The sequence below is a fragment of the Prevotella pallens genome, assembly GCF_900454935.1.
GTDB lineage: Bacteria > Bacteroidota > Bacteroidia > Bacteroidales > Bacteroidaceae > Prevotella > Prevotella pallens.
Window position 1 is genome coordinate 749,730 of record NZ_UGTP01000001.1, and the last position, 57,671, is coordinate 807,400.

The following is a 57,671-nucleotide window of genomic DNA, read 5'->3' on the forward strand; positions in this document are numbered from 1 at the left end:
TTTGGCATATACCTTCAGCAGTAACGCTTGCACTCGACCCCATTATTGCATATCGGTGTGCTGATTTCTCCAATCCAGACAACTGTTGGAAGATTCCACCACCACTATTATTTAGCAACAAGATAGATAAATTCTCTCCCAGATTACTATTCCATAAAGCATTCTGGTCGTAAAAAAAGCTTAGATCTCCTATAACACAGAAGATTCGCTTATCTTTGTTTGCTGCTGCTATACCTACTGCTGTGGAGAGCGTACCTTCTATTCCGTTCACTCCACGATTTACGAATATGAAGTTAGACGAATAAAAATTGCCCAAGCGAACTGCCGAACTGTTTCCGTAAACGAATGTTTTGGCATAGTTATTCTGTTGCAACAGCGTGTGGAAACGCTTCACAGCTAACATTTGAGAATAAGTAGGAGTGTATGATTGCGCAACGGTTGCTGCGTTTTTAAGTGTCTGTTGCCAATCGTTATAAAAATTAGAAGTAGCAAAACTCTCTAAACTGTTTGCCAATATTCTAATGAATGTAGCGCTTTGGCATTGCACTACAGTGGTAAGGTTCATAAATGTGTCGCGAATATCGCCACGAGCATCTACTAATATAGAGTGTGTTGGTGTGCAACTTCGTAAGAATTGTTTGCAGCGTTTACTCACTATCGTGCCTCCTATATATATAATAAGGTCTGGACGTAATGCTTCTGTGTCTTTAACAATAGCGATAGCTGCATCAAAGAACTGTGGTGTGGCGTCAGAAACATTGGAAAGCTTGTCTTGTATTACAACTATTCGTTGGTGTAGTTTTGCTAATTCCACTTTCACCTCTGTCATATCCCACCACGATTCCTGTCCTATCACTATCAGTGGGCGCTGCGCTTGTTGCACCATTGATACTACATTAGTTACGGCTGTATAATCGTTGCAGACAGATGTAGCAGAAATACATCGTTCTTTAGGCAGTGTTGCCACATTATAGTGAAACAATGGTTCGCTTATTGGTACGTTGATGTGTACTGGCGCAAATGCAAATCGTTTACACTCTATAAGTGCTTCATTCACCAAACGGTTACAATACCAATGTTCTTCTTTTGTTTTTGGTTCGTTAAGATGAATGCTTTTACGCACAAACGGATCAAGCACATTAACCTGTGGCATAGTTTGTCCGTCCGATTGCCCTATCCATTGTTGTGGGCGATCGGCTGAAATAACTATTAATGGTAAGTTTTGATAGTATGCTTCTGCTACAGCTGGTGCGACATTCAGCAATGCCGACCCTGATGTTACGCAAACTACAACGGGCGAGTGAGTTGCTAGTGCAACGCCTAAAGCAAAGAATGCTGCCGAACGCTCATCGGTTATGGGATAGCATTTTATCTCTTTGCATTCACAAAGATTGTGTACAAGTGGCGAGTTTCTCGAACCAGGACAAACTACCGCCTGTGTTATGTTGTGCTGAACAAGCAACGCTGTTAGGATATTTACGTTCTCTTTATTGCTGAACATCTTTTATTGTATATTTCATCGAAGCAGTTGTTGCATTGCAGATAGTTTAGCTTCGGTTTCTTTCCATTCACTTTCTTCCGTGCTTTCTTTCAATATTCCTCCGCCAGCATATAGCTTACAAGTGTTTGTTTGCATTTGCATACAACGCAACGACACATAAAGGTGCGTGTTTCCATTTAAGTTTAGTGGTCCTGCGAAGCCACTATAATAAAGCCGTTCGTTAGATTCGTTAGCCATAATAAAGGACTTTGCTTCGTCTTTAGGCATTCCACAGACTGCTGGTGTGGGGTGAAGATTGTGTAAAAGTTGTCCTACTGTAGCATTAGGACGCAGTTTGAACGTAAAATCGGTGCGCAGATGCACCAAGTTTGCAGCCTGTGTGGTATATGGTCCTTCCTCTTTTATTTCGTCAGCATAGCATTTCAGGCACCTCTTTATATAGAGAGACACGTATTGTTGCTCTGCTTTATTCTTTGCCGACCATTCTGCTCCATTCTCGTTGTATGGCATTGTGCCAGCCAAAGCCATTGTTCGCCACTCTATGCCATCTCCGTCAAGTAGTATTTCGGGAGTTGCCATAAGCCAAGTGCCTGATTGTGGCGTAGAAAAGAGAGCTACGAACTGACGTGGATACTCTTTGCAAGCTTGCCAAAAAACTTCTTCTGTTTTTAAATTGTGTGGAATTTGTTCTTGTACACAACGCGCAAGCACTATTTTAGCAAATCTATTGTTTGTTAATTCTTTGTGAAAGGCAACGAAGTCTCTGTGATATTGCATACGGTAGACTTCGTTCTCGCTTGTATTTTGCTTTTCTTTTGGTTTAGATTGCACTTGCTTTATGGGCATTGTACGCACTTCGTTGGGCTGTAAAAGCAATATGGGGCATTTGTCTGACACATTGAATGGTGCTATAACAAAGCCTTTTTTACCTTCCAGTTCGGTGAGCGACGATAATACCAAAGGGGCAGAATATTGTATTAGCATTGTGCATTCTGTGGCAAAAGGCAATCTATAAATAGCAAACGTATGCATCTTTTTGAGATTACTTGTATTACAATTTCCTATTAGAATGAACAATGTAATTGGTTACCTGGACCGATGAAATAAGTTCTCCTTCACTGTCTTTCACGTCTATATGCCATACGTGTAGTTTGTGTCCTTGGTGCAAAATACGTGCATAAGCCGTAACCATTCCTCCATAAGGAACGGCTTTTACGTGGTTTCCGCTTACGTTTATACCCAATGCCATCTTGCCATTGCAAAGTATCATTGAACCTAAGCCCGCCACATTTTCTGCCAATGCTAACGTAGCACCGCCAGAAAGGAAGCCAAATGTTTGACGATTACAATCGCCAACAGCCATTCGTGCCATTAGCGTGTCGGGTTCGGGAGTCGATATAAAGTGCATTCCTAAAGTACGGCTCAGCCCCTCTTCGTTCTCTAAAATAGTACTATATTTTTCTACGTTCATTGTCTCTTTTCGTATAAATAGATTAGTTTACTGACTGATAATAGTAGCTAATAGTAGCTCTGTTACTGCAAAGTTAGCAATAAACTGTAAGATAATGAAACTAAAACGGCTATTTCTATTATTCAGAAACACTCTGTACAGAGTATTCTCTGTACGAATGCCTACTTAATTCAAATGAATTTAAGATAAGTCCAAATGATATTTGTGTGTTGAAGAAGTGGACAAATAGACGAATACAGAAAAAGATATATATAGCAAATAGGAACACTTTATTAAATGTATTATTAATGAGACAAATGTTTCTGCAAATTAGTAGACTGTATAAAACAAAAAGTTACACTAATTTGAGTCTCTCTCTTTAGATATTTTTCTAAGCTGTGGGTCTTGGGTTCGAACCCCAACGGAATTATATTAAATAGTGTGCAGTGTATTCTTATATCTTGTTTATAATTAACTACTTACCATTGCTTATAAGTGGTGCATACAGTTTACTATCAAATAAAATAGAATATTTTAGGTGCTTAAAAAAATCTGATAGATATTAGGTACTATTATTTTAGATATCTGTAACGATCGTTACAGATGTCTGTCGCAATCGTTACAGATATCTGTCAGTTGCGTTTTAGACGTCATAAAAAATTATAACCTTTATGTTGCTATATGGTAGAACCTAAAATATAATTATTTAGGTGATGATTGTGAGATTACTTATTCTACAAAGCTCTAATTCAGATGCTATTATAGATGCTTGAATAATAATGTGTTATCTATAAAGTTGTTATATAAGAGTAGGAATTATCACACTTATCGTTTTTTACAAAATATACTCATCTGTTGTCTATTGAGAAGTTTCAATGGGTAGAACAACAATAAAAACTCCTCCTTGTTATAAGCATATCGAACAAGGAGGAGTTTAATAAAATACAATTCTATGTATGGTGAGTGTTATTTCACTACAATCTTTTTACCGTTGTGAATATAAATGCCACGTGTTGGGTTCTGTACTCTGCGACCTTGTAGATCGTAGTAGTAGCCATCACCCTTATTTTCGTCCGTAGCCTCAGTTATATTTTCTATGGCGGTAGGGTTCTGACGATAGCCAAAAACAATAGTACCGTCGGCATTCACCTCAATGCCTTGTACAGCGTTTTGTATAGTAACTCCATCGTAGAATGCTAGTTTATCTATGCTTTTCTTTTCTACTCCGTACAAATTTTCTTTGTGCGCACTATAGTTCAGTTGTTCGTTATCGGCAGGAATAATGTATGCACGCATCTTGTTGTCAACCGTGTTCACACTGTTATACTCCCAATATTGTTTGTCGTAAGCGAAGTGACTGAGCATTAAACCATCGCCAAAAGTAAACGTATCATACCCATTAGTTCTTCTTTCTCTGTATGCTTTTGGATACCATGTGTCGGAAGTTCTATTCTCCAAAATAAAGTATTCGCTTCTATTTCGTGGCGAACGAACAATAGCAGCCAACTCACCGTCTTTATTTGATATGGGGTCGAGTTTTACTGTTTGAGGAGAGGTTAGTTCCTTTAACTTCAGCCAACCTAAGTAAGAACGCTCGTAAGCTGTATAGCCTATAGGTGCATTAGCGTTGTTTACGTATGGACCTGCGTCCATAATAGACCAATAGCCGAATGGATTGCGCGATAAAGTAACGGCAGGATCAGTGTTGTAAAAGTCGGGTAAACCTAAAGCGTGACCAAACTCATGGCAGAATACTCCCATTCCCATAAGTGTTCCATAATAGTTTAGTTCGTTACCAACGAAGTAAGAATTAAATGGTGTGCCTTCTATGGTTTCGTTAATATCTTGCTCTTGTGGCCAAATATAGTTCTCGTAACCTGGCTTCGAGGGGTCTTCAGTAGCTTGTCCGCGTCCAGCATAGAATAAGCAGATAAGTTCAACATGACCAGTTTTTGGGTTTTTAAACTTATCGAAGCTAATGTTTTGCGCTTTGGCTTCCTTTACAACATCTCGTACCAAATCAGATGTTCTTTCATTTTTGCCGTAGTATGCATAGCTATGATTAACTTTTATCGGACCAATCACCTCGAAAGTAGGCACGAACATACCACGACTTTGCGATGTGAAGAAGTCTTTTACAGACCCCACACAGCCTGGCTCATCGTGATAACCAGCTTCGTTATAGTAGCGTGTCATCTTCTCTGGTGTAGTTGTAGGTAAGAATTCTTTATCTCTAAACTCTACCATTACGACAGGAACTTGTGGGGTTCCTATACTGTTAATACCACCCATTCCTGTTTTGTTATATTCGCCTAAGCCATCGGCTGTGGAAGCACTTATTGCCTTACGTGGTATAGCCTGTTGAGCACGTGTAGCTGCACTGTTCAGCATATACATCTTCCTTTCGGTCTTAGCTTCGTTTAAGAAAGCTCTCTCTTCGGCAGTTCGGTCGCCAGCCTCGTGCGCTATAAAAGTAGATGGTTGCAGTTTTCCATCGTTTATAACAGCATAATAGAAGTCGTTATTTGCACCTTTTACTATAATTTTACCATCGAGCGATGCATAATAAACTGTGCGTCCACCTTCTCCTTTCACCATTATTTTTATGCTTGTACTGTCGCTTTGTTTCACAGTCCACACTTTTGGTAATGGTCCAACAGCAAGTGTCGGTAGTGAAATGGAGGTCGACAAAAATACTGATAATAAGATTTTTTTCATATTTTCTCTCTATTGTATAAATTACATAAAATGATTATATATGTGGCGAAGGTACGAAAAATATGGTAAAAAGTGAGCAATTTGCCTAATATTTTATTCTTTTTAAATTTACAAACTGTAAATACAAGTTATAATTCTATAAAATAATACATTTGAAAAGTCATTTTAAAAGTTGTCATTAAAAAAATGTATACGCATCAAAGCAAATCAAAACATATTATTTGAACTATTTTACATTACCATTAAAGCGATGTAGTCGTAACTCACATATAAAGGTATAAAAAAGGCAAAAACAACAAGTAATTGCAAATAATTTATTAAATTTGCAGACTATAAGAATTATAATTCGATTAATAGAATATATGAACGTTTTAGAATTATCAGAACAAGAGATTGTACGCCGTCAGAGTTTGCAGGAATTGCGCAATATGGGCATCGACCCCTATCCAGCAGCAGAGTTTCCAACCAATGCTTACTCTACAGATATAAAGAATGAATTTAAAGAAGACGAGAAACGCGAAGTTGTAATTGCAGGTCGCCTTATGGGTAAACGTGTAATGGGCAAAGCGTCTTTCGCAGAAATACAAGACAGTAAAGGCAGAATACAAGTATATATTACTCGCGACGACCTTTGTCCGGGCGAGAACAAAGACCTTTATAATGTTGTTTTTAAGAAACTGCTAGACATTGGCGATTTCATCGGAATTAAGGGCTTTGTGTTTAAAACACAGATGGGTGAAATTTCTATTCATGCTGAAGAACTCACTGTACTATCGAAGAGCTTGAAACCGTTGCCTGTTGTGAAGTATAAAGACGGTGTGGCTTACGACAAGTTTGACGACCCCGAGCTTCGCTATCGTCGTAGATACGTAGATTTAGTGGTGAACGATGGCGTGAAAGAAACGTTCCAAAAGCGTGCTACAGTATTGAGAACAATGCGTCGTTTCTTTGATGATGCTGGATATACAGAAGTGGAGACACCAACATTGCAAACTATTGCAGGTGGTGCTAGTGCTCGTCCCTTCATTACACACTTTAATGCATTGAATACAGAAATGTATATGCGTATAGCCACAGAACTTTATTTGAAGCGATTAATTGTCGGTGGATTCGAAGGTGTATACGAAATTGGAAAGAACTTCCGCAACGAAGGTATGGATCGCTTCCATAATCCAGAGTTTACATGTATGGAACTTTATGTTCAGTATAAAGATTATAACTGGATGATGAGCTTTACCGAAAAGCTGATAGAAAAAATTTGTATAGCTGTGAATGGTAAACCTGAAGTAAAAGTGGGCGATCACATCATCAGTTTTAAAGCACCATTCCGTCGTCTTCCAATACTCGATGCTATTAAAGAGAAGACAGGTTTCGATCTTGATGGTAAGACAGAAGAAGAAATTCGTAACATTGCTGTGAATGAATTAAAACTCGAAGGTATCGACAGTAGCTTTGGTAAAGGTAAGCTAATTGACGAAATATTTGGTGAGTTTTGTGAAGGAACATTCATACAGCCAACATTCATTATAGACTATCCTGTAGAAATGTCTCCACTCACAAAGATGCATCGCTCTAAGCCAGGACTAACCGAACGCTTCGAGTTAATGGTGAACGGTAAGGAATTAGCCAATGCTTACTCTGAACTGAATGACCCAATAGACCAAGAGGAGCGTTTTAAAGAGCAAATGCGATTAGCTGACAACGGAGATGATGAGGCTATGATTATAGATCAAGACTTCCTCCGTGCACTTCAATATGGTATGCCTCCAACATCTGGTATAGGTATTGGTATAGACCGGTTGGTTATGTTAATGACTGGACAAGAGTATATCCAAGAGGTGTTACTCTTCCCACAAATGAAGCCAGAGGCAAAAGTTCCACAAAGCAGCATCAAAGAATGGGCAGAGATAGGTGTACCAGAAGATTGGGTTTACGTACTTCGTAAGTGTGGTTTCAATCTTATTCAGAACATTAAAGACGAGAAAGCGCAAGGCTTACAGCAAAAAATAGGTGAGATAAATAAGAAATATAAGTTGGGATACGACAAGCCATCGGTTGATGAAATTCAACAATGGATTGACAAAGCACAATAAAAACGAAAGGGAAGATAACTCCGTTTACTATAGAAGCATTATGTACGACGTAGGAAATATAGCAATCATCGGAAGCGGAAGCTGGGCAACAGCTATTGCAAAGATTGTGGTTGAGCACACTCACCACATAGGTTGGTACTTTCGACGCGACGAAACCATAGAGCAATTTCGAAAGTTGGGGCATAATCCCACATATCTAACAAGTGCTCATTTCGATACTAGCGAGATACGTTTGTCGTCAGACATTAATCGTTTAGTACAAGATTACGACACTCTTATATTTGTAACACCATCGCCTTACTTAAAGAGTATTCTTAAGAAAGTAAAGCATAAACTGCACGAGAAGTTTATTGTAACGGCAATAAAAGGCATTGTTCCTGATGAAAATTTAGTTTGTTCGGAATACTTTCACAAAGTTATGAAGGTACCAGAAAATAACTTAGCCGTGATAGGCGGACCATCGCACGCTGAAGAAGTGGCAATGGAACGACTTACATATCTTACTGTAGGGTGCACAGATACAGAGAAAGCCCGCGCTCTAACCGATGTATTGGTTTCCAATTACGTTAAAACAAAAGTTTCGCACGATGTACTGGGCATTGAATATGCATCGGTTTTAAAGAATGTTTATGCTATTGCATCGGGCATTTGTTCGGGGTTACAATACGGAGACAATTTTCAAGCAGTCATCATATCGAATGCTATGCAAGAGATGGAACGCTTGCTTACGAGTATAAATCCTATAAAGCGCAGTATGATAGACAGTGTTTATCTTGGCGACCAACTCGTTACGGGTTACAGTAACTTTAGTCGTAACCGCACGTTTGGTATGATGATAGGTAAAGGATACAGTGTTAAGTCGGCACAAATGGAGATGGAAATGATAGCCGAAGGTTATTTCGGAACAAAATGTATGAAAGAAATTAATCGTCATCTGCATGTGAATATGCCTATCTTAGATGCTGTTTACAACATATTATACGAGGGTATAAGCCCAAAAGTAGAGATTAAATTATTAACAGATTCGTTCAGATAACATACAAATGGAAAGTATTAAATTAGACATTTCAAAGGCTACCCAGGTGTTAAATCCTGGTACAGTAGAGGCGTATGCACCACAAGTGGCTGCTGCTCAAGAGGCATTAGAAAAAGGAACTTGCCTTGGTAACGACTTCTTAGGTTGGTTGCATTTACCTACAAGTATTACAGATGAGTTTATAACCGAAATAAACAATGTAGCCAATACATTGCGTGCAAAGTGCGACTATGTTGTAGTTGCTGGTATTGGAGGTTCTTATTTAGGCGCACGTGCTGTTATTGAGGCTCTCAGTAATAGTTTTGCATGGCTCTTAAAGAATAATGAGAATCCAACAATTCTCTATGCAGGAAACAACATCAGTGAAGATTATCTATACGAACTCACAGAGTTCTTGAAAGATAAACGTTTTGGTGTCATCAATATATCAAAGTCAGGAACAACCACAGAGACAGCTCTCGCTTTCCGCTTATTGAAAAAACAATGCGAAAATCAACGTGGAAAAGAAGACGCAAAAGATGTTATCGTTGCCATTACTGACGCAGTAAAAGGTGCAGCACGTACTGCAGCAACACGCGAAGGATATAAAACTTTTGTTATTCCTGATAATGTTGGCGGTCGTTTCTCTGTGCTTACACCAGTTGGCTTGTTGCCTATAGCAGTAGCAGGCTTCGATATTCAGCAGCTTGTGAAGGGTGCACAAGATATGGAAAATGCTATTGGCGTAGATGTTCCGTTTGGTCAGAACATTGCAGCACGCTATGCAGCCGTTCGTCAGGCACTCTATTCTGAAGGTGGAAAAAAAATAGAGATAATGGCTAACTTCCAACCTAAACTACACTTCTTGGCTGAATGGTGGAAACAACTCTACGGAGAAAGCGAAGGAAAGAACCAAAGAGGTATATTCCCAGCTGCTTGCGACTTTACCACCGACTTGCATTCTATGGGACAATGGATACAGGAAGGCGAACGTTCTATATTTGAAACAGTACTCTCTATTGAGGATCCTAACAAGAAGTTGTTATTCCCACACGATGAAGAAAACCTTGATGGGCTTAATTTCCTTGAGGGTAAACGTGTAGACGAAGTAAACAAAATGGCGGAGTTAGGTACACGCCTTGCACACGTTGATGGCGGTGTTCCAAATATTCGTATTAGTATTCCAAAGCTGAACGAGTATTATATAGGACAGCTTATTTACTTCTTTGAGAAGGCTTGCGGTATCAGTGGTTTGGTTCAACAGGTAAATCCATTCAATCAACCAGGTGTAGAAGCCTACAAAAAGAATATGTTTGCTCTGCTTGACAAACCAGGTTACGAGGAAGAGAGCAAAGCAATAAGGAAACGATTATAAACACAGCAATGCCCAATACTATTATTATAATAGGTTGGGCATTATTGTTTTACATACAAGAATGTTTCAGGAAGCAATTAGAAAATATAACGAACAAGCAACACAGCCATTTACACCAAAGGTTGTACTCTTCGATATGGATGGTGTGTTGTACGATTCTATGCCTAACCATGCAAAAGCTTGGCAAAGAGCAATGGCTGAGTTCGGAATCCATTTCACTGCAGAAGACTCGTATGCAACAGAAGGGGCACGAGGGGTAGATACCGTACGGAGATATGCAAAGGAACAGTTAGGTAAGATATTAACCGAACAGGAGGCAGAAAATATATACCAATTAAAAGCGCAATACTTCCACGAGATGCCTACAACAAACATCTTTGATGGTGTGAAAGATTTAATGCAGAAAATACAAAATAGTGGCTTAAAGATAGGTATTGTAACTGGAAGCGGACAACGACAGCTTATTAACAGACTGTTAGACGATTTTAAAAACTTTATAAACGAAGCACAAGTAACCACAGCTTTCGATGTGAAACGTGGCAAACCGAACCCAGAACCTTACTTAATGGGCTTACAAAAGGCTGGAAATTTTGCTCCTTGTGAAGGCATCGTTGTAGAAAATGCACCACTTGGAGTGCGCGCTGGCGTAGCCGCAGGGTGTTTTACGGTTGCTATCAATAGCGGACCACTTCCCGACGTAGCCCTTCTTAGTGAAGGGGCAAATGTGCTTTTCGATACTATTCGCACATTTTCTAATAGTTGGGAACAATTTATAGCAGCTTGTAACAGCTATTAGACGTATAGGGTAAAGGGAGATGACGAAATTAAGCCTACTGCATTTAGACCGCAAATGATATGTCAGCAAGAGAGCGAAAGATGACAGAGAACATTAGTTTGAACAAAATATAATAGTGTTTTGTTCTGAAGATTAGTCTGAAATAAAACAAAATCATAGAGGCGTATATTATTAGATATCTAATTTGCAACTGACAGATATCTGAGACGAAAGTGACAGATATCTGAGACAAACATGATAGATATCTGAAACGAGAGCATCTGACATTTGCCTTTTCTAAACTAAAATATAATGAACATTTGAGCTATTACAAAAGACACGCAAGATAGCAAAAAAGACAAAACGCCAGAGAGTAATAGTATTAACAGGTAACCAAAGTGTTACAGTCTGATGATTGCTCTATGCTTAATTTATTTCTATTTTTTGCTTTTTTAATTGCGCAAATGTTCTTGTTTGTGCACGTTTTATAGGTTTCTGTGCATTATATTTGTATGGTTTATAAAAAAAATGTACTTTTGCTTCATTAATACAAAATAAAAAAAGAGTATCTAAACAACACATTATATAATATGAGTTTGAAAATAGTAGTACTTGCAAAACAGGTACCAGACACACGAAATGTGGGCAAAGATGCCATGACTGCAGAAGGAACGGTGAACCGTGCAGCTCTACCAGCCATCTTCAACCCCGAAGATTTGAATGCACTAGAGCAAGCATTGCGATTGAAAGAACAATATCCAGGTTCTACCGTAGGTATTCTAACAATGGGCCCTCCACGTGCTGGCGAAATAATTCGACAAGGCTTGTATCGTGGTGCAGATACAGGTTGGTTGCTCACCGATCGTAAATTTGCAGGTGCCGATACGCTTGCAACTTCTTATGCATTGGCAACAGCAATTCAGAAAATAGGCGATGTTGACATTGTTATAGGTGGACGACAAGCCATTGATGGCGATACAGCGCAAGTAGGGCCACAGGTAGCACAGAAGTTAGGTTTAAATCAGGTTACATACGCCGAAGAAATACAAAAGGTAGAAGATGGGAAGGCAACCATTCGTCGTATGATAGATGGCGGTGTAGAAACAGTTGAAGCACCATTACCAGTAGTTATAACCGTGAATGGTACTGCAGCTCCAGCACGTCCGTGTAATGCTAAACTTGTAATGAAGTACAAATATGCAACTTGTCCTATGGAGCGCACAGGAAAAGAGCCTTGGGCTGAACTCTTCGAACAACGCCCTTATCTCACATTAAATCAATGGTCGGTAGCCGATGTTGATGGTGATGAAACGCAATGTGGTCTCTCAGGTTCACCAACAAAGGTAAAAACTGTACAGAACATTGTGTTCCAAGCAAAAGAAAGTAAAACCATCAGTGGATCAGACGAAGACATTGATAGCCTGATTAAAGAATTGTTGGACGAGAAGATAATAGGATAAACTATGAATAACGTATTTGTATATTGCGAAATAGAGCAAGCAACGGTACAGGAGGTATCACAAGAATTGCTCACAAAAGGGCGTAAACTTGCCAACCAATTAGGCGTAGAGCTTCACGCCATTGTGGCTGGAACAGATATAAAAGGTAAGGTAGAAGACCAAATTTTACCTTACGGAGTTGATAAACTCTTTGTTTTCGATGGCAAAGGTCTATTCCCTTACACATCAGCACCCCATACTGACATACTCGTAAACTTATTTAAAGAGGAGCAACCACAAATTGCGCTTATGGGAGCTACTGTTATTGGTCGCGACTTAGGTCCTCGTGTATCATCGTCTTTAACTTCTGGTCTGACTGCCGATTGTACACAACTTGAAATTGGTGAATACGACGATAAGAAAGCTGGAAAGCATTACGACAACATCTTGTACCAAATTCGCCCTGCCTTTGGTGGCAATATTGTAGCTACTATCGTAAATCCAGACCATCGTCCACAAATGGCAACTGTTCGTTCAGGTGTTATGCAGAAAGCTATTTATGAAGGAAAGGCAAAGCAAGAGGTTGTTTATCCAGAAGTAAGCAAGTATGTTGATGAAGCTGCATACGCTGTAAAGGTGATAGAACGACACGTTGAAGCTGCACAAAATAATCTAAAAGGAGCTGCAATAGTTGTTGCTGGAGGCTATGGCGTAGGCTCAAAAGAAAACTTTGAAACACTTTTCCAACTTGCCGATGTATTACACGCAGAAGTAGGTGCATCGCGCGCAGCTGTAGATGCTGGATGGATTCCAACCGACCGACAAGTAGGACAAACTGGTGTTACAGTTCACCCTAAAGTATATATTGCCTGTGGTATTTCAGGACAAATTCAGCACATTGCTGGTATGCAGGATTCGGGAATCATTATTTCAATCAATAACGACCCAGATGCACCTATCAACCAGATAGCAGACTACGTTATAAATGGAGATGTAGGTGAAGTGCTGCCAAAAATGATTAAGTATTACAAGCAAAACAGTAAGTAACAGAACAAGAGAGACGATAATGGCAAATTATTATACAGACCAACCAGAGATAGCATTCCACTTGGAACATCCTCTGATGAAGCGAATTGTAGAACTGAAAGAACGCAATTACGCTGATAAAGATAAGTATGATGAGGCTCCTGTAAACTACGAGGACGCCATAGAAAACTATAAGCGCATTCTCGATATTACGGGAGATGTGGCTGCAAATATCATCGAACCAAACTCGGAATCGGTGGATTTAGAAGGTCCGCATCTCATAGATAATCGTATGCACTATGCAAGTAAAACCTACGAAAACCTTGAAGCAACTCGCAAAGCTGGTCTTTGGGGCGTTAGTATGCCTCGCCAATATGGTGGTTTAAACCTACCTAATGTGGTGTTCTCTATGCTTTCAGAAATGATTTCGTCTGCCGATGGTGGATTCCAAAACATTTGGTCGTTACAGTCGTGCATCGACACACTTTACGAATTTGGAAACGACGAACAACGCGCAAAGTATATACCTCGTATTTGCAACGGCGAAACTATGTCAATGGACTTAACCGAGCCTGATGCTGGTTCCGATTTGCAACGTGTAATGCTAAAAGCTACTTTCGATGAGAAAGAAAATTGTTGGCGTCTGAATGGTGTTAAGCGTTTTATTACCAATGGCGACTCTGATATTCACTTGGTTCTTGCTCGTTCAGAAGAAGGAACACACGATGGTCGCGGACTTTCTATGTTTATATACGACAAACGCGATGGTGGAGTAGATGTGCGCCATATTGAACATAAGCTCGGTATTCATGGTTCGCCAACTTGCGAATTAGTATATAAAAATGCGAAAGCAGAACTTTGTGGAGACACCAAGATGGGACTCATCAAGTACGTTATGGCACTTATGAATGGTGCTCGCCTTGGTATTGCAGCGCAGAGTGTGGGACTTTCAAGCGAAGCCTATAAAGAAGGTTTGAATTATGCAAAGGAACGTGCACAGTTTGGAAAGAAAATCATAACTTTCCCTGCTGTCTACGATATGCTTTCTCGTATGAAGGCTAAAGTAGATGCTGGACGTTCGCTACTCTATCAAACAGCACGCTATGTAGACATCTACAAGGCGTTAGAGGACATTGCACGCGACCAGAAACTAACGGCTGAAGAACGCCAAGAAATGAAACTATACAAACGTTTGGCTGATGCGTTCACACCATTGGCAAAGGGTATTAACTCTGAATATGCCAACCAAAACGCTTATGACTCTATTTCTATTCACGGAGGTTCGGGCTTTATTATGGAATATAAGTGTCAGCGCCTTTACCGCGATGCACGTATCTTCTCTATTTACGAAGGTACAACACAGTTGCAGGTTGTAGCCGCAGTGCGCTATATTACCAACGGAACCTACCTCAGCATAATGAAAGAAATGTTGGAAAGCGAGGTTTGCGACTGTATGAAAGACTTAAAAGCTCGTGTAGCAAACCTTATTGCACAATACGAAGAAGCTTTGGAGAAGGTAAAAGCAAGCGAGTGTCAAGATACAATAGACTTCCTCGCACGTCGTTTGTACAATATGACTGCTGGCATTATAGAATCGTTGCTCCTTATAGATGATGCAAGTAAAGCTCCAGAGTTATTCAAAAAGTCGGCGAATGTATTTGTTCGTATGGTAGAAGAAGAAATTATTGGAAGTGTTGCATATATTAAAGCATTCGAAAATAAGAGTCTCGAATACTTCAAAACAGCAAACGAAACAGAGCTATAATCTCTATATTTCAATATAAGAAGATATGAAAAAGGCAATCAGACTTCCTGTTTGATTGCCTTTTTCGTAATATCCTACTGTGTTATTATAACAATGAACAGTTAAAAGAACGAATATAGAAATGCACCTTATTAAGCATTGCTTATTAGGTAAACCATATAGCCTATAAAAGTTGCACTAAGAATAAATCCTTCCCATCGTTCGATGACGTATTTGGTGAATGAGAAGAACCAAATCATTATCATTGAAATGACCATTATAGAAAGGTCGGTATTGGTTATGCCTTGCAATTGCATAGGACATACAAGACCAGTAACACCCAATATTCCAAGAATATTAAAGACATTAGAACCTAATACATTGCCAATAGCTATACCACTATTTCCTTTTCGTGCTGAAACAACACTGGTTGCAAGTTCAGGAAGTGATGTTCCGCCAGCAACAATAGTTAGTCCTATAACTGCTTCAGACACTCCCAATGCAGTAGCAAGCTTTGAAGCTCCTTCTACAAAAAGCGTACTTCCACCAATTAAACAGGCTAAGCCAATTAATATCCATATTATAGACATTGTAGGATTCATTTTTGGAATACTATTTAGTGCCTTTTTAGCGAGTTTATTCTCCTCTTTTAGTTCTTGCTTATTAATTTTTGCACTCTTTAAAGTCATAAACATAAAGATGAGAAAGAACGAGAATAGCAGTGCTGCATCTATACGACCGATGCGACCATCTAAACACATCATCAACAGAATAACCGATGCAACAAGCGCAAACGGAATATCTTTCATTACGGTAGAACGTAAAATAGACATAGGTGTGATGACTGCAGTAACACCAACTATAAATAACGAATTGAAGATGTTAGATCCAACAACATTTCCCACAGCCAAGTCGGGAGTTCCTTTAAGTGCTGAAATTAAACTAACACAAAATTCAGGCATACTAGTTCCCATTGCTACGATGGTGAGACCAATAACAATTTGTGGAATATTCAGACGTTCTGCAACTGCCACAGAACCTTCGGTTAAACGGTCGGCTCCCCACAATACAAGGATAATGCCTATAATAATGAAAATAAAATGCAGTAACATATTTGTTTTAAATTAATTTTATTATACAATAAGAGTTTACTAAGAATCTATTCATTTGTAGTCTGTATTCGTTTTATATTTTCTTTTTCAGCAACTACCCACAACACATCTCCTTCTTCTAAACAGTGTGCAGGATTAATAAGTGTAACGTGTGTTTGTCCTTCATCTATTCCCACTACCATACAATTGTATTGGTCGCGTATACCACTTTCCTTGAGAGTCTTACCAATAAATGGGCTTTTAGCCGAAAGAATAATTTGTCGCAAAATCATTTCGCGCTTTTCAATGTCATTATCTTCAGGGCGTAGTTCGTTACGAATAGCAGTTGAAATAGCTGCCAACTGTTGGTCGTTCCCAATAACTTGTATCTTATCGCCAGGAAAAACAACGGTATTACCACGTGGTATGTTCAATCGGTGCGACCCACGGAGTATACTACTTACGTGAGTTCCAAAACGATTACGTAACTTTAGTTGGTGAAGAGTTTTACCAGTCCATAACGAATCTTCTGGAATATCAAATTCGCCAATGTGTATATTTCTATCTAATAAATGTCCTTCGAATAATGGTCGTCTACTGCCACGCACTTGTGCTGCAATTTCACGACTACGAAGATTTTGTACAAACAGTCTTTCTAACTGAATGCTACGATGTTTCATACTACGTGACAATATCATTAGCATAAGTAGACCAATAGCAATAACAATCATTAGTGCGTTGGTGAAATGTGAAAGATAATTGCAGATATAGAAAATAAATATTAGCGCAATAATAATTCGCACGAGAATGGTGAACACAAGAGGTAAACGGTTTATACGATTAACCGTCCAAAGTGTTTTAAACTCTTCAGAATGATTCTTCTTCATTACGAAAGCACGTAAGAAAGGAGCTATAAATAAAATAGTAAGCAGTCCACAAATCATATTCCCTGCCCAGTGAGTACCAGTTAGTTGAACCGAGAAACGACGCATAATGGGTAAAATAAGCGAGAACATTATTATAATGGTAGCAGCTGAAAGTATGCCATAAATAAGTGTATTAGCCACCATTGCTTTTATAAGATTGCGCCAAAGATTATCAGAAGCCATATTTTGTGGTGTTCCAACATCTATATGTGTAACTCTTCGTGCCCATTGTTTCGGCATGTGATGCAATAAAAATGTATAAGTAGGCTCTGCAGCGCGTATCATATACGGAGTAAGAAAGGTTGTTATTACCGAAACTGCAACAACAACAGGATAAAGAAACTTGTTGATAACGCCCAACGATAGTCCTAGAGTCGCAATAATGAAAGCAAATTCGCCCACTTGTGCCATAGAAAATCCACATCGTAATGCGTTTTTAAGCGATTGTCCGCCAAACATATATCCCATTGTACCAAATACAGCCTGTCCAACTAAAATTGTAATAACAAGAATAAGGATTGGTATGGCATAATTAACAAGAATTGCCGGGTCTACCAACATACCAACAGAAACAAAAAATATGGCACCAAATAAGTTCTTTATAGGTTCCACAACTTTTATAATTTTTTCTGCTTCTATGGTTTCGGCTAATATGCTACCCATAACAAATGAGCCAAAAGCGGCACTGAAACCAACTTTTGTGGAAATTACTGCCATTAGAAAACACAATCCTAACGATACAATAAGCAAAGTTTCGCTATTTAGAAAACTACGTACCTTTCGCAATAACGATGGAATTGCAAACAAACCAATAACGAACCACAAGATAAGAAAGAATCCTATCATAAGCACATTCTCTATTAATTGACCTCCATCTGGACTTTTTCCGCTGGCTATTGCACTAAGCATAACCATCATAACAATGGCAAGAATGTCTTCAAGTATAAGAACGCTCATCACTGTAGAAGCAAACGCTTGCTGAAGAAGTCCCATATCTGCAAATGCTTTGTATATAATAGCAGTGGAACTCATAGCAATCATTCCACCAAGAAATATACTATCCATTTGTGTCCAACCAAACCCGTGTCCAACAGAAATGCCTAATGCCATCATTGAAAATACAATTGTACATGCTGCAATGATAGGAGAAGCACCCATCTTCAATATTTTTTTTACTGAAAAGTCTAATCCTAACGAAAATAAAAGGAAGATAACGCCAATATCTGCCCACGTTTTTATATCCTCCGCATCGATAATGCTCATTAAATATGGCATGTGTGGCGAAACTAAAAATCCAGCAACAATATATCCTAAAACAAGGGGTTGTTTAAGTTTTTTAAATAATAAAGTAATGAAACCTGCCACAACAAGAATTAGGGCAAGATCTTTTACGAGTACGGGAAGTTCTGACATAAGCAGCGTTATTAGTGTGTGAGTAGTTTTAATTAATGTGTTTGTATGAATTGTAAATGCATTAATAGTGTTCTACTTATTCGCTAATATAGTTTCATAAATACGTTAATATAATTCATAAGAAGCATTATTAAAAATTAAAAGATAGTCTATAACAATGAAGCATCTATATTTCTACACTATTGAATGTGCGAATATTTTTATAAAAATAATGAGCACTATAAGAACTTGCTTAACCCTTTTAGGTGTAAGCAAACCTTATAGCGTTCATTTCTGTTTTTATAAATAATCGAAAGTAGTTAAATTAATATCTAATTAATCGTTATATCTAGCTGTAAGACGGCTAATATTAATGACAACTTGCATTGCCTTCTCCATTACTTGGATAGATACAAATTCGTAAGGTCCATGGAAATTAACACCACCAGCAAAAATATTAGGACATGGAAGCCCTTTAAAACTAAGTTGTGCTCCATCTGTTCCACCACGAATAGGTTGTACTAATGGTGTAACTTCTGCTTCTTGCATAGCTTTTACAACAAGGTCTATAACATGAATATTTGGATCTATTTTTTCTTTCATGTTATAATATTGGTCGTTCATCTTAATTTTAACCGTGCCTTCGCCATATTTTTCATTCATTGCTTTTACGCAATTCTCCATTATTCTTTTGCGTTCCTCAAATTTTTCTCTGTTGTGGTCGCGAATAATATAACTTAGCTTAGCTTCTTCACAACGGCTTTCAATTCCGAGTAAATGATAAAATCCTTCGTAGCCTTCAGTAGTTTCAGGAATTTCATCTTGTGGTAGCATTTGATTAAATTCTATTGCTAATCTGCTGGCATTAACCATTCTGCCTTTTGCATAGCCCGTATGAACACTCAATCCCTTAATGTAAACCTTTGCTCCAGCAGCATTAAAGTTTTCGTACTCTAATTGTCCTATATCTCCACCATCCATAGTGTAAGCCCATTCACAACCAAATTTTTCAACATCAAAATGGTGTGCGCCACGTCCAATCTCTTCGTCTGGATTGAAACCAACACGAATTTTGCCATGTTCTATCTCTGGGTGGTCGCGCAAATAGCACATTGCTTGTACTATTTCGGCTATTCCGGCTTTATCGTCTGCACCAAGTAGGGTAGTACCATCAGTAACTATAAGGTCTTCTCCTTTATGTTTTAGCAATTCAGGGAATTGTTTTGGCGATGAAACCATATTTTCGTTTAACTTTATATCGCCTCCATCATAGTTTTTTACTATGCGTGCTTTAATATTAGCACCACTTGCATCAAGTGCTGTATCGTAGTGTGCGATAAAACCAATAGTAGGAACTTTTTTTGTTGTTGTAGCTGGAAGAGTTGCGTAGATATAACCTTTCTCGTCCATTTCCACTTCTTTTAAACCTTCACGTTCGAGTTCTTCCTTTAAATATTTAGCGAAAATAAGTTGTTTCGCAGTACTCGGCACAGTTTCAGATTCGTCTGCCGACTGTGTGTCAAATTTAGTATAGTTAATAAATCTCTCTGCTATTTCCATGTTTAAATTTTATTTTATTGAACTATTAATTGCAAAGATAGTTAAAAAGCAAAGCTTATCAAAACTTGTAAGCAGCTTTTTTGTAATTGTTATGTTTTTTCTATACTTTAATGAATAAATACCGAATAGAAAGAAACAAGAAAGGAGGAAAACATACTAAATTAGGAAGAATTAAAGTTTGATACATTGTACTTTAAGTTTAAATTCGTATCTTTGCAACCTAAATTTATGCGTAGCGTGAAGATTAAGGAAGTAATTGATGCCCTTGAAAAGTTCGCGCCTCTGCCCTTACAAGAGAGCTATGATAATGCTGGCTTGCAAGTTGGATTAACAGAGGCGGAAGTGTCAGGGGCTTTATTGTGCCTTGACGTAACAGAAAATGTTTTGAACGAGGCGATAAAACTCGGTTGTAACTTGATAGTTGCACACCATCCTCTCATTTTTAATAAGCTTTCGCAGATATCTGATAAAGATTATATACAGCGAATAGTTATAAAAGCAATAAAGAACGACATTGTTATTGTGGCAATGCATACGAATATTGATGCTGCCGCAGGAGGCGTAAACTTTAAAATTGCAGAGAAAATTGATTTACAGAATGTGCGATTCTTAGGTAAAACGCAGTCTGTTCAAACTAATAATGGTGAGGTTATAGGTGGATTGGGTGTAATTGGCGAATTAACAAAACCATTGGCTGCTGATGATTTTGTATTGCTTTTAAAACAAACATTTAATGTAGAATGTGTGCAAGCAAACCAATTATTACGCCGCCCCATAAAACATGTTGCACTTTGCGGAGGTGCTGGCGCTTTTCTGTTGAAAACAGCAATAAACGAAGGTGCTGATGCTTTTATTACAGGAGAAATGCATTATCATGATTTCTTTGGATACGAACAGCAAATACAAATATGTTCTATTGGACACTATCAAAGTGAACAATTCACAACAGAAGTGTTTAAAAGCATTATAGAAAACCAGTGTAAAGGCGTGGTGTGCCATATAACAAAAATTAATACCAACCCTATTATATATATATAATAAGGTGTAAGATAGAGCGAAATATAAAAATAAACATAAAATAAAAATACAACAATGGCAAAGAAAGACCCTAAAGACTTATCGGTGGAAGACAAGTTGAAGCATCTTTATCAGTTGCAAACAACTCTTTCGGCTATAGATGAAAAACGTGCATTGCGTGGAGAATTGCCTCTTGAAGTGCGTGATTTGGAAGACGAAATAGCTGGTTTGAACACTCGTATTGATAAAATACGATATGAAATAGACGATTTTCAACGCGCAATTTCACAGCGAAAAGGCGATATAGAACGTGCAAAAGCTAGTTTGGAACGTTATAATCAGCAATTAGACCAAGTGGCTAATAACCGCGAATATGATATGCTGACAAAAGAAATAGAGTTCCAAACATTGGAAATTGAACTCTGTAAAAAGAAAATGGAGGAAGCACAAACTAGAATACAAGAACGCAAGAATAGTTTGGCTAATACCGAAGAAATTTTGGAAGATCGTTACAGAGCCCTCGAAGAAAAACGTGCTGAACTCGACGAAATTATGCAGGAAACACGCGAGGAAGAGAACGACCTAAAAGAAAAAGCTGCTGAAATAGAAACAAAAATAGAACCAGGTTTGTTGCGTAGTTTTAAGCGTATTCGTAAAGGAGCAAGAAACGGACTCGGAATTGTATATGTTCAACGCGATGCTTGTGGTGGTTGCTTTAATAAAATTCCTCCTCAGCGCCAGTTAGATATTAAAATGCACAAGAAAATTATTGTGTGCGAATATTGCGGACGTATTCTTATCGACCCTGAATTGGCTGGTGTTAAGCTTCAAGAAACAGAAGAAAAACCTAAAAAGCGTCGTACAACTCGTAAGAAAAAGGAAGACGAGGCTGAATAAAGTTGTAATATCTTTATTGAATTCTGAAAAAAATAAAAATCCATCAATATTGCTTTCCTGCAATGTTGATGGATTTTTTTGTATAGTGCCGTTTCTTGTGTATATTTCTGAATTGTTATATTCCAAACACAAATCTGCAATTATAAGTTTTTAGGAATAGACACAGAAACATAAAGCGACAAAATATAGAATGCTATCATTAAGATAGAATAAATATATGTTACTTTTTTATATTTTGTTTTTAATAGCTTGTATATTGCTATTATACAAAATATAGAGGTTGCGTAGGTTATAGATTCTATTTTAAAAAGATAACCTATAGACGTTCCTAAGAAAATGCAACCATTTATTGAATATATACTCATTTTTGTGAATATTTTACATCTTTTAAAATAGAACAGAAAGAAAAACTCTTGCTTTTTCCTTCTGTTAAGAATTTATCTGTACTTTTTGTTTCATAAATTAATTTTCTTATAGTCAGATAACATACTTGCCATTGAAAGAGTTAGATTACTTCTAAAGTAAATTCGCTGAGATTAAACTTCCTATTTGTCTGTTACAAAGATATTTATTTTTACTTTAATATGTTAATAATTTCTTTTGACGCATATAGATAATAACGATATTTAACTTTTTTGGTTTCATTCTATGTTATATAATAATTGTGTTTGGCAACGAGACAAATAAGTGATAGTTCCAGAATAACAACAAAACACTTTATTTTTAGGGGGGGATATAGAGGAAATATTTACAAAAAAATCTTTTAAAAGGCGGAGAAGCGGAGTGTGTTTTTATTAATTTAGTAGAAATATTAGCAATTAACTTGTTTTAATTTGTTGTTCGAAGAACTGCTTTATATTAGGCTGATTCGATGTTTACGAAGTTCGATTGTAATTAATTTTAAACGTACAGCGTATGATGCCAAATGACGACCGTTAATTGAAAAAGTAAAGTAACCAGAGTTAGAATTTGCTTATTGTTTCGCAGCAGAAGCTGGCTTTTTCTAAAATAAAATAACGTGGATAACCGTAAGGTTGTAGAAAAAATAGTGCATTAAGGGTGCTGGTAACTTGAATAATTGGTAGAGCTTACATTTTAATCTGTGAAACGTCCATCGTATTTTTCTGCTATTATTAGGGCTTTCTATTTATTTTTATACGGGTATTCTAATTTTGTAATTGTAATTCTCCATTTTTCTTATTACATTTTTTTATTTTGTTATTTAAAAAAAATATTTTCTTATTATATTTTTTCTATGTATTGTAACTACCAGGAAACCTGCTTCTTATATAGTGGTACAAGTTTAAAATTTATGATGAAATAGTAGGCATTTGGGTTGTCTTTATATTATCTGGCGTAGTTGTTTTTGAGTTTCTATTATTTACGAACTTATTTTATATGGCAATATTCCTGCATCTGGCTTGTTTTTTCTTTTTGGTAGAATCGATTTTTTTGTAGTTTTATGCACCAAAATAGGAGTAGAATAATGAAAAAATAGGAGTTATAATTCTTTATAATCAGGTATCGAAGACAAGAAAGTATAAGTTTGATGCTCGTAATCCATCTTGCAAATGTAGGTATCTATTCCGTTAGAAACAATGAGATAGTCTACATGGAGTAGGAGATTGTATGCAGAAATTTGGTCGAATACTTTTTGTGTTAGCTGAATGTGGGGTGCTTTGTATTCTATAATCATTCGTGGACGCAAACACTTGTCGTATAAAACACTGTCGGCACGGATAACTTTTTCGCCAATAGAAAGTGAAATTTCGTTGGCAAGTAAGCCCATCGGGTAGTTTTTATGTTCTATAAGGTAGTGAATGAAATGCTGGCGGACCCATTCTTCGGGTGTAATAACAAGGTATTTTCTGCGCAAAATATCAAAAATTTTGCGTTGTCCGTTTTCTTCTTTTATCTTAATATCGTAGACTGGAAGATTTAATTGTGGCATTGTTTATTTGTTGTTTTCTTCTTGCAAGAATATGTTATATGAAATATATAAGGTCTTGCAATATTTTGTTATCTCTTATTAATAAACTAACTTTGCAGACGATAGAATTTTGCTCAGCAGTTTTTAAGCAAACTATTGGCAGAAATTCAGTACAAATATAGAAATTTTTTCTGATTGCAGGCATCTGTTAATGCTGAAAAATAATTGATGGTGCAACAGAAATTTTAATAAAAGCAATAAATGCCAGCAAAACAAGGAAAAACTTTTCAGGATATAATGAAAGACCTGAAAGCACGGCGGTTCTCACCTATATATATATTAATGGGCGAAGAAGCTTACTATATAGACCAAATAACAAATTATATCGCAGAAAATGTGCTTACGCCTGCCGAACAAGATTTTAATTTGAATATATGCTTTGGGGCAGATGTTTCGGCAGTACAAGTAACCGATATGGCGAAACGTTTTCCAATGATGGCAGAATATCAAGTTGTGATAGTAAAAGAAGCACAAAATATTCATTCGCTCGATGCATTAGAGAAATATTTAAAAAATCCAGCTAAAACAACAATTCTGGTTTGGTGCCATAAAAATGGAAAAATTGATGCCCGAAAAAAAGTAATAAGTTTAGCAGAAGCCCATGGAGTGGTATTTGAAAGTAAAAAATTAAAAGAATACCAACTTGCAGGTTTTATGCAAAATTATTTAGCAGCAAATAAAATAACAATAGAACCAAAAGCAACTCAAATGATGGCAGACCATATTGGAGCAGATTTGAGTCGTTTAACTTCTGAACTTGATAAAGTAGCTCTCTCATTATCTGAAAACGATAAAAGAATAACACCAGATATTGTGGAAAAAGAAGTTGGCGTGAGTAAGAATTTTAACACTTTCGAATTGCGCGATGCTATAGTAAATCGCAACGTTTTTAAAGCCAATCAAATTGTAAATTATTTTATTAGTAATCCAAAGGCAGGTTCACTCTATTCTTTCTTGCCATTACTCTTCTCTTATTTTCAAAATTTAATGATAGTTTTCTATTCTCCAAACAACAAATCGGAAAGCGATATTGTACAAATATTAGGGTTAAAAAACAACTGGGGAGCGAAGGAATATATTATTGGAATGAGAAATTACAGTGCAAGAAAAACAATGGATATCATTGCAAAAATTAGAGAAGTTGATGCGAAAAGTAAAGGCTTAAATAATGTAAGCACTGGGGCAGGGGATTTGATGAAAGAAGTAATCTTTTTCATTTTGCATTGATAAAAACATAAGTTTAGTCTTAAAAATAAAACCAAAAACGTCCATTTTATGGTTTCTAATACCACTAAATGGACGTTTTTATTGCCAAAAACATTAAAAGAAGGCTCTAAAAACACTAAAAAATGCCATTATCTATATTTTTTAGAACCTAAAAAAGAAGTTTATTTTATCTCGTATTTTTCTATAATACGTTGATAATGTGAAGTTTATGTCAATTTATCTTCTTTGTAGTTTGCTTATTTAAAATCTACCTTTACTTTGGTTCAAAATATTTAAATTACGCTATTTTTAGCTCATTTCTAAATCTATAAATTTATTATTTCAATTCATTAACATTTATATCTGTAAACTATCATTTTATATATTAAAAATAAAAACATAATATTTAGATTTGTATATATAAATTCGTGCATTTATAATATGCACACAGGAGATTTATATTTGTAATTATAAATCTAAACACGGTGATATTTATTTGTAAATGTTTAAATATGCATTGTGTAATAAGCCACATAATATATTAGAAATCAACAGTTTATACGTTTTTATTAATAAAACTGCGACAAAAAAGTGAAATATTCAGTACCAAACCATGTATATACTGTATAACCCCCTATATATTTATCTTAATAGCGCATTATAAACCAATATTATATGTAAATAGGCTATTTAAAAGCTTAATCAATAAAACAGTCCAAATATTTAGATTTGTATATGTAAACGTAAATTGCACACGATATAAATATTTTAATTTACAAGTTTAAATATCAAAACGTAAAATTTAAAAAGTAAAATACATTTCTATAAATTTGGTTTTATAAATTATTTGTTTTACCTTTGTAAAATCATTAAAAATACCCTGAATGGGTAGAATTTGGTACAGACAACTTATGAAAGATAGAATAAAACGCCTAATGGAGAGTCAGCACATGACTCAACAAACATTTGCAGACTTCATTGGAATTTCGTCTGCTTCGCTTAGTAGTATCTTTAATGGACGAACAAAACCCACATTAAATACTGTTGAAGCTATAAAAGGAAAATTTCCTAAAATTAGCCTCGATTGGCTTATGTATGGAACAGAACCTATGTTTAATGATGAAGCAACTGAAGCTAAAAACGAATCTAATATGGACGCTTTACCTACAAACTTAAATCTATTTAATGATATTCCTCCAGCTCCTTCAGTTTCGTCTATAAATGAATCTCAGAACAGTAGAAATGTTTCTCCTCAAACAAAGGATATCATCAAAACAGAGGTGAAATATATTGACAAACCACAACGTAATATTACCGAAATACGTATCTTTTTCGATGACCAAACGTGGGAAACATTTGTACCTAAAAAATGATTTTCTGCTCTAAAAATTAACATTTCATTTTCGCTATCTATAACTGCTTTCTACAGTTTAGCTCCTTTTGATATCTTAAATCATAGAGGAGCTTTATTTTTTTTATTCAGTGTCTTTATCCCATTAATTCTTTGACGAAGAGTTTTAGTATCTTTAGAATTTCAATTTTTTATTCATATATTTAAGGATAAATATGTAATATTATTATGCATAATAATTCAATATGCCATATAGTTTTATCTCTTTTATCTTACATTATTATATATACTATTACTAATTTTATGGAATAATACAAAGGCAATAATTCTTTTGCTTTTGTTTCACTTGTATAATTCTCTCTTATAGATTTTTTTTACTTGCTAAAAGCAATATAAATAGTAGATAGCTGTAGTTTTTTGTGTATCTTTGCAACGAGATTTCCTATAATATCATTATGAAACAAAAGTTTATTCTCGATTTAAAAGTAGTATCTACAGAACGTTTAAACAAACGTAATGTACTAATAAAGCTCACTCACGATACGAAATTGCCCGATATGTTACCTGGTCAATTTGTAGAAATACGTGTTGATGGTTCATCTTCAACTTATCTTCGTCGCCCTATCTCTATAAATTTTGTTGATAAGCTACGTAACGAATTATGGTTACTTGTAGCCGAAGTTGGAAATGGAACACAAACAATAGCTGCTGTTAAGTCTGGAGATACGCTTAATTGTGTATTTCCTTTGGGCAATGGTTTTACTTATCCAGCATCTTTATCCGACAAAGTTTTACTTATAGGTGGTGGTGTTGGTGTTGCGCCTTTACTTTATTTTGGAAAACTTTGTAAAGAACGCGGCATATCAGTAACCTTTTTGTTGGGTGCTCGTACAGCTTCTGATTTATTAGAATTAGATGAATTTAGAAAATATGGAGAAACTTTTGTTACAACAGAAGACGGTTCTATGGGCGAAAAAGGCTATGTTACCAATCATTCTATATTGAGTAAATATCATTTCAATCAAATTTCTACTTGTGGTCCTAAACCTATGATGGTTTCTGTAGCAAAGTACGCACAAGCAAATAATATTCGTTGTGAAGCTTCTTTAGAAAATCTTATGGCATGCGGATTAGGTGCATGTCTTTGTTGTGTTGAGAAAACATCGAAAGGTAATCTTTGTGTTTGTACAGAAGGACCAGTATTCGATGTAAATAAATTATTATGGTGAATATGCCTTTAATGATAGTTTTAGGTGTTACATATAAAATATAGCGAATTAATAAATAGACAGAAGTAATGGCAGATTTAAGAATTAAGATTGGTAATTTGCGATTAAAGAATCCAGTAATGACCGCCAGTGGAACCTTTGGTTATGGTATTGAGTTTAAAGATTTTGTTCCTTTAGACCAACTTGGAGGTATTATCGTTAAAGGAACCACCCTTAATCCGCGTGAAGGTAACGATTATCCTCGAATGGTAGAAACTGCTATGGGTATGCTTAATTGTGTTGGACTACAAAATAAAGGTGTTGATTATTTTATTGAACACATTTACCCAGAAGTCAGCAATATAGATACTAATATTATTGTGAATGTTAGTGGCAACTCTCCAGAAACTTATGCAAAAGCTGCAGAAAAATTAAATGCACTCGATAAAATTCCTGCTATTGAACTAAATATATCATGTCCGAATGTTAAAGAAGGAGGAATGGCGTTTGGAGTAACTTGTTCTGGAGCTTCTACTATAGTTCGTGAAGTTCGTAAACATTACCATAAAACTCTTATCGTGAAGCTTTCGCCTAACGTAACAGATATTGCAAGTATAGCTCGTTCGTGCGAAGATGAAGGAGCCGATGCTGTTTCGCTCATAAATACTCTTATGGGAATGTCTATTGATATTGAGAAGCGTGCCCATCGTCTTAGTATTCGCACTGGTGGATTAAGTGGTCCAGCTGTAAAACCAGTAGCTCTTCGTATGGTTTACGATGTTGCTCATGCCGTTAAAATACCAGTTATAGGACTTGGTGGTATTTCTACAGCTGCTGATGCAATAGAATTTTTAATGGCAGGTGCAACTGCAATACAAATTGGTACTGCTAATTTTGTAGATCCACAAGTTACGTTAAAAGTGCGTAATGGCATTAACGAGTGGTTAGAAAACCATAGTTGCAAGTCGATAAATGAAATCATTGGTTGTGTAGAATAACGATCACTTCTGCTTGATTCTTTTGTTTTTTAGCGAGGAATGATATCTTATTCATATAAATATGGCGTCATATTTTAGTAGATATGGCGCCATATTTTTTATTCCGTCCAATTATATTGGTGTGTTATACATATAAAAGATGTGTTCCTAATTTGGGCTTATTGCTGTTGAATGAAAAAGGAACTAATCTTCTACTTTTACTAAGTTCTCAACAAATTCGCTATAACTTTCTGCCAAATATTCAACGCAGTCTTCAGTAAATTCTCCTAAATCCATAAACAATAAAACGATATTTCCCGACTGTAAATCTATGGCAAAGTAGTTTCCTCCCCAATCAACTGCAAATGGTAAGTAGTGAGATGGAACGTTTACTGAAGTAAGTTTTGCATAGCTCTTCTCTATTTTCATCTCTCCTAAGTCATCGCTATAATACTTTATTGGGAGGTAAAAACTAATCTCGTAGCCTTCTTCTTCATCTTCTGTATCGCAGAAAAGCGACTTTTCAGGTACTCCTCCATTAAAAGTTATGTATTGAGAAATAAAGTCTTGAGGTAACTTGTATCCTGTTATTTGTTCAAGATTTGCTATATCTTCTTGTACAATTGCTTTTGCTGTCTTTGTGAACATATTTGTTTCTTATTGATTAAAAAGAATATTATTTAATGTTGCTTTCTGCTTCAAAACAAACAGTTGTTATTGCTATTCGAGCGTTTGCTCCATAAAATTTAAACCTGTTATTTTCGCTTCTTTTAAGTAGTTGATAAGTCTTTCTGAGAAGAATAACCCAACTGTTGATACTTTCAAAATGTCAAAATCGTATTTCTTGGCAAGGAAAATGTGGTGCATTTCTGTGAACTTATTCTCTCGATTTTTATATTCTTCAAATGAACAATACTTTAAACGTTCCCTTGAGATAGAGTCTATAATGATGCTTTTCGTATAATCTATCTGTTCAAGAGGAATGCAAGGGAAAGCTAAAAGATAATAATTCTTTGCAATGGAGAACTCAGGAATGCTCACTTGAATTTCTGAATGTAAGGGCAATTTGAATAGTTCTAGCACATTTTTAGTCTCTTCAGAAACAATAAAGTCGAGCATTCCAAAAGAGTTGTCCGTCATATTCGATATGAAATCTGTTTCCTTTACTCGCTTTTTAGTTTTATAATATACAATCTGTCCAATCTTGGAAACATCAATTATAGGAAAGTCTTGTATACTCGTATTAAACCTTCCTTCCCACAAGCACCTACAATATTCCATAAGGTAGTTTCTGTCTGCTGTATTAACAAAGGAACACTGCGTTTTCTTTAGTCGTATTTCAACTTGATTGGTAACACCGTCTGTTATCCCAGTTATAGAACTTTCTATTGACGGACACACTCTGAAATACCTTTTGTAATTTTCCATTTATTTGCTATTGGCTTGTTAGTTCTTTCCTAAAGAAAAGGAATAAATACGAATCTTGCAGAATAATGTTCTATAAAACATAATTCATTTGAATGTTGTTAGTTTACTATTTCGTCCCAATAATGCGGACTATAAACCGTTACAGTTCTATCTCCTTCATCTTCTTGAAACCCACTAAAGGCAACACCTATGCTATCAAATATCGTGAAACCATATTTATGTATGCACGAATGGCTTTCATTCAGCTTATCAATTATATTTGAGTAGCTGAATAAATCGTATTCATCGTAATACAATTCAACATCTTTATTTTCTATAACAGAAATCTCCACCAACTTATTATCTTTGAAAACTAAAGATAAATTGTCTAAGTATAGTTTTGTTAAACCATTATTGTCTACTCGTTTAAAGTTGCTTTTTATTTTGCTTAAAATGTCTTCCAGTAGGCATCCAAATTTATATTCGTTTACACCCTTATATGGCTTTATTATGTATTCCATCTTTTTAATTTTCTACTGCAGATAAATTCTATATAGCGATGCAAATATACTCAATATTTTTGTAACCTTGTGAATTTATCGTTTAGTATTATTCTTATTCTCTATTTTAGTTGTTTTCACAACAAAAATCCACAGTCTCTTTTCTTTCTGTTTAGCCAAAATGATATGATGTAATAGTGTTTATTTTCTAAAAAAAATTTGAGAGCGTTCAACCGAACGCTCTCAACCAACACAAAAACTAAACTAGACTTAACTAAAAGTTTCCGCACTATTTTCTCAAACAGTTACGAAATATGTTACAAATTTACGATAAAATAATTACAAAAAATATTTCTGCTGTATAAAATTTGCTTTTTACCGTAATATATTATATTCTTTTGGAATTATTGACTAATATTGCATCTAATATAGTCATTGCAGTCATTGCTTCAACAATAGGAACGGCTCTTGGAAGTACACAAGGATCATGTCGCCCTTGTACGGTTATTAACTGTTTATTTCCTTTGAAATCTACTGTTTCTTGTTCCATTCGCAAAGTAGCTATTGGTTTAAAAGCCACTCTAAAGAAGATATCCTCTCCGTTACTTATGCCCCCTTGTATACCTCCACTGTGGTTTGTTTGTATTGCTATTTTGCTATTTTCGTTTTCTACTTCTTGTATAAAACAATCGTTTTGTTGGCTTCCTCTCCATGTACTTCCGTCGAAACCTTCGCCATACTCAAAGCCTTTGGCTGCATTTATGCTTAGCATTGCCGCACCAAGTTGTGCATGTAGCTTGCCAAATTCGGGTTCTCCTAATCCTATTGGACATCCTTTTACCACACAGGTAATTATTCCACCTATAGTATCGCCTTCGCTTTTCACAGTAGCAATTAGGTCTTCCATTTCCTTTGCCTTTGCTTCATCGGGGCATCTCACAGCGTTTTTCTCTGCCAAAGACAGGTCGTACCTTTTGTAATCTCTTTCTAATGCTATGTTACCTACCTGCGATGTGTAAGCTTGTATGCTTATGTTGTATTTTCTAAGCACAAGTTTAGCCAATGCGCCTGCCACAACTCTTGAAAGCGTAATACGTGCCGAAGCTCGTCCTCCACCTCTATAGTCGCGTATACCATACTTCTTATAATAAGTATAATCGGCGTGCGATGGTCTGAAGAGTGTACTTATATTCTTATAATCTTTCGGTTGTTGTTTTTCATTTCTAACCACAAAACCAATTGGTGCACCAGTTGATTTACCTTCAAAAATTCCACTTAGTAACTCTACCTTGTCGGTTTCTTTTCTCTCCGTAGTTATTTTGCTTTGTCCTGGTTTACGTCTATTCAGTTCGTTCTGAATAAAATCGATATCAATATCTATACCAGGAGGCATACCATCTATAATGCCTCCTATTGCAATTCCATGACTTTCGCCAAAGGTAGTTAAAGTATAAAGTGTTCCAAACGTATTAGGCATATAGCCATTCTTCTCGTTCGTGTTTTGTTATATATGGTTATAATATTTTTTGAGTTTTAGTTGCCACAACAACAGCAGCCTTCGCCATTGCTTTCGTCACTTCCGTTACAGCCGCATTGGTTATTTTCGTCTCCTTCTCCTTTGTGGCAACCACAATGTCCGTTGCAATGGTGGCTATTAAGCTTCTCAAAAAATTCTTTTACTTCTTCATCAGTAGCCTCACGATTTTCAATAATGTGTCCTTTAAATCTTAATTCTTTTCCTGCCAAAGGGTGGTTAAGGTCAACTTTAACTTTATCTTCCGTTATATCAATAACGCGAGCAATAAAACGTTGTCCTTCCTGATTTTGCAAAGGGATAGTTGCTCCGATATAGACATTACTACTATCGAATTCTCCTCCTTGTGAAAATACCTCTTTATTAAGGTCTAACACATTTTCTTCGTTATAGTCTCCATAGGCTTCTCCTTTGGCTAAATCGAATGAGAAATCCTCTCCTACAGGTGTTTTTATTGCAATTTCTTCGAATTGGGGTAGTGCCATTTCGCACCCTGTATAGAATGTTAGCGGACGATTTTCTTCTGTTTTCTCTATCAGAACCTCGTTTCCGTATTCCATACTGTATAGTTCGTATTTTGTAGAAATAAATCTATGTGTTTTATTTTCCATTATTATTATAGTGTTATTTTTGTTTATTTGCAAAGATACTATTTATTTATGATAAACCTACCAACTGTTTGTTGTTTTTTTACTTGTACTGTATTTCTATCCCGAGCAAAGTTTTCGGCTTACTTTATAACTTTGTTTCTGTTTTTCGTTTTATGTACAAAAGATAGAACATAATTCTGTAAATGTTTCCTGTCTGTATACGTATTATAGATTCTTAGTAAAAAAACAGATAGAAAGCTTATAACCAATGCCCACTGTTTATTCATAAATCTACTAAAAAGTCTCAGACGTTTAGGAAAATCAGTTACATGTAGATACCTTTATTTTAGATATCTATCACGTTCGTCTCAGATATCTGTCGCGTTCGTTTCAGATATCTGTCAGTTGCGTCTTAGATATCTGTTATTTACGAATTAGATATCATAACAAACTACAACCTTTATAATTTTATATTCTAATACCTAAAAGATATTTTTTTAGATAATAATAACGAACACCTTTGTTCTATAGCGTTTTTATTTTGTTAGTATTATAAGTGTTTTAATTTCAGTATGTTACTTTATGTTTACTTGTGTGCTGAAGGAAGCAGTTACAATTGTTTTCTTTTTTATAGTATCTTTATATTTTTTCTACTCAGTCCAAAGAGTGTACTTCGGTAGTGAACAATAAAAAAGTCCGAAGGAGTATCTCCTTCGGACTTTTGAGGTGCCTAGCAGAATCGAACTGCTCTACACGGTTTTGCAGACCGTTACCTAACCGACCGGCCCAGGCACCCAATAATTAGTCGACAAGATTAATGCAATGCCTTAATCCGTGTGCAAAAGTAATAAGAAATATTTGTTTGACCAAATTTTTTGTAGACTATTGCAAAAAATAATTTACCTTCTTTCGTATTTATATGTTGTCTTTTTACGCATCATTTGCTCCTTAATAGCACAGCCGGGGCACCCTCCGCAGGCGTTTCTAGATACCTTTATTGTTCTGATTAACATACGAATAGCGTATGCTGTTGCTATAGCTATTACTATGGTTACAATAGTATATTGTATCATTATATATATCCTTTCTTTTATATGGGCTGATCCTCCACTCTATCTGTAAATAGGTTTTCGGTCGCCTTCATTTCATCTTTATCGAACCATTGCGACAGTTTGTTTTTTGCCTTTTGTTTTGTTTCTTCGTCTATATTGCTCCAAACCTTTTGTAACACATATATCAGTACACCGAGATCGTCGCCCAATCCGGCAAGCGGAATAGCATCTGGAATAAAATCGAGTGGGGTTATTAGATAGCCTAATGCCCCTATAATAATGGCTTTATCTTTTATAGACATTTTGTTACTATCTATAGAGTAATACAATATCAATGCAGCATAAACCAGTTTAGCTCCAGCTCGTTTTGCTATGCGATGTATTTTCTCAATAAATCCATTTTCTGTGAATTTCTCTTTGTATTTGCTTAAATCTGGTATTTCCATATATTTCCTTTGTTGTTACAAATATAAACTAAGCACATAGTATGCCAAAAAGGTTAGAAACGCATCACCTTTTCTACGTATGCAGCGGCTTCAGGATAGTCTCTTTTTGCACGTTTTACCTTGTTGCGCACAATGGTTTTCATAACAATACGATAAATTACGAAGAGCACCAGACCAATGGCAACGCCCATAAGTGCAACTTGATAGCCTTTTACTGGTAGCGATTCTTCAGAAAAACCTGACAGTATTATGATAGGCAATGCTATCAGAAAACCTGCAATGGTGTATCGCGTACGTTCTGTTCCTTCAGTGTCGAGTGCAGCTTGGTGGTCAAAAAGATAATCGTCTAACTCCTGTTGGCTCAGCTTTTCTTCCATTTGTGGAAAACCTGGGTCGTCCTTATGATTTCTAATTTTGTTCTCAACTTGATGTTGGAAATCGTCTAATATGTATCTGTAGTCTTGAACTTCTTCCATAAGATATAAAGAATAGTACGGTAATTTGTCTTTTCTGCCATACAGCTTGGTGGCTGTTAAAGCAGACATTCTCCTTTTTTCATAGCTCAACTCCCTCCCCACAGAGGGGGAGGCAGCGAGTATGTGTAAAGCAGCACTCCTATAAGCCGGGTCTTGTTTCCTTATTGTCTTTCGGCAAGTAAGGACGCCTGTCATTTATCTAACCGTAGGGTCGCCCCATACGTTTTAGCGTTCTACCCTCCGTTGTGCCTTATTTGGCTCGGGCGAGTAACCCTCAAACAACGGTTTACATGAACTTGCAGCTCCTGAACGGTACAGCCACGCAGTCGCCTACGTGCTGGTAGTCTCTTACACTACCTTCTCACCCTTACCTCGTTTTTAAAGGCGGTTGTTTTCTTCTACCTACATCTACTGTTGCCAATAGCTTTCATTTTCGGAAGCAGGATACTCTTTGCTGCCCGGACTTTCCTCTCGTGTTTGCAACACCAGCGACAGTGCCGAAGTGCTGCCTTATGTTGCAAAGGTAACGCAAATATGCTAAACGCCAAAGCATAGCTTTATATTTTTTGTTAATATAGGCTCTTATAAGAGTAATGTGTAACTTTAAAATAAGTTTGGAAAGTAGCTTGCGCATTACACAAAAGTGTAAAAATACGCAGTGAAATGGAAAGTCTATTCGTTTTTTTTAATAAATAATTGTTCTTTTCTTACCTTTGCAGGCAAAAGAAATAATAACGTCAGACAATGAAACGAAATATGTTATGAAAAAGTTTTATGCCATTTTTACAGCCTTGACACTGTTTTCTACTGTAGCAAAGGCGCAGCAAACCATTCGTGGGTGGATAACCGATGAGCAGCGTTTACCTATTGAGTATGCCAACGTTATTGCACTTTCCGTGCGCGACTCATCGCTCGTTACGGGCGCAGTTACCGACAATGCGGGTAAGTTTCTGCTTACTTTGCCTGCCAATAGCAACCAAGTATTTCTACGTGTATCGGGTATTGGTTACGAGCAACGCAATGTGTTTCTGCCTCTTATTGCCGATACTTTGCAGTTGAAAGCAGAATCAGAAACAAAAACAATGGAAGGCGTAACTGTTACAGCGCAACGTCCTAAGATGGCTATACGAAACGATGCTCTTGTTACAACCATCATTGGTTCGTCGTTAGCTAAGGCTGGTTCGGGCAACGATGTGCTTAAGCGCATTCCGCTGTTGAGTGGTAAAGAAGGCAGCTATTCTGTTATAGGTAGAGGAGCAGCAGTTATCTATATAAACAACAGAAAGATAACCGACGCCACTGAGATAGAACGTCTTAACTCGTCGGACATTAAGGACATTGAGGTAATAACCAATCCGGGAGCTCGTTACGATGCCACGGTGAGTGCCGTTATCCGCATTCACACGGTGCGTAAGGTGGGCGACGGCTTCGGTTTCGATGCACGCACGTCGGCTTATTATTGGGAAAACTGGGACACTAACAATCAGCTTAATATGTATTATCGCCGCAATGGCTTGGAACTGACAGCTGGTTCGGCTTACGAACTCGATAATACTTACGACAATCAGACCACTACCAATGAGGTACAGGCAGCTAATTTGTGGACCAACAAGTGGATTAAAAAGGCTAAATACCGCAATACACACAACAACTATACGTTTTCGGCAGCCTACGAGTTCAGTGCCAACCACTCTGTTGGTGCGCGTTTCTTCACCAATTTGCTTGTTGGTGCAAACAATGGGTCGGGTATATTCTCTACCGATGTGCTAAAAAATAATGTGCTATTCGACCATATAGAATCTCAAATTAGTGGTAACTCTACTGCCATTCCTAACAAAAGTCTCTCGGCTTACTACGTTGGAAAGGTAGGAAAGATAGATATAGATTTCAATACAGACTACTATTATGGTAGAGAAACTGAATACCGCATAACCACAGAGCAAAGTGCCAACTACGCCAATCGCACGGTAACATCGGCAGGAATACACACAAACAAGTTCTTTGCAACAAAGCTGGTGCTCTCTCACCCGTTGTTTGGCGGTAGCCTGTCGGTTGGAAACGAGAACACTTTCACTAATCACGAACAAAATTATGTTAATCAAGAAAACGTGGTTCCCAGCACAGCATCAACCATTAAGGAACGCAATAACGCTTTCTTCTTCGAATATAGCCGACCCACACCCATTGGTCAGCTTATGGCAGGATTGCGCTACGAGCACGTAAATTCTGATTATTACGAACAAGGAGTGTATAGTCCGGCACACAGCCGTACCTACAACCAGTGGTTCCCATCGCTCACTTTCGCAACAAGAATAAAGGAAGTAGGCTTGCAACTCTCTTATTCGGCAAAGACATCGCGCCCCTCTTATAGGCAATTGGGTACAAACGTAGAGTATATGAACCGCTTTACGCGTCAGAGTGGTAACCCTACACTGAAGCCAGAAACACTACACAACATTACGCTTGTGAGTAGTTGGAACTGGTTTACCTTTGTAGCCAACTACACACAGACACACAACAAAATTATGTATTGGAACGAACAAGAAAGCACTGATGAGAATATAACCAACGTGCGTTACCGCAATTTCAAAAGGTTTCCTGCCTTAACACTGAGCCTTACCGCTGCACCGAGAATGGGAGTATGGTCGCCACAACTCACATTGTTTTGCATAAAGCAATGGTTCGACATAGAGCGTTTGGGCAGCAAGTTAGATTTAAGTAAGCCTGTGTGGGGAATACAGTGGGACAATTCGTTTGAGTTCAGGCACGATTGGACTGCCGAAGCCAACTTGAAACTTACTTCTAAGGGTATGACAGAGAATGCTAAACTTACCAGAAACAACTGTACGTTTGACTTCTCTGTAAGAAAAGCGTTCCTGAACGACCGCCTTTCTGTTACTGTAGGCGTAAACGATCTGTTCAATCGCTCTGCTAAGCAATTGTTGCTTTATACGAATAACTTAAGCATAGATACAAAACAAGAATTAGATAGCCGAGAATTCTATGTTACTTTGCGCTATAAATTCAACACGGCACGTAGCAAATATAAAGGCACAGGAGCAGGAGAGAGCGAGCGCAAACGATTTTGAGTGAACACGATGCATAATTGAAACAGAAAATAAGGCAGACTCTAAAAAGTATCTTTGTTAGATATCTAGAGTCTGCCTTTTGTTTGTTTCATAATATTTTGGTGGCGTTAGTGTTCTGTAGAAAAAACATAGAGGAAAGTTCGGAAAAGAAAGCGATTATACTTTATTCCATTCTAATATAACAAAGGCTATAGATATATGTTGCTACTAAACAATTTATAAGAAGCCTGAATTAAAACAATGAGAATAAAAGATTTTATATTCTTCATCTGAATAAATATCCTTCAGGTGTTATAATATAAGTTCATAAAAATTCTGATATTCTATGATGTTTAAAGTTCAATCTATGGATGTTCGAAGCTACATCTATGGATACACGAGGCTACATCTATGGATATACGAAGCTATATCTATGGATATACGAAGCTCAATCTATAGATATCTGAAACGCAATTGACAGATATCTGAGACAAGCGTGACAGATATCTGAAACAAGCGTGACAGATATCTGAAAGAAAAGTAAGTAATATCTAATAGTATTTCCTAACAAATTGCAGTATTCTATTAGATTGCTAAGTAACCAATGGAGCTGTTTACAATTCCCTTATCTAATTTATAGCTGAGTGGGCAGTTAGTGTAAGGAAGATTTGTATTGTGCTTTTACTCGTTGCTCCACTTCTTCAAGAGTTTTGCTGCTGCTTAGTCTGCCTTTTATGAGACGGAAGCCGTACCAGACGATGACCATTCCGAGTGCTGCAAGGAGGAATGTCCATACGTTGCCAAGGTTAAAACCCTGTATAAACTTTTCGCAGATAACAAATCCGCCAATAGAAACAAGGTAATCGAGCCAACTCGACGATGTGTAGCTTTTGCTTATGCGTTGATATTCTTCGTCGTTTGCGAGTAGTTGTTGGCGGTTAGCTTGCCAAAGCTGTTCAAATTCCTGTTCTGTCATAAATGTAAGTTTCTGTTTGTTCTATGTGCAAAGGTAATGAAAAAAAATGTTTTACTGTGTAGTTTTAAACATACATTAATTCACTCATAACAAAGTCGCTTACGTAAATACCATTGCGTGTGAGGTGTAGATGATTATTGGTAATGGCGAGCAACCCTTGTGAAACGAGTGGGGCAGAGGCTTTTGCAATGTGCTCTTTGTAAGGCGACGATAAAGCAGAAAGGTCGATGCCACTTCGCGTACGTAAGGCAGTTGTAACTATATCGTCGTAGTGTGTGTTGGCATCAATAGGTTCTACTTCGTAGACGGGGCGGTTGTTTGTAATACCATCAATGTATTTTTGTAAGTCGTCTATGTTCCAGCGGCGTGTGGAAAGGTTGTAGCTGTGTGCCGATGCGCCTATGCCAAGATAAGGTTTATTAGACCAATAAGCACTATTGTGGCGCGAACGGAAAGGAGAAACCGCAGAATGAGTAAGTTTGGCAAAGTTGCTTATTTCATATTGCTCGTAGTTGGCGATAGCAAGGCGTTCGATAAGAGAGTCGTACATTGAGCGATAAAGTTCCTCGTCCATATCCTTTACTAAGCCTTTTTGCAGAAGTTGGTAGAGTGGAGTGCCCTCTTCGTACATCAGGCTGTAAGCCGAAATATGTTCAACGTTTAAGGCAATGGCTTTATCAATGTCGAGTTGCCATTGTTCTATGGTTTCGTTAGGAAAGCCAAACATAAGGTCGATGGAAATATTCTCTATTCCTACACAGCGCAGACGCTCAATAGCAGTTCGTACATCGGAAGCTTTATGACGTCGGCGGAGAAACTTTAATCGTTCGTCCGAGAAAGTCTGTGCACCCATCGATATGCGATTGATAGGCAAGTGTCTGAGGTTTTCGGCAAATTCGGTAGTAATATCATCAGGGTTACACTCCAAAGATATTTCCATATCGCTGTAGTTTAACATTCTGTCGGCATAGTTATCGGCAATACAGCAGAATATCTTCTCAATGTGGCAAGCCTGCAATTGCGATGGTGTACCACCTCCGAAGTAAATTGTTTCAATGCGTTCAGCAGTGTTAGAATATTCTCCGAAAAGGTAATTCTTTTCTGTTACGGCTTCTTTGCATAATGCATCTACATACAAATCCATCGTATTTGCTTTCTCAGCGTGTGGTGTTATGGTAGAATAAAAGCCACAATAAATGCATCGGCTTGCACAAAAAGGAATATGGAAATAAAGTCCTGCCATATATTATATAAGGTGATAAGCTTTGAAACGAATTATTTCAGTGCAAAATTAATAATTTCTTTTAATACTTTTATTATTTGTAGCGAATAGTTTGGTTAGATAAAATAAAATGTATAACTTAGGCGTCAGTAGTAATAAGCATAGCTTATAACCCTACACAAAACATAATACTAACAACCTTAAGGTAGCGTTCTAACAGACTTATATGTATTGCATAGTAGACTTTTAGAAACACCTTTTAAATCTATTGTGGTTATGAGAGTATATAAAACAAACGAGATTAAGAACATTGCATTGCTTGGCAGTGCGGGTAGCGGCAAGACTACTCTTGCCGAAAGTATGTTATTTGGTGCTGGTATAATAAAGCGCCGTGGTACAGTAGAAGCAAAGAATACTGTTTGCGATTACTTTCCCGTAGAACAAGAATACGGCTATTCTGTATTTCCTACAGTGTTCCATGTAGAATGGAACAACAAAAAGCTAAACATAATTGATTGCCCAGGAAGCGATGATTTTATTGGTGGTGCCATAACAGCATTGAATGTTACCGACCAGGCAGTGATTCTTATCAACGGACAATATGGCCCTGAAGTAGGAACACAGAACAACTTCCGCTACACAGAGAAGTTGAAGAAACCTGTAATCTTCTTAGTCAATCAATTAGATTCCGAGAAATGCGACTTCGATAACGTTATGAATAGTATGCGGGAAATATATGGACCTAAATGTGTACAAATACAATATCCCACAGCAACAGGCGCAAACTTTAACAGTATTATAGATGTTTTGTTGATGAAGAAGTACAGTTGGAAACCAGAAGGAGGTATGCCTATCATAGAAGATATTCCTGCTGAAGAAATGGATAAGGCTATGGAGCTACATAAAGCATTGGTTGAAGCTGCTGCAGAGAATGACGAAACATTGATGGAGAAGTTCTTTGAGACTGAAACATTAACCGAAGACGAAATGCGCGAGGGTATTCGTAAAGGACTTGTAGCACGTAGCATCTTTCCTGTATTCTGTGTTTGTGCTGGTAAAGATATGGGCGTGCGTCGCTTAATGGAGTTTTTGGGTAACGTTGTACCTTTCGTTAGCGAGATGCCAAAAATACATAACGCACGTGGAGAAGAAGTTACACCCGACTCAAATGGTCCTGAATCTGTTTACTTCTTCAAAACAGGAGTAGAACCACATATCGGAGAGGTGAGCTATTTTAAAGTTATGAGTGGAGCCATAAAGGTGGGCGACGACTTAACTAATGCAGACCGAGGATCTAAAGAACGCATCGGACAACTGTTTGCTTGTGCAGGTGCAAACCGTATACCTGTTGAGCAAGTTAATGCTGGCGATATTGGCTGTACAGTGAAATTGAAAGACGTTAAGACAGGCAATACATTGAATGGTAAGGGTGTAGAACAGCACTTCGACTTCATTAAGTATCCGAATCCAAAGTATATGCGTGCCATCGAGGCTGTAAACTCTCAAGATACAGAAAAGCTTATGGCGGCATTGTTAAAGATGCGTCAAGAAGATCCAACATGGCTTGTTGAGCAAAGTAAAGAGTTACGTCAGACCATCGTAAAAGGACAAGGCGAATTCCACTTGCGCACTTTGAAGTGGCGTTTGGAGAATAATGAGAAACTTCAAACCGTATTCAAGGAAGCTCGCATACCTTATCGTGAAACCATTACCAAGCAGGCGAAGGCTGAATATCGCCACAAGAAGCAGAGCGGTGGTGCTGGACAGTTTGGCGAAGTGCACCTTATCGTAGAGCCATACGCTGAAGGAATGCCCGACCCAACAATGTATAAGTTCAACGGACAAGAGTTTAAGATGAATATAAAGGGTAAGGAAGAAAAGACATTGCCTTGGGGCGGTAAGCTCGTTTTCATCAATTCGGTTGTAGGTGGAGCCATCGACACACGCTTTATGCCAGCTATTTTGAAAGGTATTATGGATTGTATGGAGCGCGGACCATTGACTGGAAGCTACGCTCGCGATGTTCGCGTGGTTGTTTACGATGGTAAGATGCACCCAGTAGACTCTAATGAACTTTCGTTTACACTTGCTGCTCGCCACGCTTTCTCTGATGCTTTCAAGATTGCAGGACCGAAAATTCTCGAACCTATATACGATTTGGAAGTTTATGTGCCGGGCGATTACATGGGCGACGTAATGAGCGACTTGCAAGGACGTCGTGCTATGATAATGGGAATGGATAGCGAAGCTGGCTACCAGAAGCTGCAAGCCAAGATTCCGTTGAAGGAATTGGCAAGCTATAGCATCTCTCTGAGTTCGCTGACAGGTGGCCGTGCAAGTTTCACCACCAAGTTCTCAAGCTACGAACTAGTGCCTAACGAACTCCAGCAGACCCTCATTGCTGAACACGAAGCAGAAGTTAAGGACGAAGACGAATAGACTAAAGGAACTCTTTTGCATTTGCAATATATATAAGAACCGTAAGAGCCGACATGCCAAACAGCGTGTTGGCTCTTGCTATTTAAAGCCAGTTTTACTACAAAATCAAGGCTGATAATGAACTCAGTGTTATGTCCAAAAAAAAGTACATCTGTAAAGTGCAGTGTTCTAATATGATGTGATGCGCTAAAGAATATAGCGTTATATCCAGTTTAATATGATATCAAATTCGTCTAAACATATAGAGAATGGAGACCGAAAGTGCTATAATATATTCGTCTAACAATAGATACACACAAAGTCATTTAACGTGCTTTTAAGTGCAAACTGTTTATAACATTTGGGATATTCGGATATTTATCTTACTTTTGCAACAAAGAATATATTTGGTATGACAAGCGATAGTATAGTAATAATTCCTACATACAACGAAAAAGAGAATATGGAGAAGATTATCCGAGCTGTTTTCGGTTTGGAGAAGTGTTTTCATATCTTAGTAATTGACGACGGAAGTCCTGACGGAACTGCACAGATTGTACACCGACTCATAAAAGAAGAGTTTGCCGACCGCTTATTTATCATTGAGCGTTCAGGTAAGTTAGGACTTGGAACAGCTTATATTTGTGGTTTTAAATGGGCATTGGAGCATGGCTATGACTATATATTTGAGATGGACGCAGACTTCAGCCACGACCCTAACGACCTTCCTCGCCTATATGCAGCTACGCACGACGAGGGCTTCGATGTGGCTGTCGGCTCACGTTATGTAAGCGGAGTGAATGTGGTGAACTGGCCAATTGGACGTGTTTTGATGAGCTATTTTGCCAGCAAGTATGTACGTTTCGTAACCGGATTCCATGTTCACGACACCACGGCAGGCTTTGTTTGCTATCGCCGCAAGGTGCTCGAAACTATTCCACTCGACGAAGTTCGCTTCAAAGGCTATGCTTTCCAGATAGAAATGAAGTACACTGCGTATAAAATAGGATTTAAGATAAAGGAAGTACCCGTTATATTCGTAAACCGAAGAGAAGGCACAAGCAAGATGAGCGGAGGCATATTCTCGGAAGCCTTCTTTGGTGTGATGCGTTTAAGAATAGACGGTTGGTTCAGGAAATACCCCACTATAAAGAATTAAATAACAGCATAGTAAAAGAACGCTTTCGCATCGGAGGCGTTCTTTTATACGTTTAAAAACAAGCTTAATTTTATTGTTTTCACGATGAAGCATATCACAAGAGATGAAGCTTTAAAACTATTAGTACGCAATAATCCCGAACCAGTTGCGAGTCATTGCGACAAGTCTATGTGGTGGTTCATAACTCGTGCCGTTGGCGGACTATGGATTCAGCACCCACTCAAAATGACAGTGTCATGGCTTTATCTGCTTATGTTACCTTTAATTTATGCGCAGAAAAGCATAGGATTTGCCATAATAGGCATATCCATTGTATTCTTCTGTATTCTTGCTTATTATTTTTATTTCTACAGAAAGCTATACAAAGCATTAAGAGAGAATACTTATCGCATTGATGAAGATGGTATATCGGTGTCGATAACCACAGTTGATGGCGTTTTGGCACGCTATCTTACCACGCCGTTCTCGCTGATTAAGGATATATGGTTGGCTCAAAACTACATTTATATTGAAACGGAAGACAAGACAGATATTGGCGTTGTCTACCTCTTTTCAGACGAACCAGAACGCATTTTGGGCAATATCGTATCGTATATGCAGTTGGAAAAGAAAGCCAAAGAGGACAAACCAATACCTTATTATAGTGCTGAGGAACGCACAGACCTAAGAAACTTTGTGGAAGAACGCTTCGGAAAGATTGACGCAGTACTAAACGATACCGATGGCGAAGGTTTCCCGGTGGACATTGCTGCAATTCCTCCCAGTCCGCAACACAACTACTGGACGCTTTGCACCATAGGGGCAGGAGCCATTCGTGTGCCCAACCAAGAATATTACAAGCAGTCGGACAATGGTGAAACAACTTTCGATGCAACCAAATACACCGAAGGCTTTGTGGTGGAACACTTCGAATACGTTATGTATCTGCCGCCCGACTGGAACGTAACCGATGCCGATTTAAGCAAAGACAGCAATTATTGGTATCTACGCCTACTGCGCGATGTAGTGCAATATACCTACTATAACTTCCAGTTTCAGCTTGGCGACACCTTAAATTATAATGATGGCGATAGCGAGCAACTATCGTTCGACCATTCGACCGACTTTTATGCAGCATTGATTTTGTGCCCATTACCCGATGTTGCTAACGAACAGTTTACCAATATCGAAGGTCGCACCATTCAGTTCTTTCAAGTTGTGCCTATCACTACAGAAGAAGCTAACTATTTGAGTAGGCATTCTGCTGCCGATTTTCTGAAGAAATATATGGATATAAGTGCTATTCAACTGGATAACGAGTCTAAACAAGTGAAGCACGAACGCTATTCAAAGGCAATTATATCGCACTTCGAACGCCATATAAAGGGAGCAAACGTAGTAACAATGTACTCACATAAGAACTAAAAAACTTGCTACTTAATGGAAGAAAAAGTACAGCAATAAATGTTCTAAGTTATTTGAACAAGTAAGTGCTCGTAAGTGTTATATAAATTCAGTAGAAAATAGCTAAAGCGGTTATATGCGACACCTGTTAGGTGCTCAGCAATTTAATAGAATTTCTCGAATATTCTATAAAAAGAATAAGATATTTAGGCTACTTTTATTTTAGATATCTGTCCCGTTAGTTTCAGATATCTGTCGCGTTCGTCTCAGATATCTGTCAATTGCGTTTCAGATATCTATAGCTTGCGACACGTATATCCATAGATATAACTTCGTATATCCATAGATGTAGCTTCGTATATCCATAGATGTCGTTTCATATATCTATAGATGTAGCTTCGTATATCCATAGATGTAGCTTCGTATATCCATAGATGTAGCTTCGTATATCTATAGATAGTTGTTCAGGTATCATAACAAGCCAGAAACTTTAACCTTTTATTCTATAATACTATAGTGGTGTGTATTCAGATGAAAACTACAAAACGTTCTATTCTGCAATGTTTCAATTTACGTGCTATTATAAGCATCTAACAACGAATATGTTGTTCCTAATTTGTTTATATCTGTGCGAACTCTATAATAATAGTATTCTTTCCTAAACCATTCTCACATCTTTTGTTCTACTGCAGCATTATAGATAGCAAAAGCAGTTGTTTCGCATAGCAAAACAACCGCTTCTGTAAAACAAGAGAATAGTATTATTACAACTAAAGTATAAAAACTTTAAGCAATCATATAAGCTTTATTTTAGTGCTTACATAACACCGTCTTCGCGAAGTTTCTGTTGCCATTTCCATGCAGAAGCCAAAACGTCTTCCAGCGGAGTATTAGCTTTCCAGCCCAACACCTTATTGGCTTTGGTGCAATCGCCCCAAATTTTCTCTATATCACCTTCGCGACGTGGTCCGAACTTCCAATTCACCTTTACACCAGTAGCCCTTTCAAAAGTAGTTACAATTTCTAGCGTAGAGTTTCCTTTACCAGTTCCAATGTTGAAATATTCAATCTTGTCAGTATCTTTGTCTAATACACGTGTCATCGCCGCTACGTGAGCTTTTGCAAGGTCTACTACATAAATGTAATCGCGTATACAAGTACCATCTTCGGTGTTGTAATCGTTGCCAAAAATGGTAAGTTGTTTGCGTATTCCCATAGCAGTTTGCGTAACATAAGGAATAAGATTGTTGGGCACACCATTAGGCAATTCGCCAATAAATGCAGTAGGGTGTGCACCTATTGGATTGAAATAACGAAGCACAATGCTCTTTATAGGTGCACCGCTGTGAATGTAATCGTAAATAATTTGCTCATTAATCTCTTTTGTGTTTCCGTAGGGCGATGTAGCTTTTTGATGTGGTGCATCTTCAGTAACAGGTAAGTTCTCTTTGTTAGGCTGTCCGTAAACGGTGCACGAACTAGAGAATATAATACCTTTTACGTTATATTTTGGCATCATTTCCAATAAGTTAATGAGCGAAACAACATTGTTGCGATAGTACATTAACGGTTTTTCAACACTTTCGCCTACAGCTTTTGATGCTGCAAAGTGAATAATTCCATCAATGTTCGGATATTTTTTGAATAGGCGTTCGGTAGCATCTTTATCTTCAAGATTTACTTGTTCAAATGCTGGTCGTATTCCTGTTATTTTCTCTATACCATCGAGAACCTCTATTTTAGAGTTTGAAAGATTGTCTGCTATCACTACATTGTATCCTGCCTCTTGCAGTTCTACCGTTGTGTGCGAACCTATAAAACCAGTTCCACCTGTAACTAAAATTGTTTGTTTCATATCTTTTTAATGAATATTTTTGCAAGTAACTTATTGTTGTTCTTTATAAGAATAACGAGCGAGCCTCTTATTTATGTGTGCAAAGATACTTAGAAATTAGCAGGTAGGGTTATAAAAATAATATTATTTATTAAAAAAGGTACGATTGTACCCCTATAAATAAAAAGTTTTACTAACTTTGCCATTGTTTAAACAACCATCAACAGTTCTTTAATTGTTTTTTATTATGGAGCAAACAATGCAACAAATAGAGCGCTTTCTAAAAAAGATAGCACAGAAGTTTCCATCAACACAGGAACCAATAGTTATGACAGATATCCACTTAAGGGTGTCGCAATTCAGTGGAGACCTTATGGCTTTCGACGATGAAGGAAACGAAATAACACGCTGTGTAGTTGAAGAATGGATTGAAAACAATAATGACGATTTCTATAAAAACATTACAGCACAGTTGCGTAGCGAGTCTTTAAGACTGAAAGATGTTGTAGACAACTTCGGTATAATAAAACCTTATAGTCTTGTTTTAGAAGACGAAGAAGGCGAAAACATAGCCGAACTGTACGTGGCAGATGGTGATACAATTATTGTTGGCGACGAATTATTACCAGGATTAGAGGAAGACCTCGACGAATTTCTAAAGAAACTAATACCTTAAACGAAAGGATATAAAAGTATGAAGAGAGCCAGAAAAGCTGTCTTGTTACTATTGTCAACAATATTCTCTATTGCTGCCGTTGCACAACGCCACAACATTCTGAACGAAAACATACGGTCGTTACAAGTTGTGGCAAATCAAGACTGGCTTGCTTTGCCCATTATAGAAGTAGGAAACGGTGTGTTAGATATTAATTTCGACGATCTATCAACAGAGTACCATCGCTATACTTACAGCCTGCAACATTGCGAATCAAATTGGAAACCATCTACCTCGCTTTTCGAAAGCGACTATGTGGACGGCTTTGCAAGTGGAAACACTATAGACGATGTAACACCTTCACTCCTTACAAACACAGCTTATACACATTATCATCTTAGACTTCCGAATAGCAATTGCCAGCCAAAATTGTCTGGAAACTATCTGCTTACCATTTACGATGATAACGATAATGTAGCTATAAAAGTCTGTTTTATGGTGAAAGAGCCTTTTACAAAGTCGATGGGAGTTGCTTTGAATGTTGTAACCAACACCGATGCTACCATAAACAACGCACACCAGCAAGTGGAAATGGAGTTGAAATATAATAGTTATAATGTAACGAATCCGCAATCGCAAATAAAAACAGTACTTCTGCAGAATAAACGATGGGACAATGCGCGATGGAATGTAAAGCCACAATATGTTATGAACGATGGCTTGCGTTGGAGCCATAATGCAAACTATATATTTTGGGCAGGCAACGAATATAGAAAGTTTGAGATTTTATCAACCAATGTAGCCGCAACAGGTATAGAACGCATTCTGTGGGACGGTAAAAACTACAACGCCTACCCCTTTATAGCATTGCCAAGACCTAACTATTTGTATGATGAAGATGCGGATGGAGCTTTCTTAATACGCAATTCAGATAATAACAATATAAATACGGAGAGCGATTATGTGTTGGTTCATTTCCAATTAAGCAGTCCGCAGTTTACAAATGGCGATGTATATGTAAATGGCGACTGGACTTACGATAGATTTTTACCACAATATAAGCTAATATACGATGACCAATCGAAGAGTTATAAAGCTGTGATACCACTAAAATTAGGCTACTATAGTTATCAATATGTGTTGGTAGATGAGAATGGAAACGCTGAGATAGCACCTACTGAAGGTAACTATTATCAAACAGAAAACTCTTATCAAGCTTTAGTTTATTATAGAGAACAAGGTGGAAGAACAGATAAATTAGTGGGTTATACAGCAGTTAAATTTAAAATTAAGTAGCCGCACATTGCTACCAAGAGATATACAATAGATATATTAGTAGCAGGTTTTAATAACATATATATATATGAAAAGAACTTTATTTGCATTTATGACATTAGCATTTTGCTGTTTTGGAGCAAGAGCTCAAAACAAGAATATAACAATAACATTAGTAGAGACTTCAGATGTGCATGGTTCGTTTTTCCCATACGATTTCATAACGCGTAAGCCTAAAGCTGGATCGATGGCAAGAGTTGCTACTTTTATAAACGATTTAAGGCAGAAGAAAGGCACAGAGAATGTGTATCTTCTAGATAACGGAGATATTCTGCAGGGACAACCAATAAGTTATTATTACAACTATATTGATAAACAACAAGAGAACATTGCTGCTAGTGTCGTAAACTTTATGAACTACGATGCAACAACTGTTGGAAACCACGATATAGAAACTGGACACGCTGTTTACGATAAATGGATTCGCGAATTGCATTGCCCTGTATTGGGAGCAAATATTATTGATACGAGAACACAAAAGTCTTATGTATTGCCTTATACCATAATAAAGAAAAAGAACGGTGTGAAAGTAGCCGTTGTTGGTATGCTTACTCCTGCTATACCCAATTGGTTAGAAGAGAACTTATGGAAGGGGTTACGTTTTGAGGATATTGTCTCTTCGGCGAAGAAGACAATAGCAGCATTGAAAGCTAACGAGAAACCCGATGTTATTGTAGGACTTTTCCACTCTGGTTGGGACGGTGGCATTATTACACCAAACTATGTTGAAGATGCATCTAAAATGGTAGCAGAAGAAGTAGATGGTTTTGATGTGGTGTTTTTCGGCCACGACCATAAACCGCACAATTCAATAGAAACTAACAAAGATGGTAACGAGGTGGTGTGTTTAGACCCTGCGAATAATGCACAGAGAGTAGCAGTGGCTACTATAACCTTAGCACCTGTAAAGAAAAAAAATAAAAGTGGTAAGCAGTTCAATGTTGTTAAGAAGTGGGGCGAATTAGTTAGTGTAGCCGATTTAGCTATAGACAAACCATTTATGGCACACTTTGAAAAGCAAATAGACAAGGTGAAACAGTGGGCTAACACAGAAATAGGACACTTTGATAACACTATTAGTACGAAAGATTGTTTCTTTGGTAACTCAGCTTTCAACGATTTAATTCTCAATCTAGAACTTCAGATAACGAAGGCTGATATTGCTTTCAATGCTCCTTTAGGTTTTAATTCTGTCATTAAGGCAGGACCTATCACAGTGGGCGATATGTTTAGTTTGTACAAATACGAAAACCAGCTCTACGTTATGCGCTTAACGGGTAAAGAAATAAAGAACTATTTGGAAATGAGTTATAATCTCTGGACAAATACAATGAAATCGCCCGACGACCATTTACTATTGCTTTCTAACGATACAAGAGACGATTCGCAACGCTTAGGCTTTAAAAACTTCTCGTTTAATTTCGACTCTGCTGCTGGTATAGACTACGAAGTAGATGTAACGAAGCCTTATGGACAGAAGGTTAATATAATTAAAATGAGTAATGGGCAACCGTTTGATGAGGCTAAATACTATAATGTGGCTGTTAATAGTTATCGTGGTAACGGCGGTGGAGAACTCTTAACAAAAGGCGCTGGCATACCACACGATGAATTAAAGAAGCGCATTGTTTGGCGAAGCGACCGTGACCAACGTTACTATCTTATGGAAGAAATTAAGAAGGCTGGTACTCTAAATCCACAACCCAATCATAACTGGAAGTTCGTTCCTGTAGAATGGACTGATAAGGCTGCTGCTCGCGACCGTAAATTACTCTTTGGAGAATAGGTATAATGTAACACAAGGAAAGGGAATATAAGAAAAATGAAATGCTTTTGGTTTGTGTTTTGTAAAACCGATATTGTATTAGAAAAAACAACTGGTGGTTATACTATTCCATTGTTAGACGACTGTCCAACTCCATTAAAAGAGTGGTCGCAAGTATTAGAAATAGGAACTATGCCCGATGATGGTACGCCCATTAAGGCTGTAAGCATAGATATGCCATTGACCGATAGTCCTATATTCGAAATGTGTGGACTACGTAACAGCTATTATAAATTGTCGAAAGCTCTCTATTTAATGGCTGGTAAATGTTACGAACTGCTTTATTGGAACCAAAATACACGTTTCTGTGGCGTTTGTGGGACACCTACAAAGCTGCATACCAACATATCGAAACGCTGTCCAAATTGTGGAAAGGAGGTGTGGCCACAAGTGTCTCCAGCCATCATAGTACTGGTGCATCGTGCTGATGAGATTCTTTTAGTGAGGGCAAATAGTTTTAGAGATAATCATTATGGTTTGGTGGCTGGATTTGTAGAGACTGGAGAAACTCTCGAAGAAGCGGTGCATAGAGAAGTATTGGAAGAAACTGGTATACGCATAAATAATCTTCGCTACTTTGCTTCACAACCATGGCCCTATCCAAGTGGTGTTATGGTGGGTTACAATGCCGATTATGTGGAAGGTGAAATACATTTGCAATGGAGCGAACTTTGTAAAGGTAGTTGGTTCACGAAAGACAATTTGCCTAATTTGCCCGAGAAGCTTTCTATTGCCCGAAGGTTGATAGACGATTGGCTTGAACAAATGAATAGTAATAAACAATAATCTTAAATACAAATAAAACAATCTATGAAGATTTTAGAAAAAGCTTTAGGTTTCGACCCTAAAACAATGAAGTTGCGCACCGAACTGATTGCTGGTGTAACTACGTTTCTCACTATGAGTTATATTTTGGCGGTAAATCCGTCTATTCTTATGACTACTGGTATGAGTCAAGGTGCACTCTTTACCGCTACTGCTCTGGCTTCGGCTATTGCCACGCTTCTATTGGCATTTATGGCTAAGTTGCCTTTTGCGCAAGCACCGTCAATGGGACTTAATGCCTTTTTTGCTTATACGCTTTGTCAAGCAATGGGCTATTCGTGGCAAAATTCGCTCGCTATCTTGCTCATCGAAGGCGTTATATTTATGTTAATAACGTTTTTCAACGTGCGAGAGATGATATTCAATGCTATTCCTAACAATTTGCGTTATGCTATTTCTGCTGGTATTGGTATGTTTATTGCCTTTATTGGACTTAAGAATGCAGGCATTATTGTTGCGAAAGAGGGCACATTCGTTGGGTTAGGCGAATTTACTACACCATGCTTGTTAGGTATTTTTGCTACTTTGCTTAGTGGTGTACTAATGGCGCGCAATGTTAAAGGCTCGTTGTTTTGGGGCATTATAGCTACTACGTTGATTGGTATTCCATTGGGCGTTACTGTATTCCCAGACCATTGGTTGCCTGTTTCTGCTCCACAAGATATATCGCCTATCTTTTGCAAGTTCGACTTCTCTGGCTTGTTGAATCTTAAAACATTTCTTGTGGTATTCTCTCTACTAATTGTGAATATCTTTGATACCATAGGAACGCTTATGGGGTTGGCAGAGAAAACTGGTATTGTGCGCGAAGATGGAAGCATTCCACACGTGAGCGAAGCTATGATGAGTGATGCTATTGGAACTACTTGTGGGGCTATGCTTGGTAGTTCTACCATATCAACATATATTGAAAGTGCTAGCGGAATAGCTGAAGGCGGTCGGTCGGGCGTAACTTCTCTTGTTGTGGGCGTTATGTTTTTACTGTCTCTATTCCTTTCACCCATCTTTTTGCTCATACCAAGTGCTGCAACAAGTGGTGCACTTATTATGGTAGGTGTGTTAATGCTCGATTCTGTGAAGAAGATAAACCTACAGGATATGACCGAAGCTTTCCCTGCCTTTATCACTATGATAACAATGGTGTTGTGCTATTCCATTGCAGATGGAATTTGTTTAGGCATTCTGTCGTTTGCCATAATGAAACTTTGCACAGGTCGTTGGAAAGACTTGAACTGGACTCTCTGCATTCTGTCTGTGCTTTTCATTCTTAACTTTACATCAGATAAGCTCTTCAGCTTCATTGCTTATCTCTTTATGAATTAAGCTTATTTGTTGCATACATTATAGTTTCCTTAATGTTTTCTATGTGCTTAAAACATTTTATTGCCTCTAGAACATTAGGGAAACTATAATCTATATTGTCTACCGACAACCATAGAGAAACTAGAAAATTCTGACTTCCTATAACTTTTTAAGCGCGACACGCTGTTTAATATATCTCGACGCATTTGTAGCGTTGTTAAATTGTTTTATAATATAGAGGAAGAGACCTACCGTGCGAGTTTGCATTTGGCTACAATCAAATAAAATTCTTATTGTAGCATAACCATATTTTTATCTTAATAGAACAGCGCAGGAGATAATTTGTAAACTATAGTTATAGTAATAAAGTCTGCCCCAACATAAATAAATATGAAACAGCATATTGTTTTTCAGATGCTTATAATAGCACTTAAATTGAAACATTGCAGAATAGAACGTTTCATAGTTTTCATCTGAATACATACCACTTTGGTATTACAAGTTAAGCATATAAAGAATCTGATTTGTTATGATGCCTGAACGGCAATCCATGGATATACGAATGGCAATCCATAGATACACGAACGGCAATCCATGGATATACAAACGGCAATCCATGGATATACAAACGGCAATCCATAGATATACGAACGGCAATCTATAGATATCTGAAACGCACTTCTTAGATATCTGAAACACACTTCTTAGATATCTGAAACGCACTTCTCAGATATCTGAAACAAGAATACTACATCAGGCTGCTTTTATAAACATTAAAGATATCTTTTTGAATAGTCTGTACCCGTGGGCACTGCTTGTAATACCCTTGCCTGTTTTTTACAATCCATTTATTTGGTCAAAAGTAACTATAAATGCACAAAAAAGCTGAACTCCTGTTACAGAATTCAGCTCTAATAAAATGTTTCTATTAAGTAAATTGCTCCCTTAGAAAGGCGCAACTTTTAGTATCTATATGCTGTTGAGTTATCCAAAGAAATGAATTTCACCCAATAGGAACAACACTCCATAGCCTATAATAAGCGATATAAGACCGCAAGTAAGACCAGCCTTTAACATATCTTTCTGGTGAATTAAGCCAGTAGAATATGCAATAGCATTTGGAGGAGTAGATATAGGCAAGCACATTGCAGTAGAGGCAGCAATGGCAATACCAATAAGCACAGTGCTGGTACCACCAATAACACCAAGCTTATCGCCCATAGCACGGCATACCACTGCTAAGATAGGCATTAGAAGCGCTGCTGTGGCTGTATTTGAAATGAAGTTCGACAAGAAATAGCAAATGAAACCAGAAACCATAAGGATAACAATAGGACTCCAGTTCCCGAATGGAATACTCTCAATAGCAACATCTGCCAATCCAGAACCATTCATACCAAGACCCAATGCAAAGCCTCCGGCTACCATCCAAATAACACTCCAGTCAATTTGTTGTAGGTCTTTGGCTGTAATAACACCTGTTATAGCAAAAACTCCCATTGGAATCATCGATACAGTGTTAGTGTTTATACCAGTAACCTCTTTCGGAATAACCCATAATAAGATAGTAACAATGAAGGTAGCAATAACAACATACATTCTCCAACCACGATGAATCTCACCCGTTATCTTTAATTCAATAGTCTTTTTATTAAATGGGAAGAAATAGAGAATGACACGCCAGCTAATGAGAAGCAATATAATAACAAGTGGTGCCATTACAAGCATCCATTGTCCGAAGCTAATTCCAAGGTTCAAACCATCAGGGTCGTTCAAGAACTTCATTGCAATCATGTTAGGAGGTGTACCAATAGGTGTACCCATACCACCTAAGTTAGCTGCCAATGGAATAGACATTGTGAGTGCAATACGCCCTTTTCCATCTGCAGGAAGCGATGCAAACACAGGTGTGAGGAACGTTAACATAAGTGCAGCCGTAGCTGTATTAGATATAAACATAGAGAATATACCAGTTATGAAAAGAAAACCTAACAGTACGTTCTCGCTTTTCTTACCGAAAGGGCGTATCATATTCTTTGCTAACAACGTGTCGAGACCCGACTTAGATGCAGCAATAGCAAGAATGAACCCTGCTAAGAATAACATGATAATAGGATCAGCAAACGATGCCATAATGTCTTTAGACTTCAATAGCTCGCCTATTCCATCGCCTTTGAACACTTTAAACGAATTTTCTGATACAGTTATGCACATAATGGTCATAATAGACAACGATGTTGCCCACGCTGGAATACATTCGGTGAGCCACGATAGTGTTGCAAAAACAAAAATTGCAATAATGCGTTGCTGCACAACCGTTAGACCATCAATATCGAACACAGAGATGGGAAGATTCCAAACAATGGCTGTTATTGCCACAATTCCTAATAGTTGCCACACCTTCTTCATCTCAATGTGTGTGGACAACGTGTTCAAATTACTTTCTGACATAGTAAAATTTACTTGATTTAATGTTAATTGTTTATATAGTTAACGAAATTGGGTGCTAAATTACGAAAAACTTTCTATTCTTACAAAGATTAAAACCTTTTTTGTAATTTTGCAGGAAATATTCTTTTACTATGCGTAGATTACAGATTCTATACATCTTATTATTAGGTTTATGTTTCGGTTGCAGTAACAATAAAGCTAAATTGGCTCATACCGACAACACAACAGATAGTACATTAGTGTTTAAGTATGCCGAGAACATAAAAATGGAACATACTCCAGAAGGCATAAAAGTAACGCTTTCCAATCCATGGAAGAAAGGAGAAACGTTACATACCTACTATTTAGTGGACAATGCTGAGAAGGCGGATAAACCTTCAGATGGTACTCTTATACAAGTGCCTATACATCGAGGGGTATTCTTTACCACAGCACATGCTAACCTTATGGAAATGTTGGGCGTACAAAAAGCCATTGTTGGTGTTGCTGATGCGAAGTATATGCTAATACCCGATGTACAACAAAGATTGAAAACAAAAAACATTGCCAACTGTGGCGATGGTATGAAGCCAGATATAGAGAAGATAATCGACATTAAACCAGATGGCTTACTACTCTCACCATTCGAGAATAGTGGTGGCTATGGTAAATTAGATGAACTTAAAATACCTATTATAGAATGTGCAGAATATATGGAGACTTCTGCGTTAGGACGTGCAGAGTGGATGAAGTTTTATGGTATTTTGTTTGGTTGTAAGCAGACAGCTGACTCTTTATTCAAAGTTGTTGAGCATAATTATCTTTCATTAAAGGCTAAGGCAAAAACTTCTAAGCAAACTCTTTCGGTACTTCCCGACCGTAAGACTGGGAGTGTGTGGTATATGCCAGGAGGTAAAAGTAGTGTAGGGTTACTTTATAAAGATGCCAACGGAAAGTATGCATTTGCTAACGATAACAAGAGTGGAAGTCTTGCTCTACCATTTGAGACTGTATTAGACAAAATGGGACAAGCTGACTTCTGGATATTCAGTTACTATGGTAACTTCAATAAACAGCAACTTCTAGCCGAATATCAAGGCTATGCAGCTTTAAAACCTTTCAAAACTGGCGAGATATATGGTTGTCAAGTAGACAAGATACCTTACTTCGAAGAAGTTAGTTGGCGTCCAGATTGGCTTTTAAACGACCTAATTCAGCTTTTCCACACCGATTTAAAGTCAGGTTCTATGCGTTATTATCACCATTTATAAAATGGAAAGAAGTTTATAAGGTAGACAGAAATACTTTTAGATAATGAAAAAGAACACTTTGGCATTTGTATTATTGCCACTTGGCATTGTTATTCTGTTCCTGCTGAATCTATATATAGGTTCTGTTCGTATTCCATTTAACGATATAGTAGATATCTTTTTAGGACAATTCGATGGTAAAGAGAGTTGGCGTTTTATTGTTTTAGAGAACCGTTTACCACAAGCTATTACAGCAATGTTCTGCGGTGGAGCACTCTCCGTTAGTGGCTTAATGTTGCAAACTGCTTTTCAAAATCCATTAGCTGGACCTGATGTGTTTGGAATCAATGCAGGAGCAGGTTTGGGAGTTGCTCTTGTAATGCTGCTTTTAGGAGGCAATGTTTCTACTGTTTTATTTTCGGTATCAGGCTTTATGGCTGTGTTAGTTGCCGCTTTTGCAGGTGCAATGGCTGTAACGGCATTAATATTTTTCTTCTCACTCATTATTAGAAATAGTGTAATGCTCCTTATAATAGGTATTATGGTTGGTTATATGTCATCGTCTGTAGTTTCGTTACTCAATTTCTTTGCAACCGAAGAAGGCGTAAAAAGCTATATGATATGGGGTATGGGCGATTTTGGAGGAGTGTCTATGGAGCATATCCCAATGTTTATGGCTATTGTAAGTATTGGTATTTTTTGTTCGCTACTACTGATGAAACCGCTCAATGCCTTGCTACTTGGTGCACAATATGCCGAGAGTTTAGGTTTTAACACACAACGAATACGCAACTATTTGCTTGTTGTTACAGGGTTGTTGTCTGCAATTACCACTGCTTTTTGTGGCCCGATAGGTTTTATAGGATTGGCAGTACCACATATAGCACGACTTTTATTAACTACAGAGAATCATCGCTTACTGTTACCATCTACTATTCTTAGCGGTGCATTAATAGCTCTTTTGTGCAATCTTATTTGCTATTTGCCTGGCGAAGGTGGTATTATTCCACTAAATGCAGTAACACCTTTAATAGGTGCACCTGTGGTGATTTATGTGCTTATGAAGTCGAAAGGATAGTAACTCAATGAAAAATAAATCAATTACCTTTAGCAGTTAGATTATTTTTTGTAGTTTTGCAAGTGAAATCGATAGCTAAAGCTATGCGGTTAATCTAATTTAATAAGAAATGAACACAACTAACTTATCACCATTCAAACGAACTGTTGTAGGTG

At 37.4% G+C, this 57,671-nt stretch carries 45 protein-coding genes, 1 tRNA gene and 1 other RNA gene (2 of these 47 cut by a window edge); 25 read left to right on the forward strand and 22 right to left on the reverse strand.

What is annotated here, in order from left to right:
- The 4 genes from menD to DX009_RS03295 form a co-directional block, all read right to left on the reverse strand.
- On the reverse strand, window positions 1-1,501 hold the 5' portion of the coding sequence (menD, locus tag DX009_RS03280; RefSeq protein WP_115082992.1) for a 2-succinyl-5-enolpyruvyl-6-hydroxy-3-cyclohexene-1-carboxylic-acid synthase. 185 nt of this gene lie to the left of the window's left edge; 1,501 of the gene's 1,686 nt are visible here — the first part of the coding sequence; its start codon is at window positions 1,499-1,501; the stop codon falls past the left edge of the window.
- A 15-nt stretch (window positions 1,502-1,516) separates the two neighbouring features.
- A complete protein-coding gene (locus DX009_RS03285) occupies window positions 1,517-2,533 on the reverse strand; it encodes an isochorismate synthase (protein WP_115082993.1) in 1,017 nt (338 codons plus the stop codon).
- Window positions 2,534-2,552: 19 nt separating this feature from the next.
- A complete protein-coding gene (locus tag DX009_RS03290; protein WP_115082994.1) occupies window positions 2,553-2,972 on the reverse strand; it encodes a PaaI family thioesterase in 420 nt (139 codons plus the stop codon).
- 945 nt (window positions 2,973-3,917) lie between these two features.
- Window positions 3,918-5,669, reverse strand: coding sequence for a M6 family metalloprotease domain-containing protein (locus tag DX009_RS03295; protein WP_115082995.1), 1,752 nt, complete (start codon window positions 5,667-5,669; stop codon window positions 3,918-3,920).
- Between the two features lie 362 nt (window positions 5,670-6,031).
- Here DX009_RS03295 and lysS point away from each other — a divergent pair, with 362 nt between their 5' ends.
- From lysS to DX009_RS03330, 7 genes are all read left to right on the forward strand, one after another.
- On the forward strand, window positions 6,032-7,762 hold the full coding sequence (lysS, locus tag DX009_RS03300) for a lysine--tRNA ligase (protein WP_115082996.1): 1,731 nt from the start codon (window positions 6,032-6,034) through the stop codon (window positions 7,760-7,762).
- Window positions 7,763-7,802: 40 nt separating this feature from the next.
- Entirely contained in the window at window positions 7,803-8,798 is a 996-nt protein-coding gene (locus DX009_RS03305; protein ID WP_025000759.1) for an NAD(P)H-dependent glycerol-3-phosphate dehydrogenase, read from the forward strand.
- A gap of 7 nt (window positions 8,799-8,805) precedes the next feature.
- Window positions 8,806-10,152 (forward strand): glucose-6-phosphate isomerase, encoded by a 1,347-nt coding sequence (locus DX009_RS03310; RefSeq protein WP_115082997.1) that lies wholly within the window; start codon window positions 8,806-8,808, stop codon window positions 10,150-10,152.
- A 61-nt stretch (window positions 10,153-10,213) separates the two neighbouring features.
- On the forward strand, window positions 10,214-10,948 hold the full coding sequence (locus DX009_RS03315; protein WP_115082998.1) for an HAD family hydrolase: 735 nt from the start codon (window positions 10,214-10,216) through the stop codon (window positions 10,946-10,948).
- A gap of 569 nt (window positions 10,949-11,517) precedes the next feature.
- On the forward strand, window positions 11,518-12,387 hold the full coding sequence (locus DX009_RS03320; RefSeq protein WP_006045385.1) for an electron transfer flavoprotein subunit beta/FixA family protein: 870 nt from the start codon (window positions 11,518-11,520) through the stop codon (window positions 12,385-12,387).
- 3 nt (window positions 12,388-12,390) lie between these two features.
- Window positions 12,391-13,413 carry an electron transfer flavoprotein subunit alpha/FixB family protein gene (locus DX009_RS03325; protein ID WP_115082999.1) on the forward strand — a complete coding sequence of 341 codons (1,023 nt, stop codon included), beginning with the start codon at window positions 12,391-12,393 and terminating at the stop codon, window positions 13,411-13,413.
- 19 nt (window positions 13,414-13,432) lie between these two features.
- Window positions 13,433-15,157 carry an acyl-CoA dehydrogenase family protein gene (locus DX009_RS03330; RefSeq protein ID WP_115083000.1) on the forward strand — a complete coding sequence of 575 codons (1,725 nt, stop codon included), beginning with the start codon at window positions 13,433-13,435 and terminating at the stop codon, window positions 15,155-15,157.
- A gap of 131 nt (window positions 15,158-15,288) precedes the next feature.
- On the opposite strand, the gene DX009_RS03335 is transcribed toward DX009_RS03330, so the two are convergent.
- From DX009_RS03335 to pepT, 3 genes are all read right to left on the reverse strand, one after another.
- Window positions 15,289-16,248 carry a calcium/sodium antiporter gene (locus DX009_RS03335; RefSeq protein WP_115083001.1) on the reverse strand — a complete coding sequence of 320 codons (960 nt, stop codon included), beginning with the start codon at window positions 16,246-16,248 and terminating at the stop codon, window positions 15,289-15,291.
- A gap of 47 nt (window positions 16,249-16,295) precedes the next feature.
- Window positions 16,296-18,566, reverse strand: a complete 2,271-nt coding sequence (locus DX009_RS03340; protein WP_115083002.1) for a cation:proton antiporter — start codon at window positions 18,564-18,566, stop codon at window positions 16,296-16,298.
- Window positions 18,567-18,881: 315 nt separating this feature from the next.
- Window positions 18,882-20,105 carry a peptidase T gene (pepT, locus tag DX009_RS03345; RefSeq protein ID WP_115083003.1) on the reverse strand — a complete coding sequence of 408 codons (1,224 nt, stop codon included), beginning with the start codon at window positions 20,103-20,105 and terminating at the stop codon, window positions 18,882-18,884.
- Between the two features lie 228 nt (window positions 20,106-20,333).
- Here pepT and DX009_RS03350 point away from each other — a divergent pair, with 228 nt between their 5' ends.
- Window positions 20,334-21,143 (forward strand): Nif3-like dinuclear metal center hexameric protein, encoded by an 810-nt coding sequence (locus DX009_RS03350; RefSeq protein WP_115083004.1) that lies wholly within the window; start codon window positions 20,334-20,336, stop codon window positions 21,141-21,143.
- 54 nt (window positions 21,144-21,197) lie between these two features.
- Window positions 21,198-22,019, forward strand: a complete 822-nt coding sequence (locus tag DX009_RS03355; RefSeq protein ID WP_006045376.1) for a zinc ribbon domain-containing protein — start codon at window positions 21,198-21,200, stop codon at window positions 22,017-22,019.
- Between the two features lie 1,501 nt (window positions 22,020-23,520).
- Here DX009_RS03355 and DX009_RS03365 read toward each other — a convergent pair.
- On the reverse strand, window positions 23,521-23,970 hold the full coding sequence (locus DX009_RS03365; RefSeq protein WP_006045373.1) for a type I restriction enzyme HsdR N-terminal domain-containing protein: 450 nt from the start codon (window positions 23,968-23,970) through the stop codon (window positions 23,521-23,523).
- 240 nt (window positions 23,971-24,210) lie between these two features.
- Here DX009_RS03365 and holA point away from each other — a divergent pair, with 240 nt between their 5' ends.
- The 4 genes from holA (at window position 24,211) to DX009_RS03385 (ending at window position 28,772) form a co-directional block, all read left to right on the forward strand.
- On the forward strand, window positions 24,211-25,236 hold the full coding sequence (gene holA / locus DX009_RS03370) for a DNA polymerase III subunit delta (RefSeq protein WP_115083006.1): 1,026 nt from the start codon (window positions 24,211-24,213) through the stop codon (window positions 25,234-25,236).
- Window positions 25,237-26,126: 890 nt separating this feature from the next.
- Window positions 26,127-26,588: a helix-turn-helix domain-containing protein gene (locus DX009_RS03375; protein WP_040595657.1), complete on the forward strand. Its 462-nt coding sequence runs from the start codon at window positions 26,127-26,129 to the stop codon at window positions 26,586-26,588.
- A 433-nt stretch (window positions 26,589-27,021) separates the two neighbouring features.
- A complete protein-coding gene (locus DX009_RS03380) occupies window positions 27,022-27,795 on the forward strand; it encodes a dihydroorotate dehydrogenase electron transfer subunit (RefSeq protein ID WP_006045369.1) in 774 nt (257 codons plus the stop codon).
- A 68-nt stretch (window positions 27,796-27,863) separates the two neighbouring features.
- Window positions 27,864-28,772: a dihydroorotate dehydrogenase gene (locus tag DX009_RS03385; protein WP_115083007.1), complete on the forward strand. Its 909-nt coding sequence runs from the start codon at window positions 27,864-27,866 to the stop codon at window positions 28,770-28,772.
- 183 nt (window positions 28,773-28,955) lie between these two features.
- Here the strand turns inward: DX009_RS03385 and DX009_RS03390 are convergent, their stop codons facing one another.
- The 10 genes from DX009_RS03390 to rnpB all read right to left on the reverse strand — a co-directional run bounded on the left by DX009_RS03390 (window position 28,956) and on the right by rnpB (window position 35,265).
- Window positions 28,956-29,399, reverse strand: a complete 444-nt coding sequence (locus DX009_RS03390; protein WP_115083008.1) for an SMI1/KNR4 family protein — start codon at window positions 29,397-29,399, stop codon at window positions 28,956-28,958.
- A 72-nt stretch (window positions 29,400-29,471) separates the two neighbouring features.
- On the reverse strand, window positions 29,472-30,179 hold the full coding sequence (locus DX009_RS03395) for a hypothetical protein (RefSeq protein WP_115083009.1): 708 nt from the start codon (window positions 30,177-30,179) through the stop codon (window positions 29,472-29,474).
- A gap of 98 nt (window positions 30,180-30,277) precedes the next feature.
- Window positions 30,278-30,679 (reverse strand): thymidylate kinase, encoded by a 402-nt coding sequence (locus tag DX009_RS03400; RefSeq protein ID WP_115083010.1) that lies wholly within the window; start codon window positions 30,677-30,679, stop codon window positions 30,278-30,280.
- Window positions 30,680-31,046: 367 nt separating this feature from the next.
- Window positions 31,047-32,135, reverse strand: a complete 1,089-nt coding sequence (aroC, locus tag DX009_RS03405; protein ID WP_115083011.1) for a chorismate synthase — start codon at window positions 32,133-32,135, stop codon at window positions 31,047-31,049.
- 56 nt (window positions 32,136-32,191) lie between these two features.
- On the reverse strand, window positions 32,192-32,803 hold the full coding sequence (locus DX009_RS03410; protein ID WP_006045363.1) for an FKBP-type peptidyl-prolyl cis-trans isomerase: 612 nt from the start codon (window positions 32,801-32,803) through the stop codon (window positions 32,192-32,194).
- Window positions 32,804-33,506: 703 nt separating this feature from the next.
- Window positions 33,507-33,577 (reverse strand) — tRNA-Cys (locus tag DX009_RS13280).
- A gap of 104 nt (window positions 33,578-33,681) precedes the next feature.
- Complete coding sequence (locus tag DX009_RS03415) at window positions 33,682-33,855, reverse strand: FeoB-associated Cys-rich membrane protein (protein WP_115083012.1); 174 nt, start codon at window positions 33,853-33,855, stop codon at window positions 33,682-33,684.
- Between the two features lie 17 nt (window positions 33,856-33,872).
- Window positions 33,873-34,280, reverse strand: a complete 408-nt coding sequence (locus tag DX009_RS03420; RefSeq protein ID WP_115083013.1) for a YkvA family protein — start codon at window positions 34,278-34,280, stop codon at window positions 33,873-33,875.
- 53 nt (window positions 34,281-34,333) lie between these two features.
- On the reverse strand, window positions 34,334-34,756 hold the full coding sequence (locus DX009_RS03425) for a hypothetical protein (protein WP_115083802.1): 423 nt from the start codon (window positions 34,754-34,756) through the stop codon (window positions 34,334-34,336).
- A 126-nt stretch (window positions 34,757-34,882) separates the two neighbouring features.
- An RNA gene (rnpB, locus tag DX009_RS03430) (RNase P RNA component class A) lies at window positions 34,883-35,265 on the reverse strand.
- Between the two features lie 252 nt (window positions 35,266-35,517).
- On the opposite strand from rnpB, the gene DX009_RS03435 reads away from it, so the two are divergent.
- Window positions 35,518-37,845, forward strand: a complete 2,328-nt coding sequence (locus tag DX009_RS03435; RefSeq protein WP_115083803.1) for a TonB-dependent receptor domain-containing protein — start codon at window positions 35,518-35,520, stop codon at window positions 37,843-37,845.
- Between the two features lie 631 nt (window positions 37,846-38,476).
- Here the strand turns inward: DX009_RS03435 and DX009_RS03440 are convergent.
- Window positions 38,477-38,800, reverse strand: coding sequence for a hypothetical protein (locus DX009_RS03440; RefSeq protein WP_006045358.1), 324 nt, complete (start codon window positions 38,798-38,800; stop codon window positions 38,477-38,479).
- A gap of 64 nt (window positions 38,801-38,864) precedes the next feature.
- Window positions 38,865-40,043 carry a radical SAM family heme chaperone HemW gene (gene hemW / locus DX009_RS03445; protein WP_115083014.1) on the reverse strand — a complete coding sequence of 393 codons (1,179 nt, stop codon included), beginning with the start codon at window positions 40,041-40,043 and terminating at the stop codon, window positions 38,865-38,867.
- 255 nt (window positions 40,044-40,298) lie between these two features.
- Between hemW and DX009_RS03450 the strand changes: the two genes are divergently transcribed.
- The 3 genes from DX009_RS03450 (at window position 40,299) to DX009_RS03460 (ending at window position 45,003) form a co-directional block, all read left to right on the forward strand.
- Window positions 40,299-42,461, forward strand: coding sequence for an elongation factor G (locus DX009_RS03450; RefSeq protein ID WP_115083015.1), 2,163 nt, complete (start codon window positions 40,299-40,301; stop codon window positions 42,459-42,461).
- A 391-nt stretch (window positions 42,462-42,852) separates the two neighbouring features.
- The gene (locus tag DX009_RS03455) at window positions 42,853-43,599 is read left to right on the forward strand and encodes a polyprenol monophosphomannose synthase (RefSeq protein WP_115083016.1); all 747 of its coding nucleotides are present in this window, start codon (window positions 42,853-42,855) and stop codon (window positions 43,597-43,599) included.
- A gap of 84 nt (window positions 43,600-43,683) precedes the next feature.
- Window positions 43,684-45,003, forward strand: coding sequence for a suppressor of fused domain protein (locus DX009_RS03460; protein WP_115083017.1), 1,320 nt, complete (start codon window positions 43,684-43,686; stop codon window positions 45,001-45,003).
- 796 nt (window positions 45,004-45,799) lie between these two features.
- On the opposite strand, the gene galE is transcribed toward DX009_RS03460, so the two are convergent.
- Entirely contained in the window at window positions 45,800-46,837 is a 1,038-nt protein-coding gene (galE, locus tag DX009_RS03465) for a UDP-glucose 4-epimerase GalE (protein ID WP_115083018.1), read from the reverse strand.
- A 226-nt stretch (window positions 46,838-47,063) separates the two neighbouring features.
- Here galE and DX009_RS03470 point away from each other — a divergent pair, with 226 nt between their 5' ends.
- The 5 genes from DX009_RS03470 to DX009_RS03490 all read left to right on the forward strand — a co-directional run bounded on the left by DX009_RS03470 (window position 47,064) and on the right by DX009_RS03490 (window position 52,779).
- Window positions 47,064-47,492 carry a hypothetical protein gene (locus tag DX009_RS03470; RefSeq protein WP_115083019.1) on the forward strand — a complete coding sequence of 143 codons (429 nt, stop codon included), beginning with the start codon at window positions 47,064-47,066 and terminating at the stop codon, window positions 47,490-47,492.
- An 18-nt stretch (window positions 47,493-47,510) separates the two neighbouring features.
- Window positions 47,511-48,767, forward strand: coding sequence for a type IX secretion system plug protein (locus tag DX009_RS03475; RefSeq protein WP_115083020.1), 1,257 nt, complete (start codon window positions 47,511-47,513; stop codon window positions 48,765-48,767).
- Window positions 48,768-48,834: 67 nt separating this feature from the next.
- Window positions 48,835-50,592: a bifunctional metallophosphatase/5'-nucleotidase gene (locus tag DX009_RS03480; RefSeq protein WP_115083021.1), complete on the forward strand. Its 1,758-nt coding sequence runs from the start codon at window positions 48,835-48,837 to the stop codon at window positions 50,590-50,592.
- A gap of 36 nt (window positions 50,593-50,628) precedes the next feature.
- Window positions 50,629-51,417 (forward strand): NAD(+) diphosphatase, encoded by a 789-nt coding sequence (gene nudC / locus DX009_RS03485; protein WP_115083022.1) that lies wholly within the window; start codon window positions 50,629-50,631, stop codon window positions 51,415-51,417.
- Between the two features lie 24 nt (window positions 51,418-51,441).
- The gene (locus DX009_RS03490; RefSeq protein WP_006045346.1) at window positions 51,442-52,779 is read left to right on the forward strand and encodes an NCS2 family permease; all 1,338 of its coding nucleotides are present in this window, start codon (window positions 51,442-51,444) and stop codon (window positions 52,777-52,779) included.
- 963 nt (window positions 52,780-53,742) lie between these two features.
- Here DX009_RS03490 and DX009_RS03495 read toward each other — a convergent pair.
- Window positions 53,743-55,209, reverse strand: coding sequence for an SLC13 family permease (locus tag DX009_RS03495; RefSeq protein ID WP_115083023.1), 1,467 nt, complete (start codon window positions 55,207-55,209; stop codon window positions 53,743-53,745).
- A 131-nt stretch (window positions 55,210-55,340) separates the two neighbouring features.
- Here DX009_RS03495 and DX009_RS03500 point away from each other — a divergent pair, with 131 nt between their 5' ends.
- The 3 genes from DX009_RS03500 to DX009_RS03510 all read left to right on the forward strand — a co-directional run.
- The gene (locus DX009_RS03500; protein WP_181792310.1) at window positions 55,341-56,459 is read left to right on the forward strand and encodes an ABC transporter substrate-binding protein; all 1,119 of its coding nucleotides are present in this window, start codon (window positions 55,341-55,343) and stop codon (window positions 56,457-56,459) included.
- Window positions 56,460-56,502: 43 nt separating this feature from the next.
- Window positions 56,503-57,516 (forward strand): iron ABC transporter permease, encoded by a 1,014-nt coding sequence (locus tag DX009_RS03505; RefSeq protein ID WP_115083024.1) that lies wholly within the window; start codon window positions 56,503-56,505, stop codon window positions 57,514-57,516.
- A gap of 109 nt (window positions 57,517-57,625) precedes the next feature.
- Window positions 57,626-57,671, forward strand: partial view of a uracil-xanthine permease family protein gene (locus tag DX009_RS03510; RefSeq protein WP_006045342.1) — the start only. It continues 1,169 nt past the right edge of the window; only the first 46 of its 1,215 coding nucleotides appear in the window; the start codon lies at window positions 57,626-57,628; the stop codon falls past the right edge of the window.

Bases quoted from the DNA above. Each gene is read 5' to 3' on its own strand.
- DX009_RS03435 (WP_115083803.1), top strand. From the start codon at position 35,518: ATGAAAAAGTTTTATGCCATTTTTACAGCCTTGACACTGTTTTCTACT.
- DX009_RS03325 (WP_115082999.1), top strand. From the start codon at position 12,391: ATGAATAACGTATTTGTATATTGCGAAATAGAGCAAGCAACGGTACAG.
- DX009_RS03380 (WP_006045369.1), top strand. From the start codon at position 27,022: ATGAAACAAAAGTTTATTCTCGATTTAAAAGTAGTATCTACAGAACGT.
- DX009_RS03385 (WP_115083007.1), top strand. From the start codon at position 27,864: ATGGCAGATTTAAGAATTAAGATTGGTAATTTGCGATTAAAGAATCCA.
- DX009_RS03295 (WP_115082995.1), bottom strand. From the start codon at position 5,669: ATGAAAAAAATCTTATTATCAGTATTTTTGTCGACCTCCATTTCACTA.
- galE (WP_115083018.1), bottom strand. From the start codon at position 46,837: ATGAAACAAACAATTTTAGTTACAGGTGGAACTGGTTTTATAGGTTCG.
- pepT (WP_115083003.1), bottom strand. From the start codon at position 20,105: ATGGAAATAGCAGAGAGATTTATTAACTATACTAAATTTGACACACAG.
- DX009_RS03355 (WP_006045376.1), top strand. From the start codon at position 21,198: ATGGCAAAGAAAGACCCTAAAGACTTATCGGTGGAAGACAAGTTGAAG.
- DX009_RS03440 (WP_006045358.1), bottom strand. From the start codon at position 38,800: ATGACAGAACAGGAATTTGAACAGCTTTGGCAAGCTAACCGCCAACAA.
- DX009_RS03415 (WP_115083012.1), bottom strand. From the start codon at position 33,855: ATGATACAATATACTATTGTAACCATAGTAATAGCTATAGCAACAGCA.
- DX009_RS03320 (WP_006045385.1), top strand. From the start codon at position 11,518: ATGAGTTTGAAAATAGTAGTACTTGCAAAACAGGTACCAGACACACGA.
- DX009_RS03455 (WP_115083016.1), top strand. From the start codon at position 42,853: ATGACAAGCGATAGTATAGTAATAATTCCTACATACAACGAAAAAGAG.
- DX009_RS03310 (WP_115082997.1), top strand. From the start codon at position 8,806: ATGGAAAGTATTAAATTAGACATTTCAAAGGCTACCCAGGTGTTAAAT.
- DX009_RS03450 (WP_115083015.1), top strand. From the start codon at position 40,299: ATGAGAGTATATAAAACAAACGAGATTAAGAACATTGCATTGCTTGGC.
- DX009_RS03500 (WP_181792310.1), top strand. From the start codon at position 55,341: ATGCGTAGATTACAGATTCTATACATCTTATTATTAGGTTTATGTTTC.
- holA (WP_115083006.1), top strand. From the start codon at position 24,211: ATGCCAGCAAAACAAGGAAAAACTTTTCAGGATATAATGAAAGACCTG.
- DX009_RS03425 (WP_115083802.1), bottom strand. From the start codon at position 34,756: ATGGAAGAAGTTCAAGACTACAGATACATATTAGACGATTTCCAACAT.
- DX009_RS03330 (WP_115083000.1), top strand. From the start codon at position 13,433: ATGGCAAATTATTATACAGACCAACCAGAGATAGCATTCCACTTGGAA.
- DX009_RS03490 (WP_006045346.1), top strand. From the start codon at position 51,442: ATGAAGATTTTAGAAAAAGCTTTAGGTTTCGACCCTAAAACAATGAAG.
- DX009_RS03460 (WP_115083017.1), top strand. From the start codon at position 43,684: ATGAAGCATATCACAAGAGATGAAGCTTTAAAACTATTAGTACGCAAT.
- DX009_RS03335 (WP_115083001.1), bottom strand. From the start codon at position 16,248: ATGTTACTGCATTTTATTTTCATTATTATAGGCATTATCCTTGTATTG.
- lysS (WP_115082996.1), top strand. From the start codon at position 6,032: ATGAACGTTTTAGAATTATCAGAACAAGAGATTGTACGCCGTCAGAGT.
- DX009_RS03350 (WP_115083004.1), top strand. From the start codon at position 20,334: ATGCGTAGCGTGAAGATTAAGGAAGTAATTGATGCCCTTGAAAAGTTC.
- aroC (WP_115083011.1), bottom strand. From the start codon at position 32,135: ATGCCTAATACGTTTGGAACACTTTATACTTTAACTACCTTTGGCGAA.
- DX009_RS03470 (WP_115083019.1), top strand. From the start codon at position 47,064: ATGGAGCAAACAATGCAACAAATAGAGCGCTTTCTAAAAAAGATAGCA.
- DX009_RS03390 (WP_115083008.1), bottom strand. From the start codon at position 29,399: ATGTTCACAAAGACAGCAAAAGCAATTGTACAAGAAGATATAGCAAAT.
- DX009_RS03340 (WP_115083002.1), bottom strand. From the start codon at position 18,566: ATGTCAGAACTTCCCGTACTCGTAAAAGATCTTGCCCTAATTCTTGTT.
- DX009_RS03305 (WP_025000759.1), top strand. From the start codon at position 7,803: ATGTACGACGTAGGAAATATAGCAATCATCGGAAGCGGAAGCTGGGCA.
- DX009_RS03475 (WP_115083020.1), top strand. From the start codon at position 47,511: ATGAAGAGAGCCAGAAAAGCTGTCTTGTTACTATTGTCAACAATATTC.
- DX009_RS03365 (WP_006045373.1), bottom strand. From the start codon at position 23,970: ATGCCACAATTAAATCTTCCAGTCTACGATATTAAGATAAAAGAAGAA.
- DX009_RS03285 (WP_115082993.1), bottom strand. From the start codon at position 2,533: ATGCATACGTTTGCTATTTATAGATTGCCTTTTGCCACAGAATGCACA.
- DX009_RS03495 (WP_115083023.1), bottom strand. From the start codon at position 55,209: ATGTCAGAAAGTAATTTGAACACGTTGTCCACACACATTGAGATGAAG.
- nudC (WP_115083022.1), top strand. From the start codon at position 50,629: ATGAAATGCTTTTGGTTTGTGTTTTGTAAAACCGATATTGTATTAGAA.
- DX009_RS03420 (WP_115083013.1), bottom strand. From the start codon at position 34,280: ATGGAAATACCAGATTTAAGCAAATACAAAGAGAAATTCACAGAAAAT.
- DX009_RS03505 (WP_115083024.1), top strand. From the start codon at position 56,503: ATGAAAAAGAACACTTTGGCATTTGTATTATTGCCACTTGGCATTGTT.
- DX009_RS03400 (WP_115083010.1), bottom strand. From the start codon at position 30,679: ATGGAATACATAATAAAGCCATATAAGGGTGTAAACGAATATAAATTT.
- hemW (WP_115083014.1), bottom strand. From the start codon at position 40,043: ATGGCAGGACTTTATTTCCATATTCCTTTTTGTGCAAGCCGATGCATT.
- DX009_RS03290 (WP_115082994.1), bottom strand. From the start codon at position 2,972: ATGAACGTAGAAAAATATAGTACTATTTTAGAGAACGAAGAGGGGCTG.
- DX009_RS03395 (WP_115083009.1), bottom strand. From the start codon at position 30,179: ATGGAAAATTACAAAAGGTATTTCAGAGTGTGTCCGTCAATAGAAAGT.
- DX009_RS03410 (WP_006045363.1), bottom strand. From the start codon at position 32,803: ATGGAAAATAAAACACATAGATTTATTTCTACAAAATACGAACTATAC.
- DX009_RS03315 (WP_115082998.1), top strand. From the start codon at position 10,214: ATGTTTCAGGAAGCAATTAGAAAATATAACGAACAAGCAACACAGCCA.
- DX009_RS03375 (WP_040595657.1), top strand. From the start codon at position 26,127: ATGAAAGATAGAATAAAACGCCTAATGGAGAGTCAGCACATGACTCAA.
- DX009_RS03480 (WP_115083021.1), top strand. From the start codon at position 48,835: ATGAAAAGAACTTTATTTGCATTTATGACATTAGCATTTTGCTGTTTT.